This window comes from Rhizobium sp. P1_E1, from assembly GCF_056406015.1.
In genome coordinates this window covers 1-47,095 of sequence record NZ_JBFUAY010000039.1, presented here as the reverse complement: position 1 = coordinate 47,095, position 47,095 = coordinate 1, and the positions used below count along the sequence as shown (strand labels likewise).

Sequence of the window (47,095 nt, the reverse complement as noted above, 5' to 3'; positions counted from 1 at the left end):
GCTGTAATCAGGTTGGAACAGGAACCATCATCATGACCATTCTTCTTCTGGCTGACCACGACAATGCAAGCCTGTCCGACCAGACCGCCAAGACGCTGACGGCTGCAACCAAGATCGGCGGCGATATTCACATTCTCGTTGCCGGCAAGGCTGCCAAACCCGCTGCCGATGCCGCCGCCAAGCTTGCCGGTGTCTCCAAGGTGCTGCTCGCCGAAAGCGACGAACTGGCCAATAATCTGGCCGAACCGCTGGCCGACCTGATCGTCTCGCTGGCGGGAAGCTACGACACGATCATCTCGGCCGCCACCTCGGTCGGCAAGAACGTGCTGCCGCGGGTGGCAGCCCTGCTCGATGTCGCCCAGGTCTCGGAGATCGTCGAGGTGATCTCGTCCGACACCTTCAAACGGCCGATCTATGCCGGCAATGCCATCCAGACGGTGCAGGCGACCGATGCCAAAAAGGTGATCACCGTGCGCACCGCATCCTTTGCCTCCGCGCCGGAAGGTGGTTCGGCCACCGTCGAGGCGATCCCGGCGGTTTCCGATCCGGGGCTGTCGACCTTYGTCAGGGACGCGCTGTCGGCCTCCGACCGTCCGGARCTGACCTCTGCCAAGATCATYATCTCCGGCGGCCGSGCACTCGGCTCTGCCGAGAAGTTCAGGGAGGTCATCCTGCCGCTTGCCGACAAGCTCGGTGCTGCCGTCGGTGCATCGCGTGCSGCCGTCGATGCCGGTTATGCGCCGAACGACTGGCAGGTCGGCCAGACCGGCAAGGTGGTGGCGCCGCAGCTCTATATYGCCTGCGGCATTTCAGGCGCCATCCARCATCTGGCCGGCATGAAGGATTCGAAGGTGATCGTCGCCATCAACAAGGACGAGGAGGCACCGATCTTCCAGGTCGCCGACTACGGATTGGTCGCCGATCTCTTCGACGCCCTGCCGGAATTGCAAAAGGCACTCTAGCGGGGGAGACCGAACGTGGCGCGCGTCGTGGGACGTCCAATCAAACCTGGTGCCGACCTTCTCCTGAACGATGACGAGAAGCCGGCATACATACGGCTACACGACATCGGCAGGGAAAGACGTTCTCGGCCGTTGCAGGAATTCCTCAACGATGTCGGCGGGCTGATGTTGTCGGCGGAGGCTCCTGCCGTCGCCAGCTTCGTCGCGGGCAAGGTTCTCCAGAAACTGCTCAAGACCGGCAAGGTGCGCCCGGAGGGCGGGTCTCTTCCCGGCGCGCCGGAAGGGCTTGATGACGCCATCGGCCATCTTGCGAAATCGGGACGGAAATACGAGGCGATCGCCAGCCAGTTCCATAGTCTCGCCGACAAACTGCTCTGGAGACGCGGCCGCTCCGGTCCGTTTGCAAGCCTGAATTTTGGCGATACGCATTCCCATGCGGTCGTGGTCGGCCCCGGCGGCATGGAGGAACGCGCCGATCTCAGGGTCGGCGTGATCTATATGGATCGCTACACCCGTTTCCCCGATCATGTTCAGACGCAGCCGCGCGCCTTCATTCTGCTGTCGCCGGGCGAAATCCGCCTTGGCGATTCCGAGTGGTTCTCCGCCGGTGTCGGCACGGTCTTTGCGAACGACGCCGGCCAATCTTTCGCGATAAGATGCACAGCCCGGCCTCTGCTTGCGGTCTGGTGCCAGGTTGAGCGGGAGACGTGATGGGTGCTTGGCAACGACGAGCCTGAGATGAACGAAAAGGCCGAAGGMGAGAGCATGAAGTCTCGGCGGTCACGCAGCGAAGCAGATCGCTGAGAAGCCGGTCTATCGGAATATGTAGCATCAGAATTCAATTTAAGAGGAAGGATATCAAGATGGACGTTCGCGCCGCCGTTGCCGTTCAGGCAGGAAAACCGCTGGAAGTGATGACCGTGCAGCTGGARGGACCGCGGGCCGGCGAAGTGCTGGTCGAGGTCAWGGCGACGGGCATCTGCCACACYGACGATTTCACCCTGTCGGGCGCCGATCCTGAAGGCCTGTTTCCGGCCATTCTCGGCCATGAGGGTGCCGGCATCGTCGTCGATGTCGGCYCCGGCGTCACCTCGGTCAAGAAGGGCGACCAYGTYATTCCGCTCTACACCCCGGAATGCCGCGARTGCTATTCCTGCCTTTCCCGCAAGACCAATCTCTGCACCTCGATCCGCGCTACCCAGGGCCAGGGGCTGATGCCGGAYGGAACGAGCCGCTTYTCGATCGGCAAGGACAAGATCCACCACTATATGGGKTGCTCGACTTTTTCGAACTTCACCGTGCTGCCGGAGATCGCCCTTGCCAAGGTCAATCCCGACGCGCCCTTCGACAAGATCTGCTACATCGGCTGCGGCGTSACCACCGGCATMGGCGCGGTCATCAATACCGCCAAGGTGGAGATCGGCGCCACGGCGATCGTCTTCGGKCTCGGCGGCATCGGTCTCAACGTGCTYCAGGGCCTGMRWCTTGCCGGTGCCGACATGATCATCGGCGTCGATATCAACCCTGACCGCAAGGCCTGGGGCGARAARTTCGGCATGACCCACTTCGTCAATCCGAAGGAGGTCGGYGACGACATCGTGCCCTACCTCGTCAACCTGACCAAACGCAACGGCGACCTGATCGGYGGCGCCGACTAYACCTTCGACTGCACCGGCAACACCAAGGTGATGCGCCAGGCSCTGGAAGCMWSSCACCGCGGCTGGGGCAAGTCGGTTATCATCGGCGTTGCCGGTGCCGGCCAGGAAATCTCCACCCGTCCGTTCCAGCTGGTCACCGGCCGCAACTGGMTGGGCACSGCTTTCGGCGGCGCGCGCGGCCGCACCGACGTGCCGAAGATCGTCGAATGGTACATGCAGGGCAAGATCCAGATCGATCCGATGATCACCCACACCATGCCGCTCGAGRASATCAACRAGGGCTTCGAGCTGATGCATTCGGGCAAAAGCATCCGCGGCGTGGTGGTCTACTAATGCATGACACAAAGACTGCGGGCTTGAAGTAAAACCGCTCGATACCCTAAAAATAACGGGCCTGATCTGCAGAGGGCTTCACCAAGTGTGAAGCCCTTTCATGTTACCGCTTCGGTGCTTGGCAATCATGCTTCGCCAAAAGGGGGGCCCTATGATTTTTCGGACTATTATTTCGGCCTGTGCATTTGTGTTACTGCCCGCCATTGCATTTGCGGACCCCACAGGTTCCTACAAGGTCGCTGGCACCAGCGAGGACGGCAGCAAATATCAGGGCACCGTCAAGGTGCTTCGCAACGGCGAGACCTATATCGTCGACTGGATGATCGGCAAGAACGAGTCGATCGGCACTGGCCTCGGCGCAAAATTCAGCGGCGATCGTTTCGAAATGGGTCCGGCAAGCGACGAGGATACGGCGATCTCCGTCGGCTACGTCTCCAAGGAGAATTTCGGCATCGCCATGTATTTCGAGCAGCCGGACGGCAGCTGGCAGGGTGTCTGGACCTATGGCGGCTCGGAAAAGGTTGCGAGCGAAATCTGGACTCGCGAGTAATCCGCGCGTATCAGGCGTCGGCATTGAATGAGGTAAACAGCCTTTGATCTATGTCGACGCCGATGCCTGCCCGGTGAAGCCGGAAATCCTGAAGGTGGCCGAACGTCTCGGCCTCGAAGTCACCTTCGTTGCCAATTCCGGCCTGCGCCCCTCGCGCGATCCGATGATCCACAACGTCATCGTCTCCAACGCCTTTGACGCCGCCGACAACTGGATCGCCGAACGCGCCGGTGCGGGCGATGTTGTCGTCACCGCCGATGTGCCGCTTGCCGTACGCTGTGTCGCCGCTAGCGCCTTCGTCAGCGGACCCACAGGGCGCGTCTTCGACGAGACCAATATCGGCATGGCGAGCGCCATGCGCGATCTCGGCGCGCACTTGCGTGAAACCGGCGAGAGCAAGGGCTACAACGCCGCCTTCAGCCCGAAAGACCGTTCACGCTTCCTCGAAACCTTCGATCGCCTCTGCCGCCGCGCCAAGAGCCTTTCCGCCGAGGCTGGCGGGCAATCCTGATCCGGCTCCCAAGCCCGCAAGAAACGGGTGGCATGGCAGCCGTGCCGATTCCGACCTTGAACACCGCCGCCGCCTCACGCATATAGGCGTTATCGCAGACGACTGCGGCATCCTCCAGGATGCAACTGTCGCGGGGACGGCCTCGCCTTGAACAAGGAGAGTCGCATGGCCTGGTTTCTGCTTTTTCTCGCCGGTCTTTTTGAATGTGGCTGGGCAATCGGCCTTAAATATACCGATGGTTTCACGCGGCCGCTGCCGACGGCGCTGACCGTCATATCCATGGTGGTGAGCATCGTGCTGCTCGGCCTGGCGGTGAAGCACCTGCCGATCGGCACCGCCTATGCGGTCTGGACCGGCATCGGCACGGTCGGCACCGTATTTCTCGGCATCTGGCTGCTAGGCGATGAGGCAAGTGTCTCCCGTCTTGCCTGCATCACGCTGATCGTCGCCGGCATCGCCGGTCTCAAGCTTACTGCCTGATGTGAAGGTTGAGGGGCGTCGCGACGCCCCTCAGTCTATCGTTCAGGCTGTCTTGCGGTTATCGACGGCAAAAGCGCCGGGACCGGAGAAGAACAGGTAGAGGAAGACGAAGCAGAACAGGATCGCGGCGTCGCCCTGGTTGACGGCCGGGAAGAAGCTGTTCGGAGCATGCGCCATGAAATAGGCGACGGCCATTTCACCGGCGAGGAGGAAGGCGACAGGGCGCGTCAGCAGGCCGACGAGAATGAGGATACCGCCGATAAGCTCAAGAAGGGCGGCGAAAAGCATCAGCGGCGGCAGCGGGCCGGCCATCTGCGCAGCCGGGAAAGCGAAAAGCTTCATCGTGCCGTGTTCGATGAACAGCAGCGCGGTGATGATTCTGAGAGCGGCCAGCCCATAGGGGCGATAGGCAGAAAGACGCTCGAAAGTTGACATTAAACCTCTCCATTAAAATAATAAGAGCCGAGCGTTAGCCTGTCCCTCGCAAGGATTGAACACACGGATCGCTGACGGCCGTTCACTTTTTCGACAGCGGGTAAACACCCGATCGCGCAGCTTTGTTCGGCGGAAAACGTTAAAGCGGGATGTTGTCGTGTTTCTTCCAGGGATTGGCGAGATCCTTGTTGCGCAGCATTTTCAGCCCGCGCGCCAGCCGCCGCCGGGTGGAATGCGGCATGATCACCTCGTCGACATAACCACGCTCGGCGGCAACGAAGGGCGAGAGGAACCGGTCCTCATACATTTTCGTATGGGCGGCGATCTTTTCGGGATCGGCGATATCCTTGCGGAAGATGATCTCGACGGCGCCCTTGGCGCCCATCACGGCGATCTGCGCCGTCGGCCAGGCATAGTTGAGATCACCGCGCAGATGCTTCGACGCCATCACGTCATAGGCGCCGCCGAAAGCCTTGCGGGTGATGACGGTGAGCTTCGRCACCGTCGCCTCGGCATAGGCGAAGAGCAGCTTGGCACCGTGTTTGATGAGGCCGCCATATTCCTGCGCCGTACCCGGAAGGAAACCCGGCACGTCGACGAAGGTGACGATCGGAATGTTGAAGCAGTCGCAGAAGCGCACGAAACGGGCCGCCTTGCGCGATGCGTCGCTGTCGAGCACGCCGGCCAGCACCATCGGCTGGTTGGCGACGAAACCGACGGTGGAGCCTTCGACGCGGCCGAAGCCGCAAACGATATTTCCGGCAAAACTTGCCTGGATCTCGAAGAAATCCCCCTCGTCCGCCACCTTCCGGATCAGTTCCTTGATGTCGTAAGGCTTGTTGGAACTCGCCGGCACCAGCGTGTCAAGCGAGGTGTCGATCTCTGTCACCGACTGGTAACATTCGATCTCGGGCAGCGGCGCGGTATTTGAAAGCGGCAGGAAATCGATCAGCCGCCGTACCTGCAAGAGCGTTTCGACATCATTGTCATAGGCGCCATCGGCAATCGACGAGCGCACCGTATGCACCACGGCGCCGCCGAGTTCTTCGGCCGTCACCGTCTCGTTGGTCACGGTTTTCACCACATCGGGACCGGTGACGAACATGTAGGAGGTATCACGCACCATGAAAATGAAATCTGTCATCGCAGGCGAATAAACGTCGCCGCCGGCGCACGGACCCATGATCACCGAGATCTGCGGAATGACGCCGGAGGCGAGCACATTGCGCTGGAATACCTCGGCATAACCGCCGAGAGCCGCCACGCCCTCCTGGATACGGGCGCCGCCCGCATCATAGATACCGACAATCGGCGCGCGGTTCTTCAGCGCCATGTCCTGCACCTTCATGATCTTCTCGGCATGCGCTTCCGATAGCGAGCCGCCGAAGACGGTGAAGTCCTTGGCGAAGACGAACACCGTGCGGCCATTGACCGTGCCCCAGCCGGTGACGACGCCGTCGCCGGCAATCCGGCTCTTATCCATGCCGAAATCGGTGGAGCGATGTTCGACGAACATGTCGAATTCCTCGAAGGAGCCCTCATCGAGGAAGAGGTCGATACGCTCGCGCGCCGTCAGCTTGCCGCGTTTGTGTTGGGCGTCGATGCGTGCTTCGCCGCCGCCAAGGCGGGCAATGCCGCGGCGCCGTTCCAGTTCCTCGAGAATTTCCTTCATGCGATCTCCCTCGCCGCTGCGGGCGGCAATCCGGCGGTTGGATTATGCGCTAGAGCATGATGCCGAAAAGTGAGCGCGGTTTTCGGACAACATCATGTTCTAACTATTTAGCGCCCGCGCCCGCTGAGTGAGAAAACCGAGCGTATCCTTGCCGCGACGTCCTCGGCCAGGATCTCGTCGGCAAGCTTGGGATCGGCAGCAATGCTGGTCACGTCGAAGGCGCTGACGGCGATGACCGAGCCGTCCTCGACCGAGGCCGCGTCGATGCTGATCTTGGCGACGTTGCGGTCCTTCTGGAAGCCGAGGCCTTTTTGGATGGAAACCACGCGGATTGTCAGCACCACCCGCGGCAGCACAGTGTCGCGCACGGTGGCGTTGATCGCTGCGTTGACGCGGTCGTTGACGCCGGAAAGCAGCTCGGCCGGCATGTTCGGACCGGAGAGAACGACGGCGCTGCGCACATCATAGACCGGTGCCTCCGGCTTGGTGGCCGAGAGGCCGACGCAGGCCGTAAGCGCGATACAGACAAGTGCGGCCCGGCAAAAACACGACCTCAGCCAATTCATTGCAAAATCCCGCACCACCCCGTTGGAGTCGCAGACTTCGTCATAATGCATTGGAAGGCAATATGTTTCAGGCGCTTAGGGCGAAAAAAACATCCGCTGCGGCTTTGAACTCGGCAAAGCGCTTGGCCCGCCGCTCCTCGGCTTCCTCGTCTCTGCCCCAATGCTCTATCGTCCAATCCTCGTCGAGATGGGCAAGCGACCAGGCCTCCTCAGTCGTTACCCGGCCCTCGGCGAAGGCGAGCGCCAGGATCGCCGAGCCGGTCAGCGTGGTGACCGTGTGGAGCGCTGCAAGTGCCATCGGGCTATCATATCGCGCGAGCGTGACAGCGAAGGCGGCAGTCGCCTCGCGCGGCTGCTCCTGAGGCATCACCCCTTCGACGAGGATGAACCGGGCGCCGAGATCATTCGCCGCCCAGTCGATCACGGGATCCCAGTGCTCGGCCTGGCGTTCGACCAGAAGTTCCGGCTCCCCGGCGCGGTAGCAGATGAGGTCGCTGGAGGAAAAGCGCAGGATATCCTCGAAGATCGCCTGCGCGTTGGCGGCAACGCCGTCGAGTGCGGTGTTGACGAGCCGCGTTACCGGCATGCTCACGGGATTGATCTCCTCGCCCTGCGCCTGCCATTCGGCAGCGACAAGCTGCGCGAGCGCCTCTGTCGGCACGGCGAGAACCTGCCGTGCCGGCGTGCGCACCATCTTGCCGTCGAGCGTGATCGCAAAACCGCCCTCGTGTTCGGCAACGGAGACGCCGGTATAGAAGCGCTTCGGCAGCGGCTTCTTCATCTGAATCTGCGCGCGGCGGATGGGATCGGGATGGCTCAGGCCTTCGGAAAGGTCGTTCAGCAGATCGCGCATGGGCTCACCTCAAGAAAAATGACGCAATATCTCGTTCGGATGGTAGGCGATCGCATCAGCGCCGTTGGCGATCAGCTCATCCACGCTGGCATAGCCCCAGGCAACGCCGATCGCCTTGGCGCCGGCAGCCTTTGCCATCTGCATATCGTAAACCGCATCGCCGATGACAATGGTGTCGGCAGCATTCATGCCGGTTTCATCGCAGCATTCGCTCACCATGGCTGGATGCGGCTTGGAGGGGCAATCGTCGGCGGTGCGTGCGACGATGAAATGCGCGTCGAAACCATGTGTCTCCATCACGAGCTTGAGCCCGCGGCGGGATTTACCCGTCACCGCGCCGATCAGCAGGTCATCGCGCCCGCTGATCGCGTCGATCATCTCGCGGATGCCGGGAAACAGCGGCTCCTTGTAATCGAGATCCTGACGCACGATCGAGAACAGCGATTTGTAGTGCGCCGTCATGTCGATGTCTTCCTGCTCCACATGCTGCCTGCCCTGCATGCGGGCAATCGCAATATCGAGGGACAGGCCGATAATGGCCTTGGTGTCTTCAAAGCGCGGTTCCGGCCTGTCGAACTTATCGAAGGTCCTGCGCATGGTTTCGTGGATCAGGCCGGCGCTATCGACCAGTGTGCCGTCGCAATCGAAAAGCGCCAGTTTCATTCGGCGTCCCTTTCGGCACTGGCGAGATCGAGGCCGAGAAGATTCCAGGTCTGCACCATATGCGACGGCAGCGGCGCACTGATGCGCAGGCGCCCGCCGGAGGGGTGCGGGATGTCGATGTGACGCGCGTGCAGATGCAGCTTCTTCTGGACGCCGCCTGGAAAATCCCAATTCGGATCGTCGTCGAAATATTTCGGATCGCCGATGATCGGATGGCCGATATGCAGCGCGTGCACACGCAGCTGATGGGTACGGCCGGTATAGGGTTCCATCTCCAGCCAGGCGAGGTTCTGGGCGGCGGTTTCGAGCACACGATAGAAGGAAACGGCGTGATCTGCTCCATCCTCGCCGTGCTTGGCGATACGCATGCGGTCGCCGTCAGCCGTCGGCTCCTTGACGAGCCAGGTCGAGATCTTGTCCTCGTGTTTGCGTGGCACGCCCTTGACCAGCGCCCAGTAGGTCTTCTTGGTATCGCGCTCGCGGAAGGCCGCCGTCAGCTTCTGCGCGGCACCGCGGGTGCGGGCGATGACGAGAACACCAGACGTATCGCGGTCGAGACGGTGGACGAGCCGCGGCTTCTCGCCCTTCGGGCTGGTCCAGGCTTCGAGCATCTGGTCGATATGCCTGGCGACGCCGGAGCCGCCCTGCACGGCAAGACCGGGTGGCTTGTTGAGCACGATCACCTTTTCGTCCTCATGCAGCACCATGCGCGACAGCAGTTCGAAATCCGTCGAATGCTTGAGATCCTTGCCGGCGATCGGTCCTGACTTCAGCTTGGCATCGACATCCAGCGGCGGCACGCGCACCGTCTGGCCGGGCTGCACGCGCGCATCCGATTTGACACGTCCGCCGTCGACGCGCACCTGGCCGGAGCGCAGCAGCTTCTGCAGCGGGCCGAAACCGAGCCCCGGAAAGTGTACCTTGAACCAGCGATCGAGCCGCATGCCGGCTTCGTCGGGTTCAACCTTGATATGTTCAATGCCAGCCATAAAAAATCTTTCGGAAATTGCAGCGCAGGCCAAGCCGGCGTTCTTGCCGCAGCCTTTAGAGCATTTTCACGCAAAACGGAAACCGGAAAAGAGATCAGGCCAAAGCGCGCATGACAGCAAGGCCTGCGATGACGGCCGCCATCGATAGTCCGACGCTCGCAGCGATATAAATGCCGCCGGCAACAGCCTCGCCGCGTTCGAATAGCGAGATGGCATCCAGCGAGAAGGCCGAAAAAGTGGTGAAGCCCCCGAGGAAGCCGGTGATCAGCAAAAGGCGCAGTTCCGTCGAGGCGTTAAACTTCCGCGCGATCAGCTCGGCGAAGACGCCAATGACGAAGCAGCCGACAACATTGACGGCAAGCGTTCCCCAGGGAAAGGCCGGCCCCATGAGACGTAGCGTCCACTGACCGACGTAATATCTGAGAACGGAACCGATAGCGCCGCCGAAGGCGACAAGGAGAGCCTGGATCATGAGCCGGATTTACCGCGTTGCGAAAGTGATTCCAATCGAGCTCATATGAATTCTTACCATTTTGTAAAATGCCAATGATTTTCTTATGATGGTGCCAAGATCATGCCGATACGGTGACTGGCATGACCCAGCTCCTGTCCATATCGGCCAACACCGCCGCTGTTGCTTTCGAGTCGCTCCGAATCCCGCAGCGTGTCGCGACGAGCACTGCGGCGCGCGACGCACGGCGCGTTGCCGACCGGCAGTTGAAGGCCGAAGGCACTGAGGAAATAGACGAGCCCTCCAGCATCATCCAGTCAACCGAAGTTGCGCTCGACTTGATGGCGAAGGGCAACCGCCAGCCGCAGTCCGGCCTGAAACAGGCGCTGCGATCCTACGAAGACTTCTGAGGCGATCGCCTTCCAAACGAAAGCCCGCGACTGCGATTGCTATCGCGGGCTTTTTTTAACTACAGCGCCGCGCGTCTTTCCAGACGCGCAAAGGACGCTGTAGCACTTTGAATCGCTGCTCTCACTTGCCTTGAGCGGAGAGCACCTGCAGGACCAGATCGACCTTGCCGGCCCTTTCGAAGGTCAGCGTCACCGGCACGGTGTCTCCCTGCTTGAACGGCGTCTTCACCTTCTGGAACATCAGATGCAGGTTGCCGGGCTCAAGCTTGACCGTCTCGCCAGCGGCGATGGCGATGCCGTCCTTCAGCTGGCGCATCCGCATGACGTTGTCCTTGGTCTCCATCTCGTGGATCTGAACTTCGCCTGATACAGGCGACGTCACGGACAGCAAGCGATCGTCCGTCTTGCCGTTGTTTTTCACCATGAAAAAGCCGCCGCCGACCGGCTGGCCGGGCAGCATTGCCTTGGCGAAGCCGCCGGAAATCTCGAGATCGCCGGCCTTGACCGTTTCGCCAGCCGGTGTGGCAGCGGCCATGCCAGCCATGCCGGACATGTCCATGCCTGCCATATCGTCATGGTCGTGACCATGGTCTTCGCCGGCGACGACCTTCAACAGCGGCGCCGGGCTTTTCAGTCCATGCGCGTCGCCACCTTCCCCAGCCACCTGATCCCAGGCCGTGACCGTATCGCCGCACATCTGCGTCACCGGAAAGGCGAGCGCGGTGCCGGCCTCGACGCCTGACACTTTACCCTGGATGACGAAGGTATCGTAGAAATCGTCGGAGAGATTGCCGTTCTTCCAGCGCACTTCGATCGCGCCGGTCTTCACCTTGTCGCCGTGATTGTCGTAGGTCTTCTGGTAGTCGCCTTTGATCACCTCGAGCTCCCAGCCTGCCTTCGGCTGCGGCTTGGCGAAGACGAAGCCTTCCGGCAGCTTGACCCGCACTTCCGTGGTCGCCTTGCCGTCGCAGCCATGCGGCACCTGCAGCGTGGCAAGAATGGTGCTGTCTTGCTTCGCCTCTCTGTCGAGGAAGGTCACATGCGCCTCGGCGCTGGCAAAGGCGGTCGCGGAAAGAACGGCGGCAAGCCCGAATGTCTTGCCAAATGTCTTGAGAGTTTTCATCGGATATCTCCTCGCCGGCCACGGACCTCTCTCGGGCGGACCGGCATGCTGCATCATAGGTTGCGGAAGCAGATCAGGCGAGGACGGGAGGTGCGCGGGAATTCGGCCGGCTGACGGCGCTTACGCTGGCAACGGCTGAGGTTTCGATCGGCGCGTTGATCAGCGCGGCGAGCTTGCGCTCGAGCCAGGAGCCCGCATCCGGCGCCGGCAGGATGACGGAGGCCGACAGCCGACAGGCTTCGCAATTCGGCTTGAAGGCGACGGTCTTGCCGTCGGTGTCCTTCACGGTGACGCAGAGCGAGGCGAAGGTACCGTCAGGCAGCACATAGGCCGCTGCATCGTAGCCTTCGGAGGCGACAGCCTGAGGTGCCTGATGGGCGAGGCCAAGCAAAAGCAGGCTCAATGCGCAAAGCGTGCGCAGGAAGAGCGTCGCTTTCAGTCCGGTCTGCCGCATGAGATCCCCTTCAACAGCATGTCGCGATAGCCGGTTTCCCCACGGAATGCAAAAGCAGATTTGCCGCAGATCAGGGCTTGGCATGGATATGGCGACAAAAAATTGTCCGGTCACGACATTTGGCCTTGCCAAGCGCTACACCCGCCGGATAATTGCGCCAACCTTGTTGGGAGAAGCCGGTGCTTTCGCCACCGGTGCCGAAGGAGCAACCGCCCCGGAAACTCTCAGGCAAAAGGACCAGCAAGGGGCAGACGGAACTCTGGAGAGAAGCGTTCTCGAAACGCTCGCCGAAGGGATAACAATCTCAGGCAAAGGGACAGAGGGGGCTCAGGAGAGAAGTGCGCAGCCGCGCCTTCAGATTTGAGCCCGCGCCTTCGCAAGAAGGCGCAAACCCCGGAGGCGTCTTTTGGACGATACTGCTGCCCTGAAGAAAACCCCGCTGCATGCCCTGCATCTTTCGCTCGGCGCCCGCATGGTGCCGTTCGCGGGTTACGACATGCCGGTGCAATACCCCGCAGGCGTCATGAAGGAGCATCTTCATACCCGCGCCGAAGCCGGCCTCTTCGATGTCTCCCACATGGGCCAGGTCATCGTGAAGGCGAAATCTGGCAGCTACGAGGATGCGGCGCTGGCGCTCGAAAGCCTGGTGCCGGTCGATATCCTCGGCCTTGCCGAAGGCCGCCAGCGTTATGGCTTCTTCACCGATGATACCGGCTGCATTCTCGATGATCTGATGATCACTCATCTCGACGATCACCTTTTCATCGTCGTCAACGCTTCCTGCAAGGAGGCCGATCTCGCTCATCTGCAGGCCCATATCGGCGACCGGTGCGACATCACGCTCCTCAATCGCGCTTTGATCGCGCTACAGGGACCGCGCGCGGTCGAAGTTCTTGCCGAGCTCTGGGCCGACGTCGCGGCGATGAAATTCATGGACGTGCGCCATTGCCGCCTGCACGATGTTTCCTGTCTGGTCTCACGCTCCGGCTATAGCGGCGAGGACGGCTTCGAGATTTCGATCCCCGTCGACAAGGCCGAGGATGTCACCATGCGGTTGCTCGAACATCCGGACGTTCAGGCGATCGGCCTTGGCGCCCGCGATTCGCTGCGCCTCGAAGCCGGCCTCTGCCTCTACGGCAACGATATCGACACGACCACCTCACCGGTCGAGGCGGCGCTGGAGTGGGCCATGCAGAAGGCAAGGCGCGGCAACGGCGCGCGCGCCGGCGGCTTCCCGGGCTCTGGCCGCATCCTGTCCGAACTCGAAAACGGCGCCGCGCGCCGCCGCGTCGGCCTGAAGCCGGAAGGCAAGGCGCCGGTGCGCGGCCATGCCAAGCTCTATGCCGATGCCGAAGGCAAGGTCGAAATCGGCGAGGTCACCTCCGGCGGCTTCGGCCCCAGCGTCGAAGGCCCCGTCGCCATGGGCTACGTGCCGGTCTCCCATGCTGCGGCCGGCACACTGGTCTATGCCGAGGTGCGCGGCAAATATCTGCCGACCACCGTCAGCGCCCTGCCCTTCGTCACACCGACCTACAAACGCTAAACCTTTTCCAGAGAGGACGAACAATGCTGAAATTTACCGAAGAACACGAATGGCTGAAGATCGAAGGCGGCGTTGCGACGGTCGGCATCACCACTTATGCCGTCGATCAGCTCGGCGACCTGGTTTTCGTCGAACTCCCGGAAGTCGGCGCAACCTTCTCCAAGAACGGCAATGCCGCGACCGTTGAATCGGTCAAGGCTGCTTCCGACGTCTATTGTCCGCTTGACGGCGAGATTACCGAGGTCAATCCGGCCATCGTTGCAGATCCGTCGCTGGTCAATTCCGATCCTCAGGGCGCTGGCTGGTTCTTCAAGCTGAAGCTTGCAAATGCTGCCGACGCCGATGGTCTGCTCGACGAAGCGGCCTACAAGGAGCTCACTGCGTAATGACGACGCCGACAGAATTCCAGTTCACCGACTATCAGCCCTACGATTTCGCCAATCGCCGTCATATCGGCCCCTCGCCGGCCGAGATGACCGACATGCTGAAGGTGATCGGCTACAACAGCCTCGACGGCCTGATCGACGCGACGCTGCCGCCCTCGATCCGCCAGAAGGCGCCGCTCGTCTGGGGCGCGCCGATGACCGAGCGCGAGGCGCTCGACAAGCTGCGCGAGACCGCCAACAAGAACAAGGTGCTGGTCTCGCTGATCGGCCAGGGTTATTACGGCACGATCACACCGCCGGTCATCCAGCGCAACATCCTGGAAAACCCGGCCTGGTACACCGCCTATACGCCTTACCAGCCGGAGATCAGCCAGGGCCGCCTGGAAGCGCTCCTGAACTACCAGACGATGATCTGCGACCTCACCGGCCTCGACGTCGCCAACGCCTCGCTGCTCGACGAGGCAACCGCCGCCGCCGAAGGCATGGCGATCGCCGAGCGTGTGGCCAAGTCGAAGGCAAAAGCCTTCTTCGTCGATGCCGACTGCCATCCGCAGACCATCGCCCTCATCCGCACCCGCGCCGAGCCGCTCGGCTGGAGCGTCATCGTCGGCAATCCCTTCACCGATCTCGATCCTGTCGATGTCTTCGGCGCGATCTTCCAGTATCCCGGCACGCACGGTCACGTGCATGATTTTACCGGCCTGATCGCGCGCCTGCACCAGGCGGGCGCCATATCAATCGTCGCCGCCGATATCCTGGCGCTGACGCTGCTGAAGTCGCCTGGTGAAATGGGTGCCGATATCGCCGTCGGCTCCTCGCAGCGCTTCGGTGTCCCGATCGGCTACGGCGGCCCGCATGCAGCCTACATGTCGGTCAAGGATGCCATCAAGCGTTCCATGCCCGGCCGCCTCGTCGGCGTTTCCGTCGATGCCCGCGGCAACCGCGCCTATCGCCTGTCGCTGCAGACCCGCGAACAGCATATCCGCCGTGAGAAGGCGACGTCGAACATCTGCACAGCTCAGGTGCTGCTTGCCGTCATGGCTTCCATGTACGCCGTGTTCCACGGCCCGAAGGGCATCAAGGCGATCGCCCAGCAGGTGCACCAGAAGGCCGTGCTGATGGCCAAGGGCCTGGAAAAGCTCGGTTATAAGGTCGAACCCGACACCTTCTTCGACACAATTACCGTCGATGTCGGCCACATGCAGGGTCTCATCCTGCGTGCCGCCGTCGCCGAAGGCGTCAATCTGCGCAAGGTCGGCGAAACCGGGATCGGCATGAGCCTTGACGAACGCACCCGGCCGGCGACGCTCGAAGCCGTTTGGCGGGCCTTCGGCGGCAATTTCACGATCGCCGATTTCGAGCCCTCCTACCGCCTGCCGAAGGGCCTGCTCAGGACCAGCGATTACCTCACCCATCCGATCTTCCACATGAACCGTGCCGAAAGCGAGATGACGCGTTACATCCGCCGGCTCTCCGATCGGGATCTGGCGCTCGACCGCTCGATGATCCCGCTCGGCTCCTGCACGATGAAGCTCAATGCGACGGCGGAAATGCTGCCGATCACCTGGCCGGAGTTTTCCGACATCCATCCCTTCGTGCCGGCCGACCAGGCGCTCGGCTACCGCGAGATGATCGACGACCTGATCGAAAAGCTCTGCGCCGTCACCGGCTACGACGCCTTCTCCATGCAGCCGAATTCCGGCGCGCAGGGCGAATATGCCGGCCTGCTGACGATCCGCAACTATCATATCGCCAATGGCGACGGCCATCGGGACGTCTGCCTGATCCCGACCTCTGCGCATGGCACCAACCCGGCCTCGGCCCAGATGGTCGGCATGAAGGTCGTGGTCGTCAAGGTGCGCGAAAATGGCGATATCGATCTCGACGATTTCCGCGCCAAGGCGGAGGAGCATGCGGCAAACCTTTCGTGCTGCATGATCACCTATCCCTCGACGCACGGCGTCTTCGAGGAGACCGTCAAGGAGATCTGCGATCTGGTGCACGAGCATGGCGGCCAGGTCTATCTCGACGGCGCCAACATGAATGCCATGGTCGGTCTGTCTCGCCCCGGTGACATCGGCTCCGACGTTTCGCATCTCAATCTGCACAAGACCTTCTGCATCCCGCATGGCGGCGGCGGACCCGGCATGGGCCCGATCGGTGTCAAGGCGCATCTGGCTCCCTACCTGCCTGGCCATCCCGAAACCGACGGCCGTTCGGGTGCGGTCTCGGCCGCCGCCTTCGGCTCCGCCTCGATCCTGCCGATCTCCTGGAGCTATTGCCTGATGATGGGCGGCGAAGGCCTGACGCAGGCGACCAAGGTGGCGATCCTCAACGCCAACTATATCGCCACCCGGCTGAAGGGCGCCTATGACGTGCTCTACAAGTCGGCTGCCGGCCGCGTCGCGCATGAATGCATCATCGACACCCGTCCGCTGGTCGACAGCTCGGGCGTTACGGTCGACGACGTCGCCAAGCGCCTGATCGACTGCGGCTTCCACGCGCCGACCATGAGCTGGCCGGTCGCCGGCACGCTGATGATCGAGCCGACGGAAAGCGAGACCAAGGCCGAACTCGACCGCTTCTGCGAGGCGATGCTGGCGATCCGCGAGGAAGCCCGCGCCATCGAGGATGGCCGCATGGACAAGGTGAACAACCCGCTGAAGAACGCCCCGCACACGGTGGAAGACCTCGTCGGCGAATGGGATCGTCCTTACAGCCGAGAACAGGCCTGCTTCCCGCCCGGCGCCTTCCGCGTCGACAAATACTGGTCACCGGTCAACCGCGTCGACAACGTCTATGGCGACCGCAACTTGATCTGCACCTGCCCGCCGGTGGAAAGTTACGCAGAGGCAGCGGAATAGCGGTCGAGGCCGATGCTGTAGCGAAGGGCCGAACAATCCGAGCCCCTTCCATCATGGGAGGGGCTTTTCTAATTCTGATAGAGATGCGCGGTTAACCTTAGCCTCTAACCGTCTCTCGAAGCTCCGTTCGCCTGCGAACGTCATYTCTGGCATAACATGCTACGCCCTGCGTAGCTCAACGTCAGAGCAGCTGTCTGCTTAGCCGCTGATCCAGGTTCAACTCCTCGGCAGGGGCACCAGTTTCCCAGTTCCCCTGCTCTCTATCAGCTCGAAGCGTGCCGGTTTACGGCCTAGAAGCGCTCGCCGACCATATCCTCGCTTTTGGCCCACAATGCCCTGGCCGTCTCGGGATCGAGCGCGTAGGTGCGCACGCCTTCGGAAATCGGGCTGATCTCCGCATCCGTCACTTCGGAGATGTGGCAATTCTCGCAATATTTGCCGCCGACCGCGTCTGCCGGGGCGACGAAACCTGCCCAGACGGAGGTAGCCGCACCCTGAGGAATCGTCTTCCACAGGAAGGACGGCTTGCCCTCGGCGGCGAGTGCTGCGTTGATCTGCGTTATCATGCCTTCAATCATATTAGGGTCGAGATGACGGTCGAGTTCGGTCTGGATGCCGCCGGGATGCAGTGCCGTTGCACGGATGCCGCGCTCCTTGAGGCGCCGGTCGAGTTCCACTGCGAACAGGATATTTGCGGTTTTCGACTGGGCATAGGCCGCCCAGGGCTCATAGGTCTTGCTCTCGAAATTGAGGTCGTCGAGGCTAAAGGGCGCCATGCGATGGGCCGAGGATGCGACGATCACCACTCGGCCGCCCGATTTGATCAGCGGCGCGATGCGGTTGACCAGCACGAAATGACCGAGATGGTTGGTGCCGAACTGCGTTTCGAAGCCATCGGCGGTGCGGCCGAAAGGAGCCGCCATCACGCCGGCATTGGCAATGACGACATCGAAGGGCCGGCCATCCCCAATGAGCGCATCGGCGCAGGCGCGCACGCTTGCCAGAGAGGCAAGATCAAGCTCGACGATATCCAGGCTGCCGCCATTGGCCGCACCGGCGCGCACGACTTCCGTTGCCGCCCTCGCCTTTGCAAGGTCACGTGCCGTACCCACCACCTGCGCTCCATGGGCTGCCAGCACGCGCGCGGTTTCCACGCCGAGGCCGGCCGAAACACCCGTCACCAGAACCCGCTTGCCCTTGAGATCGACGCCGGCGAGCACCTCATCGGTGGTTGATGTCGCGCCAAAAAGTCCACTCATGATTATCTCCTTGATTATGGACGCACCGCTCCGGGCTGGTGGACCATTGCCCGCCGGCCTCAAATGAAATAAAAGGAGGATGCCTCCAGATAAATATGGAGGGTACCTCCGATTATCAAGGGGACTTCTCGGAAATGGCTGAAAAAAGTGACGGACCCACCGTCCGAAAGCCGCGTGCGGATGCCGAACGCAATCGTCTTCTGCTGATGGAAACGGCAAAGACCGTCTTTGCCGACAAGGGTTCCAGCGCCAGCCTGGAGGAAATCGCCCGCATCGCGGGCGTCGGCATCGGCACACTCTATCGCCATTTCCCGACGCGCGATGCACTGGTTTCCGCCATCTACCGCAACGAGACGACGCAGCTTGCCGCTGCCGCCAAAAGTCTTGCCGATACACATCCGCCTGTCGAAGCGCTTCGCCTGTGGCTGGTGCAGTTCGTGGATTATGTCGTGACGAAACACGGCATGTCCGAGGTGCTGGATTCTTTGGTCGGCGGCACCTCCGAGCTCTATGCCGATTCTGCCGATTTGATCATAGGTGCCGTCAATCTGCTGGTGGATCGCGCAGTCGCCACCGGTGAAATCCGTCTGGCGATGGACCCACTCGATATCCTGCGCGCCCTGGCGGGCGGCGCGAGCATCAGCTGTGGCCCCGCCTGGCGGGATGCGGCAAGGCAACTCATCGATATTCTGATAGCGGGCATGAAAGCCAGTCGCTGAGGCTGTCGTACCATCCGGCACGGCCGTCTCAGATGGAGTTGCGCAAGAATGGCAACATCGACATGGAGGATCTCCGCGAAGCTGGAAGAACCTCGTCGGCGATTGGGATCGCCCCCATAGCCGCGAACAGGCCTGCTTCTCGCCCGGCGGCTTCCGCGTCGACAACGTCTACGACGACCGCAACCTGATCTGCAGCTGCCCGCTGGTGGAAATCTACGTCGAGGCGGCCGAATAGCAGCGTTAGCCAAAGCTCCTCCCACGGGTTGGGAGGGGCTTTATGCTTTTGGCGCTCAAGGATCAAATTTAACCTTTCTTAGCAAGTCTCTGTTAGCAATTCATAAAGGCGGCTTCCATCAACATGGATCATCGTCGGTCCCTTGTTTTGCGTGCAGGTTCTTATGCGTCCATCGGCTGTGCCAGCAATCCTCCTCGCCGCCTTGATCCTGTCGGGATGCGCCGCAAGTTCTGGCGCCGAAGATGTGCTCACCCCCGTACCGTCGCGGGAAACGACCAACGCCATCACCCAGCCGAGCGGCCCGATACCGGCTGCCGCCGTGGGCGATCCTGCGCCCCAGGCAAGCCCGCCGCCGCAGGCGTTGAGCTGGACAGGAGAGGTTCCAGAGCCGCAGGCGCTCGTGCCCGCAGACAGGCCGGTCGGCATGCCGATGCCGATGGAAAAGCCGGTCGCCCTGCTGATGCCGACCAATCCCGCCGGCAATACAATGCCCGATGTCGGCACGAGGTCGCCGACCCGCGGGCAAATTTACGGCCACCGGTTCCGCGATGCCAAGCCGATCAACTTCGGCTCCACCTCGCCGAGAAAGCTAGCCGTCCACGGAGTCGACGTGTCGCGCTGGCAGGGCGAGATCGACTGGGAGACCTTGCGGCGGCAAGGCGCGAACTTCGTCTACATCAAGGCCACCGACGGCGGCGATCACCTCGATCCGATGTTCAAGAAAAACTGGCGCCGGGCCAAGGAAGCCGGCCTGAAACACGGCGCCTATCACTTCTTCTACTGGTGCCGGACAGCCGGCGAACAGGCCGACTGGTTCATCCGCAACGTGCCGAGGGAAGCCAACGCTCTTCCACCCGTCATCGACGTTGAATGGAACGGCGAATCGAGCTGCAAGAGGCGCATCTCGCCTGCACGTGTCCGGGAAAAGATGCAGGTCTTCATGGACAAGCTGGAGCGCTATTACGGCCAACGCCCGATCATCTACACGGCGCCGGACTTCTACCGCGACAATTTGAAGGGTCAACTGCTCGACTATCCCTTCTGGCTGCGCTCGGTCGCCGCTCATCCCTCCAAGGTTTATCCGGGCCGCAAGTGGCTCTTCTGGCAGTATTCCGGCTCCGGCCTTTCCGATGGCGTCGACGGCAAGATCGATCTCAACGTGTTCAACGGCAACGAAAGCGACTGGCACGACTGGGTGGCGTCGCGGTAGCCGAGCCCGCCAGGCCAGTCCGCTTGCCTGACCTCACGCGGACTTCTGCACCTTTACCGGCACGCCCTTGTAGGCAGGCGTTCCCGATCTCCGGTCGTAATCACCAAGCGCGATGACCCTGTTCATCTCGGGATAATATCCGGCGATGGAGCCAACAGGGATGTCGTAGGCCACTGCGGTGAAGCCTTTGACCGCCCTGCTGCCGGTTTCAGCGACCGACTCGATATCGACCTTGTCGCCGTCGGCGAGGCCGCGTGCGGAGAGATCGCCGCTGTTCATGAAGATCACGTCACGGCGGCCGAAGACACCTCGATAGCGGTCGTCAAGGCTGTAGATTGTCGTGTTGTACTGGTCGTGACTGCGCAGCGTTGTCAGAACCAGTGTGTCTGCGTCTGCAAGGCGCGGATCTTCCTCCAGTCCAGGCGCGATGAGGAACTGCGCTTTTCCCGAGGGCGTGCGCCGTTGCCGATCGGAGGCGGCCACCGTGAGCCGGAAACCGCCGGGTTTCCTGACCCTTGTGTTGAAATCATGGAAATCGGGAAAGACCACCTCGATCTTTTCCCGAATGCGGTTGTAGTCAGCGACCATCCCGTCCCAATCGATATCGTATTTGGCGCCGAGCGTTGCCTTGGCGATGCCGGCGATAATGGCCGGTTCGGACCTTAGTTCGTCGCCGGGCGGCTTCAGAAAGCCGCGTGAGGCGTGCACCATCGCCATGGAATCCTCGACGGTCACCGATTGTGGCCCCGTCCTCTGAATATCTTGGTCGGTACGGCCGAGGACGGGAAGGATGATGGAGGTTCGGGCGATCAGCAGGTGCGAGCGATTGGGTTTTGTCGCGAGATGGACCGCAAGGTCGAGCTTGCGCATACCTTCGAATGTCGCTTCCGGATCGGCTATGGCGACGGCGAGATTGCCGCCGAGACAGACAAGCGCCTTCGACCGGCCTTCGATGATCGCCTCGATGGCCTCGATGGCATTATGGCCTTTCTCCTCGGGCGGGCGGAAGCTGAAGGCCTTCTCCATACCATCGAGAAGCGCCTTGTTGGGGATCTCGGTGATCCCGACGGTCCGGTCACCTTAAACGTTCGAATGCCCCCGCAGCGGGCAGATACCAGCACCCTGGCGACCSATATTTCCCCGCAACATCAGGAAGTTGGCAAGCTGCTGGACATTGGCGGTGCCGTGGCTGTGCTGGGTGATGCCCATGCCATAGCAGAGGATAACATTACGGGCGTTGAGATAGACATCAACGGCGCTATCGAGCGCTTCGAGCGTCAATCCTGATCTCTTCAGGATCGACGCCCACTCCGTCTTTGCAATATCGGCCTTGAGAGCCTCCAGTCCGATCGTGTGGGCTTCGATGAATTCCCGGTCGAGAAAGCCTTTGCCGCCTGCCGCGATATCGGCATCGTCGCGCTCGAATATCCGCTTCAGCAGGCCCTTGAGGGCAGCGAGATCCCCGCCGGTGCGCAGCTGATGATAAGCCGATGCGATCGGCGTCGAAGACATCGTCGCCATTTCCACCGGGTTCTGCGGTGCCGCAAATTTCTCGAGCGCGCGTTCTTTCAGGGGATTGAAGACCACGATCGGGACGCCGCGCCTCGCGGCATCATGCAGAGTGGTCATCATCCGCGGGTGGTTAGTGCCAGGATTGTGGCCGAAGCTGAAGATCGCATCGGCATGATCGAAATCTTCGAGCGTCACCGTGCCCTTCCCGACCCCGATCGAGTGTGGCAGGCCGACGCTGGTTGCCTCATGGCACATGTTCGAGCAGTCGGGAAAATTGTTGGTGCCGTAGGCCCTGACGAAAAGCTGGAACAGGAATGCAGCCTCGTTCGAGGCGCGTCCCGATGTGTAGAATTCAGCCATGTCAGGATCGGGCAGTTTGCGCAGTTCCGCGCCGATCAGCGTGAAGGCTTCCTCCCAGCCGATCGGCAGGTAACGGTCGCTGGCGTGATCATAGACCAGCGGGTGTGTCAGGCGGCCCTGGTCTTCCAGCTGATGGTCGTTCCATTGCCACAGTTCGGCGACCGTATGCGCCGCGAAAAAGTCGGGCCCGGCACGTTTCGCCGTGGATTCCCAGGTGATCGCCTTGGCGCCATTTTCACAGAACTCGAACGAACTCGTATGTTTGGGATCGGGCCAAGCGCAGCCCGGACAATCGAAGCCCTCGGGCTGATTGGCTTTCAGCAGCGTCGCAGCCCCCTGCGCAATGACCTGCTGGCGCGCAAGGGTTTCGGCAACGGCTTTGAGTGCACCCCAGCCGCCGGCGGGGGCCGTGTATTTCTCGATGCCTTTCGGCCGCTTCTTGGTCATCACCTGCTCCACAAATCCGCCGAGGGTCAGCGCCTATTATCAATGCAAAGGGATGCCATGCGATAGATGGCGCGGACATCCTCTTAAAAAAGATCGGACCGCTCCGAGGGGGCGGAGCGGTCCTGGCGGATCATCGGATCCACGAGACTTCGGCGCGGGAGGGGACATGCCGATGTCTATCGGCACATTCGCGGTGCCGGTCTCCACATGGAAGTCACTTCCGAGAGACACCTAGACCTTACCGTCCCGATAGCAGGCGACGAAACTATACATAGGTATTGGGGATGATCTTGTTGATCCTGTCCCAACCTCGTCATGCCCGTTGAAACCTAGACAGAAGTATAGGCCCAGCTACACCAGCATTGAATGTCCTGCATTTCAAACCTGCTCGACGATTCTTTCAAGGCCAGCGAACAGGAACGCAAAACTGACAGCCGCGCAACCAGATCGCCCCATTCCGAAATCCGTTCATTCCAGCCAAGGAGAATAGCCATGGACCATATCGAACTTGAAAATCGTCGCAAAGGCGCTCCACTGCCGCCTATCCTGGATATAGTCCCGTGCCGATCCTGAACAGAGGCGACAGCACAAGGCCCTGACCTAAGGCTTTTGCTAACGCAAAGCCTTCAGCATTTCCTAAACCCTCGCAGCTAGAAGGTTACCATCCAGTTCTGGGGAAACGGCTGATGAGCATATCGGGTATTACGAGCATTGCTCTTTCGGGAATGCGGGCGCAGACCACACGTGTCGGCGCAATTGCCAACAACATCGCAAACAGCAGCACCCCGGGCTATACAAGGCTGAACACCAGCCTCACCTCCGTTGTATCAGGCGGCGTCCAGGCCCTCGTCGACCCGACGGCATCCGATGTCGATCCGGCCACTGAACTGACCGATCTGACCGAAGCCGAGCAGAGCTACAAGGCGAACGCCGTGGTCTTCGAGACCGGCGCTGACATGTGGGAAATGCTGATGAGCATCAAGCGCGACTGAGCACGCCCGAATTTCATCGAGAATTGGCTGCCTGAGAATTTCCCGCCAGCCTGAAAGTCGCGGCTATCAGGAATGCGCCGGCTCACCCTGGCGCTGGGCAGCAAGGGCCGCGAGATCGGCAGGCTTCAGCTCGACGGATTCGCCGCAGCCGCAGGCCGACGTCTGGTTCGGATTGGTGAAGGTGAAGCCGGAGCGCAACGTCGTCGTCTCAAAGCCCATTTCGGTACCGAGCAGATAGAGGGCTGCCGACGGCTCGACCCAGACTTTGGCACCATCGCGCTCGATCAGATCGTCCTTGGCATTGGGCTCGGTCACCAGGTCGATGGTATATTCCATCCCGGCGCAGCCGCCCTTCTTGATGCCGACGCGCACGCCCTTGGCATCAGGCCCAGAATTCTCGACGATCGCTTTGACGCGGGCCGCAGCCCCGTCCGTCATGCTCATGATTGCAAAGCCCATCGGCTCATTCTCCTTCCGCAACCGGGGTCAAGATCCGGCGCATCGTGACTCAAATGTAGTACCCTGAGGTAAACGGATCAATACCGCGGGATCTCAGTACCAGCCGACGGCGACTTGCGCCTCTTCGGACATGCGATCCGGTGTCCACGGCGGATCGAAGGTCATGGCCACCTCGACGCCTGATACGCCTTCGACGGCGCCGACGGCGTTTTCGACCCAGCCTGGCATCTCGCCGGCAACCGGGCAGCCCGGGGCGGTCAGCGTCATCATGATCTTCACCATCCGGTCGTCCTCGATGTCGATCTTGTAGATCAGACCAAGTTCGAAGATGTCGGCTGGAATTTCCGGATCGTAGACGGTCTTCAGCGCGCTGATGACGTCGTCGCTCAGCCGCGCCAGCTCATCGGCCGGAATGCTGGAATGCACGATGCCTTCGCGCACGTCGATCTTCTGTTCGCTTTCGTCCAGGCTCATCACGGACACTCCTCAAGCAAAGAACTTGCGCGCATATTCAAGCGCATCGGCCAGGGCATCGACCTCGGCGCGGGTATTGTACATGCCGAAGGATGCACGGCATGTGGATGTGACGCCGAAGCGTTTCAAGAGCGGCATGGCGCAATGCGTGCCGGCCCTGACCGCAACACCCTGCCGGTCGATCACCATCGAGACGTCGTGGGCATGGATGCCGGCAAGCTCGAAGGAGAAGATACTCCCCTTGTCGCGCGCCGTCCCGAAGACCCGCAGCGAATTGACCGATTTCAGCCGCTCGACCGCATAGGCAGAAAGATCGGCCTCGTGGCGCGAAATCGCCTCGCGTCCGACCTTCTCCATATAGTCGAGTGCATAACCGAGCCCGATCGCCTGCACGATCGGCGGGGTGCCGGCCTCAAAACGATGCGGCGGGTCGTTATAGGTCACCATATCCTCGGCAACTTCGAAGATCATCTCGCCGCCGCCCTGGAACGGCCGCATCTCGAAAAGCCGCTCCTTCTTGCCGTAGAGCACGCCGATGCCGGACGGGCCGTAGAGCTTGTGACCGGTCATGACGTACCAGTCGCAATCGATATCCTGCACATCGACCGGCAGATGCACGGCGCCCTGGCTGCCGTCGATCAGCACCGGGATGCCGCGCTCATGCGCGATCCGGCAGACCTCCTTGACGGGAACGATAGTGCCGAGCGCATTCGACATATGGGTGATGGCGACGAGCTTGGTGCGCTCCGTCAGGCTTTTCTCGAAATCTTCGATATGGAAAGCGCCCTCGTCGTCGACTGGCACCCAGACAAGCTTGGCGCCCTGCCGCTCGCGGATGAAGTGCCAGGGCACGATATTGGAATGGTGCTCCATGATCGTCAGGACGATCTCGTCGCCTTCGCCAATCCTAGGCATGCCCCAGCCATAGGCGACGGTGTTGATCGCTTCCGTCGAATTCTTGGTGAAAACGATGTCGTTGACCGAAGGTGCATTAAGGAAGCGGCGCACCTTCTCGCGCGCTGCCTCATAGGCGTCCGTGGCCGCATTCGAGAGATAGTGCAGGCCGCGATGCACATTGGCATATTCATGGCTATAGGCATGCGAGATGGCGTCGATCACCAGCTGCGGCTTCTGCGCCGAGGCACCGTTGTCGAGATAGACCAGCGGCTTGCCGTGCACCTTCTCCGCCAGGATCGGAAAATCCCGACGGATGGCTTCGACGTCGTATTGGGTGGCCGGCACTATCTTGTCCATTGATATATCCGATCAGGCGTGCTTTTCGAGCCAGGCCGAAATCACGCCTTCCAGCGCCTCGACCAGGGCCTCGTCTTCCAGTTCCTCGACGATCTCGGCGACGAAGGCGTTGACGAGCATCGCCCGCGCCTTGTTCTCCGGAATGCCGCGCGCCATCATGTAATAGAGATGATTGGCGTCGATATCGGTCACCGTCGCGCCGTGGCCGCACTGCACGTCGTCGGCGAAGATTTCGAGCTCCGGCTTGACAGAGAATTCGGCGTCGTCGGACATCAGCAACGTGTTGCAGGCCATCTTGGCATCGGTCTTCTGCGCATCGGGCGCGACCCGGATCATGCCCTGGAAGACGCCTTTGGCGCGGTCGAAGACGACGTTGCGGATCACTTCGGTCGAGCCGGTGTTCGGCACGTCATGGCCGAGCACCATCGTCACGTCGATATGGCTGTCGCCGCCGAGCAGGTTGATGCCGCGCAACGTCAGATCGGCGCCCTCGCCCGTCACCTTGATGTTAAGCTCCTGGCGCACCAGCCTGCCGCCGGCATTGATGACGAAAAGCCGGAGCTTGGCGTCAGCGCCGAGATCGATGCGGATCTGCCCGAGATGCGTATCGTCGGCCCCCTGCTGCTGCAGGATGATCCAGGTCAGTTCCGTGCCTTCGCCCACCGTGATGTCGCTGACGTGGGACACGAGAGCCGCATCACCGGTCACCGTGAGGTGACGCTCGATGACGGTCGCCTTGACACCGGCGCCGAAGGCCACGGGAAGGCGCGTATGTGCCTGCCCACCCGCATGGATGAACTGGATTTCAAGAGGGTTTTCAAGCTCGGCATCGGCAGGCACGTCGATGACATAGCCGTCGCGCACGAAGCTGCCATTGATGCGGCCGACGGCGTCGTCGCTGCCGAGCGCATCGAGCCCGCCTGCGGCAGAGCCGTCAAGCAGACGTTCAAAATAGGCCGAAACGCCAAGACCGTCGGCCGTAGCCTTCTGGTTGGAATGGCCCTGGATCACCGCCAGCACCGTGGCATCAGCAACGAGCGGCTCCAAAGCCTCCGAGCCGGCATCGCCCGCCTGCGGCGGAACGGTGCGCAGCAGATTCTTGAGGTCGGTATAATGCCAGGCCTCGACGCGGCGCGTCGGCAGGCCGGCCTTCTTCAGGTCGTCGAGAAGCCGGTCGCGCAGGGCCGTCACCGCACCATTGCCCGGCAGTTCGCCGATCTGCTGGTTGAAGGCCTCGATCAACGCCGTCTCGGCCGCAGTCAGGCGGCTCGTCGTCTGCATGTTCATGGACGTCGTCCTTTCCACCCGAACTCAGGCTGCCGTGCCGATGATGTCGGCATAGCCGTTGGCTTCCAACTCATGCGCCAGCGTCTTGTCACCCGACTTGATCACCTGGCCCTTGTAGAGCACGTGGACGGTATCCGGCACGATATAGTCGAGCAGGCGCTGGTAATGGGTGATGACCACAACCGCGCGGTCCGGCGAACGCAGCGCATTGACGCCGTCGGCGACGATCTTCAGCGCATCGATGTCGAGGCCGGAATCGGTTTCGTCAAGCACGCAGAGCTTCGGTTCGAGCAGCGCCATCTGCAGGATTTCGGCGCGCTTCTTCTCGCCGCCGGAAAAGCCGACATTCAGCGGCCGCTTCAGCATCTCGGTATTGATCTGCAACTTGCCGGCAGCATCCTTGACCCGGCGCATGAAATCCGGCGTCGTCAACTCGTCTTCGCCGCGCGCCTTGCGCTGCTCGTTCATCGCCACTTTCAGGAACTGCATGGTGGCAACACCGGGGATTTCGACCGGATATTGGAAGGCGAGGAAGATGCCCTTGGCCGCACGCTCGGCCGGATCGAGCTCGAGGATGCTCTCGCCATTATAGAGAATGTCGCCCTCGGTGACTTCGTAATCGCTGCGGCCGGAGAGCACATAGGAGAGCGTCGACTTGCCGGAGCCGTTCGGCCCCATGATGGCGGCAACTTCGCCGGCCTTCACCGTCAGGTTCAGGCCACGGATGATCTCGGTGCCGTCTTCGGCAATGCGGGCATGGAGGTTCTTGATTTCAAGCATTTCGTTTTTCCTGTGTACTCGGGCACAAGCGACCCAGCGTCTGTACAAAAGTGGATGTGGAGATCAGTTTATAAGAAGCGCTTAAGTGCCACAAAGGCAATAAGCACCATGGCGGCTCCCGCAATGCTCATTATCCAGCTCATTCTCTCCGCGTTCGGCCGTTTGCGGCGAAAAACGAAAAGACTGGCAATCGCCACGCCAATCGGTGTGGCCACCTGATCAATAAACTGCGCAGTTTCCATATCAGCCGACCGAGCCTTCTAGCGAAATGCTAATCAGCTTCTGTGCTTCGACCGCAAACTCCATCGGCAGTTCCTGCAGGACTTCCTTGACGAAGCCGTTGACGATCAGTGCGATCGCGGCTTCGGTCGGGATGCCGCGCTGCAGGCAGTAGAACAGCTGGTCCTCGGAGATCTTCGAAGTCGTCGCTTCATGCTCGAACTGCGCCGTCGAATTCTTCGCCTCGATGTAGGGCACGGTGTGGGCGCCGCACTTGTCACCGATCAAAAGCGAATCGCACTGGGTGAAGTTGCGCGCATTCGACGCCTTGCGGTGAGCCGAGACCTGGCCGCGATAGGTGTTGTTGGAAACGCCGGCGGCGATACCCTTGGAGACGATGCGGCTCGACGTGTTCTTGCCGAGATGGATCATCTTGGTGCCGCTGTCGATCTGCTGATGGCCATTGGACACGGCGATCGAGTAGAATTCGCCGCGGCTGTCGTCGCCGCGCAGGATGCAGGTCGGATACTTCCAGGTGATAGCCGAGCCGGTTTCGACCTGCGTCCAGGAGATCTTCGAACGGTCGCCACGGCAATCGCCGCGCTTGGTGACGAAATTGTAGATGCCGCCCTTGCCGTTCTTGTCGCCCGGATACCAGTTCTGCACCGTCGAATATTTGATCTCGGCGTCATCGAGCGCAACCAGCTCGACCACGGCGGCATGCAATTGGTTTTCATCGCGCTGCGGCGCCGTGCAGCCTTCGAGATAGGAGACGTAGGCGCCCTCTTCCGCAATGATCAGCGTGCGCTCGAACTGGCCGGTGCCCTTCTCATTGATGCGGAAATAGGTGGACAGCTCCATCGGGCAACGAACGCCCTTCGGCACGAAGACGAAGGAGCCGTCGGTAAAGACCGCCGAATTCAGCGTCGCGTAATAATTGTCCGAGGTCGGCACGACCGAGCCGAGATATTTCCGGACGAGATCGGGATATTCGCGGATGGCTTCCGAGATCGACATGAAGATCACGCCGGCCTTCTTCAGCTCTGCCTTGAAGGTGGTGACGACCGAGACGCTGTCGAAAACGGCGTCGACGGCGATCTTCGGCTTCTCGACGCCGGCAAGAATCTCCTGTTCACGCAGCGGAATGCCGAGCTTCTCATAGACCTTCAACAGCTCCGGATCGACCTCGTCGAGCGACTTCGGACCCGGCGTGCTTTTCGGCGCGGCGTAATAATAGATGTCGTTGAAATCGATCTTCGGATAGTTGACGCGCGCCCAGGTCGGCTCTTCCAGCGTCAGCCAGCGACGATAGGCCTCGAGACGCCATTCCAGCATCCACTCCGGCTCCTGCTTCTTGGCCGAAATGAAACGAATGATGTCCTCGGACAGGCCTTTTGGCGCCTTGTCCATCTCGATGACGGTCTCGAAACCGTATTTGTACTGGTCCACATCGATCAGGCGGACCTGGTCGATTGTTTCCTGCACGGCAGCCATCTCATTCTCCAATCTCGCCGGATACAAGGTCCGGCAGCTTGTAGCGTTTGGGCAATTGTCCTGCCCTTTATGTAAGAGGCCAAAAGGGACTTTTCAGCCCGATTGGCAAGCAGAAATTTGCGTTTCCGCAAGTTTTGACGGGTCAAGCCGCCTCGCCCGCCGACCTCCGCCGACAGGCAATCTTCGCGAAAGCCGCAATCGCCCTGTCGACATCGTCTTCCGTCGTCGAAAAGCCGAGCGAGATGCGTAGCGCTCCGAGCTTGGCGTCACGTCCCATTGCCGTCAGCACGTGGCTTTCCCCGAGCCGACCGGATGAGCAGGCCGAACCTGCAGAAAGGGCAACGCCTTCGAGATCGAAGGCGATCTGCCCGGTCTCAGCCTTCAGCCCCGGCAGGGTGAAGAAGATCGTATTGGCGACGCGCTCGCCGCCCTCGCCGTGGATCATCACATCGGATGCCGCCTCACGCATGCCGGCTTCCAGCCGCTCGCGCAGCGCGCCGATCGTCGCATTGCGCGCCTCGAGTTCGTCGGACGCAGCTTCTGCCGCCGCGCCGAAGCCGATCAGCGCCAGAGAATTCTGTGTCCCTGAGCGGTGACCCCGCTCCTGCCCGCCGCCCTGGATCAGCGGCCTGGGCATCAGCGCCTCGCCGCGTGCGATGAGCGCGCCGGCTCCCTTCGGCCCGCCGATCTTGTGCGAGGAGACGATCATGAAATCGGCGCCGATCTTCTCGATATCGAGCGCGATGCGGCCTGCCGCCTGCACGGCGTCGACGACGAAGAGCCCGCCATGGGCGTGGACGATCTTTGCCGCCGCCTCAACCGGCTGCACGATACCCGTCTCGTTGTTGACGAGCATGATAGCGACCATCGGCAGGCCGACGGCCTTGTCATGCGCATCAAGCCGGAGGCCGAGCGCATCGAGATCGACGATACCGGCTTCCGTCACCGGGATCTCCGTCATACTCTCCCTGGCGAAGCGGCCGCCTTCGCGCACAGCCGGATGCTCGATCGCCGAAAAATAGAGATGGCCCAGCCGAAGCGGCGTGCGGCCCATTCGGAAATCCGGTGTCAGCACCAGGTTAGCGGCTTCGGTCGCACCACTGGTAAAGACCACATTGCCAGGACCGGTGCCGGCAAGTGCCGCCACCTTGCGCCGTGCGCCTTCGATGGCGGCGCGCGCGGCGCGGCCCTCTCCGTGCACGCTGTTCGGATTGCCAAACACATCGATGGCGCGCATGATCGCCGCGCGTGCTGCGGGGTGCAGCGGCGCTGTGGCATTCCAGTCGAGATAAAGGCGTGGCGGCGCCATGATCTTCAGTCCTGCGCTTGACGAGCTTGCTTCAGCGGCCGCGGTTCATTTTTCTTGAAATTTCCGCCGGGCTTGCCTTATGACACGTTCCACGATGCGTGGATCGCCATGCAAGTTTCGAATTGTTCTAAACTGCGTTTTAGAAAAGCTGACAACACTAGTCAAGTCATGTTGTCATCCAGCGCAGCGCGAACGCGAAATAAAACCCGGAGTACCAATGCCCGAAGTTATTTTCAACGGCCCAGCCGGCCGTCTTGAAGGCCGCTACCAGCCCTCCAAGGAAAAAAGCGCGCCCATCGCCCTGATTCTGCATCCGCATCCGCAGTTCGGCGGCACGATGAACAATCAGATCGTCTATCAGCTCTTCTACATGTTCCAGAAGCGCGGGTTCACGACGCTGCGCTTCAACTTCCGGGGCATTGGCCGCAGCCAGGGTGAATTCGACCATGGCGCCGGCGAACTCTCGGATGCCGCCTCGGCGCTCGACTGGGTGCAGAGCCTGCATCCCGATTCCAAGACCTGTTGGGTCGCCGGTTATTCCTTCGGCTCCTGGATCGGCATGCAGCTCCTGATGCGCCGGCCGGAGATCGAAGGCTTCATGTCGATCGCGCCGCAGCCGAACACCTACGACTTTTCCTTCCTGGCGCCCTGCCCCTCTTCCGGACTGATCATCAACGGCGAAGCCGACAAGGTGGCGCCGGAAAAGGATGTCAACGGCTTGGTCGAGAAGCTGAAGACCCAGAAGGGCATCCTCATCACCCACCGCACCGTTGCCAACGCCAACCACTTCTTCAATGGCCAGGTGGAAACGCTGATGGGCGAATGCGAGGATTACCTCGACCGTCGCCTCAACGGCGAACTGGTGCCGGAACCGGCCGCCAAGCGGATTCGCTGACACCACAAAATCTCGGCCTCATCGATGCCGTGACGGTCCGGAACACCACCGGGCCGGATGTGTCAGAACAGATCACCTACCGTGTTGCAATGTATGTTGCAGTGCGGTAGGGTCCTCGCGATCCTAACAAAAGCGAGGTCCGCAATGACCAAGTCGTTCGGGGAAGTCCTGGATAAGTATAGGGGAATTGGTCCGGGGTTCGATTTTCTTCGAATAGGGCTCGCCTTTTCCATCGTATTGACCCATTCCTTTTTGTTAACCGAGAACAATGACTTCATCAGGGGGTCGGTATTCTGGTTTACTGAATACGCTCTTGTTCCGATGTTCTTCGCTTTGAGCGGATTTCTCATCGCCGGCAGCGCCCAGCGACTGAGCCTCCGGAATTTCCTGATCAACCGAGGCTTGCGCATCGTCCCGGCCCTTGCGGTCGATATCGTCGTCTGTTCGTTGATTATCGGGCCGATCATTACGGTCGTTTATCATTCCGAATATTTTACCGATCAGCGGTTTTTCAAATACTTCCTGAATATCGTCGGCTGGATCCATTACGAGCTTCCGGGCGTGTTCGAGAATAATCCAAGCCAGCGCGTCAACGGCGCTCTCTGGACGGTTCCCTGGGAGATCTTCTGCTACATCATCATGTCGTTCCTGATGATCACCGCCATCGTCAAGACTCGCTACAAGCTGCTCGCGGTGACGATCGCCTACATCGTCATCGGCCTTATCGTGCAGAAGATGCCCTATCTGTTACCTGATACAATCAAGCCGATCGCTCGCTTCCTGTTCATGAGCCGAGGCTCCCAGCTGATAACCGCCTTCATGATGGGCATCGTCGCCTTTCAGTTCAAAGCGGTCATTCCGCATTCCCGCTGGCTGTTCGCCGCCGCCTGCCTGGTTTGCATCGTCGCCATTCTGACCCTGGACAGCCGGGCGACGGAGTCGGTGATGAACCGGCCACTGGTGATCACTTCTCTCGTTTACATCACCGTCTTCGTCGGCCTGTCCGAGGTGCCCATTCCGGCCTTTTTCAGGAAGGGCGACTATTCCTACGGCGTCTATCTCTATCACGACCCGTTTTTGCAGATCTGGATCAGCTCGTTCCCGTCGGTGTTTCTCTACCCGAAATATGGTGCGCTGGCGCTCTATCTCGTCGGCCTGCCATCGGCTCTCGCCGTCGCGGTGCTGTCCTGGCATTTCATCGAGAAGCCGATCCTTGGCCTTCGCAAGAAGTTCTCGTTCATTGCTCAGGTCAGGGGCGTCGAGGATGGCAACCAGGCTGGTCGCGAATCAAATGTCCGGCCGGTCGCGGTAAAAAGTTAGGGCATTGGCGGCCGCATGTCGGCGGTGAGTTCGAAAGCCGTGCCAAGCACTCCGTCGATCGGGATCGGCGCGCGTTCGCGCATGCCGATCTTTCTGAGGACGCGTTGCGAGGCGATGTTTTCGGGATGCGTGAAGGCGATGAAGCCTTGCGCAAACCGCCTTTCGAAGAACCAGTCGGCCAAGGCGCCTGCCGCCTCCGTTGCCAGGCCCTTGCCCCACGCCTCCTCGCGCAGGGAATAACCGAGTTCGAATTGCTCGCTCCTGAACTTCGAAATGCCCGCGCGGCCGACGAAGTTGCCGTCCTCGGCGAGGAGCTTGTATTTGGTCGTGCCGTCGCGCGCCTGCTCTTCGAACCAGCCCTTCAGCCGCTGCTCAGCCTTCTCGAGGCTCCACGGCGCATTGCCGGACAGATAGCGGGTCGTCGCCATTGTCGAATGCAGCTGCCGCACCAGGCCCGCATCGCCTTCGTCCCACATGACGAAGCTCAGCCGCGGCGTCTTCAATATGATCCTCTGCTCTCTCATGGCGTTGCCAGTACCCCGCCGCTGACTGGGACGCCCACTCCCGTCGTGCCGGGAAATGTCAACGGCAGCCCGTCCAGCGACCGGACGGCGAGATAGGCCCAGGCCTCGGCTTCCATCGCGTCGCCATCGAAGCCTGCCTCCTCGGCGCTCAGTACCTTCGAGCCGAACCTTTCGGCCATGACCGAAAATTCCGCCATCAGAGTGGCGTTCAGGCGCCCGCCGCCGCAGACGATATAGACCGCTGGGGTCTCGGGCAGGAAGCTGGCGGATTTGATGATCGAGGCGGCGGCGACATGCGCCAGCGTCCGGGCACCGTCTTCAAGGCTTGCTTCCTCGGGCCGAAGCGGCGCAAAATCGCCCCGATCGAGGGAACGACGAACATTGCCGCGAAAGAACGGGCTTTGCAGATAACGCTCCGCCAGGCTGGCAACGACCTCGCCGCGCCCGCCAATCTCGCCGCCCGGATCATAGGTTCTGCCGGTCTGCATCTCCACCCACTGGTCGATCAGCGTATTGCCCGGCCCGCTGTCGAAGGCCGATATCCGGCCGTCCGTGCCGATAGAAGTGGGATTGGAGATGCCGCCGATATTGACGAAGCATACCGCCTGTCCCTGCTGTTGGAATTTTCCCGCGAGTGCTGCGTGATAGGCCGGCACCAGCGGCGCACCCTGCCCGCCATGGACCATGTCGTTGGCGCGCATGTCGTAGACCACCGGTATGCCGGTTCGGTGCGCCAGTTCCGGGCCGTCGCCGATCTGGATCGTCAATCCCTCATCAGGGCGATGAAGCACCGTCTGGCCATGGAAGCCGAGAACATCGACGCCATCGGCTAAAAGCTCGAAACGCTCCATGAATGCCGTGACGGCAATTACATGCCGTAAGGTCAGTTCAAGCTCGATAGCACGAAGCTCAGCGGGCCGTTCGTTCCTGTCGCTCAGTGGACGTGCGATTTCCAGCGCCCGTTTGAGCTGCCCACGAAAATCGGCATCATAGGGCACGCCCATGAACGGCCCGCGCTCGATGAAGCTGCGACCGTCTGTCCTGATCAGCGCGACGTCGATTCCATCCATCGACGTGCCGCTCATCAGACCGATCGCGGTCCTGATGACATTCATGAGGCTTGCCTCCCATGCGATTCCCGGATGCACTTTTGTAAAAACAGTGCTAAACGCGCCGCGACAGATCAACAACAACGAACTTGCGTGAGGCCCACACGGGGTAGCGCAGACACCAAGAGACGAAACCCATGTCCGAGTTCAAGTCCGATTTCCTCCGCACGCTGAAAGAGCGCGGCTTCATTCATCAGGTCTCCGATGAAAGCGGCCTCGATGACCTGTTCGCCAAGGAAACCGTGACGGCCTATATCGGCTTCGATCCGACGGCGCCCAGCCTGCACGCCGGCTCGCTGATCCAGATCATGATGCTGCACTGGATGCAGAAGACCGGTCATCGCGCCATCTCGCTGATGGGCGGCGGCACCGGCATGGTCGGCGATCCCTCCTTCAAGGAAGAAGCGCGCCAGCTCATGACCGTAGATACGATCGAAGGCAACATCGCTTCGATCAAGCGCGTCTTCTCCAATTACCTGAACTACGGCGACAGTCCGAAGGACGCGCTGATGATCAACAATGCCGAATGGCTGCGCTCGCTGAACTACCTCGAATTCCTGCGCGATGTCGGCAAGCACTTCTCGGTCAACCGCATGCTGTCCTTCGACAGCGTCAAGACGCGTCTCGACCGCGAACAGTCCCTGTCCTTCCTGGAATTCAACTACATGATCCTCCAGGCCTATGACTTCGTCGAGCTTGCCAAGCGCTACGATTGCCGCCTGCAGATGGGTGGTTCGGACCAGTGGGGCAATATCGTCAACGGTATCGATCTCGGTCACCGCATGGGGACACAGCAGCTCTATGCGCTGACATCGCCGCTGCTGACGACGTCATCCGGCGCCAAGATGGGCAAGTCGGCAACAGGCGCTGTCTGGCTGAACGCCRACATGCTCTCGGCCTATGATTTCTGGCAGTACTGGCGCAACACCGAGGATGCCGACGTCTCGCGCTTCCTGAAGCTCTACACCACGCTGCCGATGGATGAAATCGCCCGTCTCTCCGCACTCGGCGGCTCGGAGATCAACGAGGTCAAGAAGATCCTTGCGACCGAGGTGACGGCAATCCTGCACGGCCGCCAGGCCGCTGAACAGGCTGCCGAAACGGCACGCAAGACCTTCGAGGAAGGTGGTCTCTCGGAAAATCTCCCGTCGGTCGACGTGCCCGCCTCCGAGCTCGACGCTGGCATCGGCCTTCTGTCGCTGATCGTACGTGCCGGCCTTGCCGGTTCGAACGGCGAAGCACGCCGTCACGTCCAGGGCGGCGCAGTCCGCATCAACGACGAGGCGGTCAGCGACGAACGCAAGATGATCGGCAGCGGCGAAATCACCGCCGACGGCATCATCAAGCTCTCGCTCGGTAAGAAGAAACACATCCTGATCCGCCGCGCGGCGTAAGCGGCTTTACATCCGAACAGATACCAAAGCCGGCGCCCCGCCGGCTTTTTCTTTGCCTCACTATTCGGGTCGGCGAGCAAGATCATTCAGCTCCCCGCCGGTATTCCGCGTCATCTCGTTTGGTCTCTCGGAGAAGATAGCCGGCGGATCGACGCTTGCATCGGGCTTCACCCGCGACCACCAGCTGATCGAGAAGATCGGCGGCGTCATCATCGCGTCGAGGGGAACCATGAGGACGTGGTCCGAACGGATGACCGCCTCTTGCGACTTCAGCCGCACAACCTTTTCCGCGGCAAGCGAAGTGTCGGCAATTGTCACAGCCATCATGGCGGCCGATGCGAAAGAAACTGTCCGGGCGCACTGCATCGCATCCTCCGACATTGCACCGGCCGTTGCTTCCTGGCCGGGACAATATAGTACATCAGATTTCCCTAAAATAGGCAAAGCATCAATGTCGGACTTGTCAGGATAGGTCGGATTTGGCCTTGCCGAGGACGAACTTGCGCATTTCTCTCCTGCGATCCGGCAACAAGTCACACACCGGACGCTTTGTCGGAACTTTTTGCACCTGCCGGGATTTGCGACCTCCCGGCTTCACTCGCCTCACTGGAACTCAAAGATCTGGCGGAAAACACCAGGCGCGATGATCGACAGCGGGTTGATCTGCAGGTTCGGCTGGTCGAACTTGCCTGTCAGCTTGAAGGTGATGCCGATCAGGCCGCGGTCGCTGCCATTGCCGAGAATGACGCCGATCAGCGGCAGTTCGGCAAAAAGCCGGTTGAGGCCGTAGGCCGGCATGAAGGTGCCGGTCATGTCCATGTTGCCCTTGCGATCGCGCACGATGCCTTGGAAGGTTGCGCCGATCTGGTCGCCGCGCAGCACGCCGTTCTCGATGCCGACCATGCCATTACGCGAGACGACACGGGCAAAGCCGCGCTGGAAGCGCTGCGACGAGGTATCGATATCGCGTTTGACGGCTTCGTTGAGGCTGCGCTGCTCATTTCCGACAGGTGTCGAAACGATCGACCGCAGGCGTTGTTCGTTGACGATCGCGAAGCGGCGCACGTCGAGCGAGCCATCCCAGCCGCCCTCTGCCCCCAGCCGGATCGCCAGATTAAGCAGGCCGCCCTGCATGTGCTGATAGAGATCGGCGAAACGCGATACCGCGCCGGCATCGCCGCTGGTGATGTTGATGACGCCRCCGTCCTTCATCTGGCTGACCACGGCCTCGCCGCTGTCGGTAACGGCGGAAAAATTGAGCGTCTGCAGCTTGTCGCCGCGCAGTGATATTTGCGCCTGGAAATTGCCGACCTTCTCGTCGTTGAAGCCGATGACGTTTTTCAACCTGGCACGCACCGATACGCCGGTGTCGCCGGCATCGCCATCACCATCGCCGTCAGAACCCGATTTCAACCGCGCGATGACCGGCCGCGCATCGGCGCTGTCGCCGGAGACCGAGACGTCGAAATTGCCCTTGCTGCGTTTCACCGACAGGGCGAAATCGTCGAGCGAGGACAGCTTGACGCTGTCGAAATCAGCCGAGATCAGCCCGCCTTTGCCAATGTTCAGCGATCCGTTGGCGCCGAAACCATCGCCCTTCAGTCGAAAATTCTTGATCTGGGTATTGTCGGCCGGGCCGGACGTTTCGAATTCGGCCGTGGCGGCAATGCCGCTGCCCTTCGACCAGCCGATCCAAGGCAGTTCGAGCAGCGACTTGGTGAGGTCGAGCTGGACGTCCTGCCGGTCGTCGTCGATCCGCGTCAGCACCATCTTCACGCTGCCGCCGACGATGCCGGAAAGGCCGGGTATCAGCTTGTTGCGCTGGTCCTCTGAAAGAGTCGCGGTGATCACCCGCTGCCGCACCGCCGTGTCGGATGCCTCGACCGGTTCGGTAAGATCGATATCGGCCGGGACACCGTCGATCTGGGCCTTGGCGTCGAGCGTGATCCGTTTCGGATTGCCGTTCAGCGTGCCGTCGAGATTGMTGATCGTGCGGCCGGAAAACGGCTTGGCAAGATCGATATCAGTGAGCTTCATTGCCGCCGTCCATTCGGCCGGCGGCGGGTTTTGCGAGGAGAGCAGGCCGAAATGCGCCTTCACATTCGCCTCGATCCGGCCCTTGAGATCGTCGGGCGTAAAGCCGGCGCGCTGCAGCACCCGGATCGGCCTGTAGGTCAGAAGCTCGCCAACGGCGTCCGCCGCTCCGGAGACCGCAAGATCGATATCGGCCATCAGAGGTTTATCGTAGGTGGCAGGCAAGATGAACGTGCCCTGCCCGAGACCGACGGACCGGCCGGAGGGGAAATAAGATGTGCCGCTCTTGATCGCGATCGTCGCAACCGGGCCGGTCAGGTCGAAATGTGCTGACGTGTCGCGGATCGGCGGAATGTCTCCGGCGACGTTCATCCGCGCACCCGTGATGTCGAAGCCGATGCGGATCTGGTTGGCGTCGAGCTTCAATCCCTTGCCGCCGGCTGCCTCGTCCAGCCTGCCGAAGGGAATGAAGACGGAAATGGCGGCATTGGTGACGGTGCCGCCGAAGAGATTGCCGTGCACCCAGTTGCGCACCTTGGGCGCCATCCAGAACGGCCAGAGCTGCTTGATCGCTATCGTCTGCAACTGCGACGACTGGCCGGCGAAGCTGATCTCCGGTGATTTGTCGCCGAGCTTGACATCAAGTGATCCGTAGAGCGCCCCAAGCGGGCTGGAAACCGTCATGTTGGGAAACTGGAATTCGCGGCCGGCGACCATGTAGCGTCCCGTCGCCTGGATGTCGAAGGAGAGCGGCTGCTCGCCGGAGCCGCCGGGGGCTGCCGTGCCGCCGCTGACGAGCAGGTCGATGCCGAAGCCTTTGCCGGCCTGCGGGTCGAGCTTGTCGAGATCGATCAGCGCGCCGTTGATGGGAAGCGTGGTCGCGCCGAATCGGGCGTTCGACCTGGCGATCTCGAGCGTCTGCTTGGAGAAATCATAGACGAGATTGATTTGGCCGCCCGACAGCTCCTGCGGATCGCCATCCGCATAGATCTGGCCAGGATCGATGTCGATCGTCGCCGCAAGCGCCGGCGGCACCCCATCGCGCGCTCTGGTGGCCGACACCGTCAGGTCGACAAAGGCGCTGAGCCCCTGCCGTATCACGCCCTGATCGTTGCGTTTCAGCGCAAAGGGCGTGAGGTCGGCATGCTTCAGCGTCGCCACGACCTTCGACACGTGGCCGTCTTCCTTCTCGGCCAGCATGTCGAGCTCTGCCACCTCGCCGTTGAGCGCGACTTCGCCGGTCAATTGCAACGAGGACGGGCCGGCATGGGCAAAGACGAGATTGTCGATGACAAGCGAAAGCGGACCGTTGGCGGTATCGGCAAGCTTGATGTCGATGCCGGAGATGCGCACCGAATTCGTCGAGCCGCGCGTCACAATGCTGTCGAACATGTCGAACTGCGAGAAGATCCTCTCCATCGCCCCCGGTACGGCGTCGATGCGCAGATCATCGAGCTTGACGGGATTGCCGGAGGGCAGAAGCGCGGTATCGAGCGCGATATCCTCCGCTTCGATATCCGCGACGGCGATGCGGCCGCGGAAAAGCTGCAGCGGATCGAGCCCCAGCCGCACCGAACCCGTCGTCGACAGGTGCTGGCCGCTCTCCTCGTCGATCATGTTGACGTTGCGCGCTTCAAGCGCCAGCCGAAAATCCGAAGTGAAGCGGATGACGGTGGAGCCGACCTCGGCGCGGTAGCGCGGTCCGGCCACACCATTCAGCGCCGCCTGAGCCTGCTGCGACAGCGGCTTGTCGAACATGCCGCTCTCGACGGTGAAAACGATGCCAGCGAGAATAAGGAGAATCAGTCCCAGAAATCCTGAGGTCAGCTTCGCCGTGCGGCGCATCGGCGAACGCGGCGGTGGGCAATGAACGATGATCGGATCCTCGGCCTGGGCGGACGGCAAGCGGTCCAGCGCAACGATATCCTTCTTGCGAAACGTGACCTTTTCGCCGCGGATGGCTGACATGCGCCCTCGGGCTCTCCCTTTAAGTGAAGAATTGAACCCGGCCATGCTGGACGGGTATCCGTCCACTATATAATTCGGGGAGAGAAAGTGTCATCCACAAACCCGGCAAAAGAAAGGTTTTCCCAATGGCGGTTCCCGGCATCGGCGTCTCGGCCCCTGATTTCAACCTTCCCCGCGACGGCGGCGGCCGCGTCACGCTGGCCGAATTCCACGGCAAGCCGCTCGTATTGTTCTTTTATCCCAAGGACGACACGACGGGCTGCACCGCAGAATCATTGGCTTTCACCGCGTTAGCAAGCGAGTTCGAAGCGGCCGGTGCTGCCGTCATCGGCATGTCGCCCGATTCGGCCGCCTGCCATGACAGGTTCATCAAGAAGCACCGTCTTTCGGTGGCGCTTGCCTCGGACGAGGAAAAGACGACGCTGCAGGCCTATGGCGTCTGGAAGGAAAAGAGCATGTACGGCCGCAATTTCATGGGCGTCGAGCGTACCACCTTCCTGATCCGCCAGGACGGCACGATCGCCACCATCTGGCAGAAGGTGAAGGTGCAGGGCCATGCCGAAACCGTACTCGAGGCCGTGAGGAATCTGGCGGCGTGACCGGGCATCTGGCGATAAGCTCGCTGCGCGGCGGCGCCATCGATGCGATCAGCTCGGCCGATCTCGACCGCAAGACGGCACTTGCGCAGGAAAGCGCCACCCGCTGGTTCGCCCGCCGGGTGTCGCTGCGCTCGCCACTCGATGCAGCCCTGCCCGACAGGCCCGGCCGGCCCGACAAACCGGTGCTTACGCCGCCGACCCAGGTGGAGAAGCGCTCGCTGCATACGCTCAAAGGACGGATCGCTCTGCTCCACGCCATCGCCCATATCGAGCTTAACGCCGTCGATCTGGCGCTCGATATCGTTGCGCGATTCGCGACTGAGCAGGTGCCGAATTCCTTTTTCGACGGCTGGATGCAGGTCGCCTTCGAGGAGGCGAAGCATTTCCGCATGGTGCGCGCCAGGCTCAAGGATCTCGGTGCTGATTACGGTGACCTACCCGCGCATGACGGGCTCTGGCAGGCCGCCCATTCGACGCGCAACGACCTGACGGCAAGGCTGGCCGTCGTGCCGCTGATTCTGGAAGCCCGTGGCCTCGACGTTACGCCGTCGTTGCAGACAAAGATGCGCCAGACCGGCGATCTCGAAAGTGCCGATGTCCTCGACGTCATCTATAACGACGAGAAAGGCCATGTCGCCGTCGGCGCCAAATGGTTCCGCTTCCTCTGCGCCCGCGAGAAACGCGACCCGGCAAAAGCCTTCCAGGAGCTGGTACGGGCCAATTTCCGCGGACCGCTGAAGCCGCCCTTCAACGACCTTGCCCGCGCCGAAGCCGGGCTGACGCCGTCCTTCTACAGATCGTTGGCATCGATCAGCCACGCTTGAAGTCACTGAAATTTATGATGCGACGGCGGCAATGAAAGCATTCATTAACCATAACAGTGTCTAATTTTCCGAAAGAGGCGTAGAGCATCAATCGGGAGAGCCTGCGTGAACAGCGGACATCAGCACCGGGTATTCGGCAGGCGGGCACAGGAACATATCCTCATCCTGGCAAGCGGTGACAAGGTTCGCCATATGACGGTCCGGCCCTGGATGGCTGCGGTGGCCTTCTGCTTCGTCGGCGTGTTCTCGATCGGCTACCTCTTGGCCACGTCCTATCTCGTGCTGCGCGACGACCTGATCGGCGCCACCATGGCCCGCCAGGCCCGCATGCAGCACGACTATGAAGACCGCATCGCTGCCCTCCGCGCGCAGGTCGACCGCATCACCTCCCGCCAGCTTCTCGACCAGCAGGTGGTCGAAGACAAGGTCGACAAGCTGATGGAGCAGCAGATGGCGCTCACCTCCCGCCATGGCAAACTCGACAATCTGCTCGACCGGGCCGAAAGCTCCGGCCTGACGGAAAAAGATGGCGCCCTGCCTGCGCCGTCTTCGCCCGTTCAGTCCTATGCCCCCGACATCAAGGACAAGCGTGCTTCACTCACCGGCGGCGGCATCGAGGCGATCGAGAAACAGCTGGCAAGCGGCGCGCCCGCCGATGCGACGCCCGACAATTCGACGCTTGCCTATGTGCCGGCGACCGACACGGTCGGCGACCGTGCCGACCGCATCTTCTCCAAGGTGACGCTGTCGCTGAAAGATGTCGAACAGGACCAGCGCAGCCGTGTCGAACAGCTGACGAGCGATGCCGGCAATGCCGCCAACGCTATCGAGACCGTGCTGACCCGCTTCAAGATTCCGATGCCCGAGACCGCCGCCAAGAAAGACGATGACGATGCCATCGGCGGCCCCTATGTCGAGCCCGAAAGCAACGACGACTTCAACAATTCTCTGGTCGCACTCGACGGCGCGTTGACCCGTCTCGAAGAGGTGCGCAGCACCGCCGAATCCCTGCCTTTCCGCAATCCCGCTATCGGCAAGGACGTGACGAGCCCGTTCGGCAATCGACGCGACCCTTTCCTCGGCCGCCTCGCGCTCCATTCCGGCATCGACTTCCGCTTTTCGCCGGGCGAAAGGATCCGCCCGACGGCCCCCGGCAAGGTGATTTCGGCCGGCTGGACCGGCGGCTACGGCAACATGGTCGAGATCGATCACGGCAACGGCATCTCGACGCGCTACGGGCATATGTCCCAGGTTCTGGTCAAGGTCGGCGACACTGTCGATCGCGATGACGTCATTGGCCTTGCCGGCAGCACCGGCCGCTCGACGGGCACGCACCTGCATTATGAAGTGCGCCAGGACGGCCACGCGGTCGATCCAGTATATTTCATGAATGCCGGCCTTAAACTCGCCACCTATATCAAGTAACTCCTGCCCGGTAACCAACGCTTCACTCTGCAATGGGTGCGGCGTCTCTATTTCTTGACTTGCCGGCCATTCGGGGCTATGTCGCGCTGCATTGCGGCATGCAATCCCGCCGACTCGTTCAGAGCTCGGCCGAACGGAATGGAAACAGTTTTCCCTTTGACGACATTTGCTGACCTTGGCTTAAGCCAAAAAGTGCTATCCGCTGTTACGGACGCGGGCTACACGATCCCAACGCCTATTCAGGCGGGCGCCATCCCGTTTGCGCTCGAGCGCCGCGATATTTGCGGCATCGCGCAGACCGGCACTGGCAAGACGGCATCCTTTGTTCTGCCGATGCTGTCGCTTCTGGAGAAGGGCCGTGCGCGTGCGCGCATGCCCCGCACGCTGATTCTCGAACCGACGCGCGAACTCGCCGCTCAGGTCGCCGAGAATTTCGAGAAATACGGCAAGAACCACCGCCTTAACGTCGCCCTTCTGATCGGCGGCGTTTCCTTCGAGGACCAGGACCGCAAGCTCGAGCGCGGCGCCGATGTGCTGATCTGCACGCCCGGCCGCCTGCTCGACCATTTCGAGCGCGGCAAGCTGCTGATGAGCGGCGTCGAGATCCTCGTCATCGACGAGGCCGACCGCATGCTCGACATGGGTTTCATCCCCGATATCGAACGCATCGCCAAGATGATCCCGTTCACCCGCCAGACGCTGTTCTTCTCGGCAACTATGCCGTCGGAGATTCAGAAGCTCGCGGACCGCTTCCTGCAGAATCCAGAGCGCATCGAGGTCGCAAAGCCGGCTTCCGCTGCTGCAACCGTGACGCAACGCTTCGTCGCTTCGCACGGCAAGGATTACGAGAAGCGAGCGGTTCTGCGCGAACTCGTCCGCGCCCAGACCGAGCTCAAGAACGCTATCGTCTTCTGCAACCGCAAGAAGGATGTCGCCGATCTCTTCCGGTCGCTTGAACGCCACGGCTTCTCCGTCGGCGCCCTGCATGGCGATATGGACCAGCGTTCCCGCACGATGACGCTGCAAAGCTTCCGCGACGGCAACCTGCAGCTTCTGGTTGCCTCCGACGTCGCCGCCCGCGGCCTCGACATTCCCGATGTCAGCCACGTCTTCAATTTCGACGTGCCGATCCATTCCGAGGATTACGTCCACCGCATCGGCCGCACCGGCCGTGCCGGCCGCTCGGGTGCCGCCTTCACCTTGGTCACCAAGCGCGATACCAAATTTGTCGACGCCATCGAGAAGCTGATCGGCGAAAAGGTCGAATGGCTGAGCGGCGACCTGAATTCCCTGCCACCGGCAGAAGAAAGCCGGGAAACTGAACGCCCGCGGCGCAACAGCCGCGAGCGTGGTGCCAGAGATGGCGCAGCCCGAGATCGCGCGCCGAGAGAGAATGGCGACAGGGATCGTGGCCGCGGACGCGGCAGTCGCAGCGCTGCGAGTCATAAATCTGACAACCACATCCAGGATAATGGCGTAGACGTGATCGAAGCAGCACCAGTAAAGGCCGACATCGTGAAGAACGAGCGCAAAGCAGAGCAGAAGCCGCAGAACAATGCGCGTAACAATCGGCCTTACCCGGCAAATGATGACAGCCGCGACCGCCGCCGTCATCGCGATCACGACGACGGCCCGACCCCGATCGGCTTCGGAGACGATATCCCCGCCTTCATGCTGATCGCCGGCAGCGCCAAGGTCTGAACTTCCGATGGGCAGGCCCGGTATTGATTTTCCGGGTCTCGGCGTCGGCTTGGTGATTCTGCGCGACGCCAGGATCCTTCTCTACAAACGCATGCGTCCACCTGAAGCCGGCTATTGGAATATCGTCGGCGGCAAGGTGGATCACATGGAGCCGGCTGAGGAAGCTGCGCGCCGCGAGGCCGAAGAGGAAACCGGCCTGACGATCGGCCGCATCGAGCGCCTGTGCATGAGCGAGCAGATCATCGAGGCCGATCGCCAGCACTGGATTTCGATCCTCTATCTCGCCCGTGACGTCGACGGCGAGCCGCAACTGACCGAACCGGACAAGCTTTCGGATTTCGGTTGGTTTCCCCTGACGGATCTGCCCGAGCCGCTGTCGGCCTTCACCAAGGCTGCCATAGCAGCCTTGCCGACCGCCGAACGCGGCTAGTCATTCGGCGCGAAGCGACGCCTCATAGGCAAGCCGCACCCATTTCGCCATCAGATCGGGATCATCGTAGGCCTCGTCGGGGATCGACCAATAGGGCATCTTCACAGGCTTGCCGTTCTTTCCTTCATAAGTCCATTGGGTGGCGCCGGCCGCGGCAAATTCCGGGGCGCTCGTCTCATCGGCCTTCAGCAGCATCTCGTCACGCACTTCGAGCGCGATGATGCGCCCGAGATGATAGATGCCCTTGCCGCCGAACATGCGCTTGACCGTAACGGGGCCAAGCCCCTGAAACATTTCCTCGATCCCGGCATTGTCCATTCTTTATTCCTTCGAAATCCCGGCCACTCCAATCACAGCGCGTGATAATCCCGGTTCAGATAGATGAGCGCCGGGTGTTTTTCGCTGAAACGGACGGCCGCGACCTCGCCGAAGATGACGTTGTGCGTCGGCAGTTCCTTGATATCGATCACCCGGCAATCGAAGGCGGCAAGCGCGTCGGCGAGCACGGGCGCGCCGGTGGCAAGCATCTCGAAACGGGCGCTGGCGAAACGGTCGTCATTGGCAAGCGACGTGCGCCCGGAAAAGGCATCAGCAACGCCCTGATGATGGGCGCCGAGCGTGTTCAGCGCGAAAATGCCGCTGCGAAAGAAGATCTCGTTCTTCGGATTGGTGTTGTTGAGGCAGACCAGCACCGAGGCCGGATTGTCCGAAACCGAGCAGGCGGCCGTGATGGTGACGCCGCGGCGCAGCTCGCCCATCGCCGTCGTCACGAGCTGTACATGGCCGGCATAACGGCTCATGGCATCGCGATAAAGGCCAGGGTCGATATGCTGCCTGTTCAACACCTGCTTCTCCCGTACGCGCTTATTCTGCCTACTGCATAAATCCTTAAATCGGAATCGATTTAAGGACAAAATTATGCAGCCATTCAAAGTGCTACAGCGTCGTTTGCGCGCCTGAAAGGACGCGCGGCGCTGTAGTTCGACTTGCTATCGCGCCAATATGGCGAGCATCGGTTACCTTTTCTACAATAGGACCGGTGAAAAGCGCTGTGTTGCGCTTGTTTTTTCTTTGACGATCGCGGCCTTGCGGATAAAAGGGCATGGACGATGGCTAGGGATCTCCGCCTTTCATGATCAACCTGCGTGGCATAGCAGCCTGTCTGGCGCTGCTGGGAGCGGCGGCGCAAGGCCATGGGGCCGGCGTGACAATCGGCGTCGTCGCCCCCCAGAACGGCCCGCTCGCCCTGCTCGGCGCCCAGATTACCGCCGGTGCCGGCTTCGAGATTCAGCAGTCAGAAAATACCCTCGTCGCCATCAACGAGACCTGCGAGGACAATAGCGGTGCTGCGGTCGCCGATGCGCTTGTCAATGCCAAGGTGCAGGTCGCGATCGGCTTTCTCTGTAGCGAAACGCTCGAAGGCGCGCTGCCGAAGCTGAAGGACGCCAGCATTCCCGCGATCACCGTCTCGGTGCGCTCTCGCATCCTTATGGAGGATGCGTTGAAGAACGGCTGGCCGCTCTTCCGGGCAGCACCCGCCGACGGTGCCGAGGCGGCAAAGATCATCGAGGCGATCCTGAAGGACTGGGCCGCCGATCCGATCGCCCTGATCGAGGACGGCACCATTCATGGCCGCGAACTGACGGAAGCGGTGCGCAATGCGCTGGAGCAGAACGGCCTGAAGCCGGTCTTTACCGATACCTACCGGCCAGGACAGGAGCAGCAGATTGCCCTTGTCCGCCGCCTGAAACGGGCCGGTGCCACCAGGGTCTTCATCGGCGGCGACCGCAACGACGTCGCCGTCATCGCCCGCGATGCCAAGGCTGAGAATATCCCGCTGTCCATCCTCGGCGGCGATGCCATGCGCGCTGCCGACCAGCCGCTGCCGCTGAATGAAGGCGTGCGCGCTGTCGCCCTGCCCGAATACGCCGTTCTACCGGGAATACGCCGTTCTACCGG

Annotated in this window: 46 protein-coding genes, 1 pseudogene and 1 riboswitch; of the genes and pseudogenes, 22 read left to right on the top strand and 25 right to left on the bottom strand. The window is 61.3% G+C overall.

Annotation, left to right across the window (positions count from 1 at the left end):
- Positions 1 to 32 precede the first annotated feature (32 nt).
- The 6 genes from AC1D1Z_RS15695 to sugE all read left to right on the top strand — a co-directional run bounded on the left by AC1D1Z_RS15695 (position 33) and on the right by sugE (position 4,494).
- Positions 33 to 962 (top strand): electron transfer flavoprotein subunit alpha/FixB family protein, encoded by a 930-nt coding sequence (locus AC1D1Z_RS15695; protein WP_130813562.1) that lies wholly within the window; start codon positions 33 to 35, stop codon positions 960 to 962.
- 15 nt (positions 963 to 977) lie between these two features.
- On the top strand, positions 978 to 1,673 hold the full coding sequence (locus AC1D1Z_RS15690; RefSeq protein ID WP_018246035.1) for a dimethylsulfonioproprionate lyase family protein: 696 nt from the start codon (positions 978 to 980) through the stop codon (positions 1,671 to 1,673).
- 152 nt (positions 1,674 to 1,825) lie between these two features.
- Positions 1,826 to 2,953 carry an S-(hydroxymethyl)glutathione dehydrogenase/class III alcohol dehydrogenase gene (locus tag AC1D1Z_RS15685; protein WP_477851108.1) on the top strand — a complete coding sequence of 376 codons (1,128 nt, stop codon included), beginning with the start codon at positions 1,826 to 1,828 and terminating at the stop codon, positions 2,951 to 2,953.
- A 151-nt stretch (positions 2,954 to 3,104) separates the two neighbouring features.
- A complete protein-coding gene (locus AC1D1Z_RS15680) occupies positions 3,105 to 3,503 on the top strand; it encodes a hypothetical protein (protein WP_018242144.1) in 399 nt (132 codons plus the stop codon).
- Between the two features lie 43 nt (positions 3,504 to 3,546).
- Entirely contained in the window at positions 3,547 to 4,014 is a 468-nt protein-coding gene (locus AC1D1Z_RS15675) for a YaiI/YqxD family protein (RefSeq protein ID WP_018242145.1), read from the top strand.
- Between the two features lie 165 nt (positions 4,015 to 4,179).
- On the top strand, positions 4,180 to 4,494 hold the full coding sequence (gene sugE / locus AC1D1Z_RS15670) for a quaternary ammonium compound efflux SMR transporter SugE (RefSeq protein ID WP_018072208.1): 315 nt from the start codon (positions 4,180 to 4,182) through the stop codon (positions 4,492 to 4,494).
- 42 nt (positions 4,495 to 4,536) lie between these two features.
- Here sugE and AC1D1Z_RS15665 read toward each other — a convergent pair whose 3' ends face one another.
- The 7 genes from AC1D1Z_RS15665 to crcB form a co-directional block, all read right to left on the bottom strand.
- Entirely contained in the window at positions 4,537 to 4,929 is a 393-nt protein-coding gene (locus AC1D1Z_RS15665) for a DoxX family protein (protein WP_018242146.1), read from the bottom strand.
- A 139-nt stretch (positions 4,930 to 5,068) separates the two neighbouring features.
- A complete protein-coding gene (locus AC1D1Z_RS15660; RefSeq protein WP_477851105.1) occupies positions 5,069 to 6,601 on the bottom strand; it encodes an acyl-CoA carboxylase subunit beta in 1,533 nt (510 codons plus the stop codon).
- A 107-nt stretch (positions 6,602 to 6,708) separates the two neighbouring features.
- The gene (locus tag AC1D1Z_RS15655; protein WP_028733762.1) at positions 6,709 to 7,167 is read right to left on the bottom strand and encodes a calponin homology domain-containing protein; all 459 of its coding nucleotides are present in this window, start codon (positions 7,165 to 7,167) and stop codon (positions 6,709 to 6,711) included.
- Positions 7,168 to 7,234: 67 nt separating this feature from the next.
- Positions 7,235 to 8,020, bottom strand: a complete 786-nt coding sequence (locus AC1D1Z_RS15650) for an ATP12 family chaperone protein (protein ID WP_028733763.1) — start codon at positions 8,018 to 8,020, stop codon at positions 7,235 to 7,237.
- Positions 8,021 to 8,029: 9 nt separating this feature from the next.
- The gene (locus AC1D1Z_RS15645; protein ID WP_130758787.1) at positions 8,030 to 8,683 is read right to left on the bottom strand and encodes an HAD-IA family hydrolase; all 654 of its coding nucleotides are present in this window, start codon (positions 8,681 to 8,683) and stop codon (positions 8,030 to 8,032) included.
- The gene (locus AC1D1Z_RS15640) at positions 8,680 to 9,672 is read right to left on the bottom strand and encodes an RluA family pseudouridine synthase (RefSeq protein WP_018242151.1); all 993 of its coding nucleotides are present in this window, start codon (positions 9,670 to 9,672) and stop codon (positions 8,680 to 8,682) included. The genes AC1D1Z_RS15645 and AC1D1Z_RS15640 overlap by 4 nt, the downstream gene beginning before the upstream one ends.
- Before the next feature lie 94 nt (positions 9,673 to 9,766).
- The gene (gene crcB, locus AC1D1Z_RS15635; RefSeq protein ID WP_018242152.1) at positions 9,767 to 10,144 is read right to left on the bottom strand and encodes a fluoride efflux transporter CrcB; all 378 of its coding nucleotides are present in this window, start codon (positions 10,142 to 10,144) and stop codon (positions 9,767 to 9,769) included.
- A 122-nt stretch (positions 10,145 to 10,266) separates the two neighbouring features.
- On the opposite strand from crcB, the gene AC1D1Z_RS15630 reads away from it, so the two are divergent.
- Positions 10,267 to 10,533 carry a hypothetical protein gene (locus tag AC1D1Z_RS15630; RefSeq protein ID WP_018242153.1) on the top strand — a complete coding sequence of 89 codons (267 nt, stop codon included), beginning with the start codon at positions 10,267 to 10,269 and terminating at the stop codon, positions 10,531 to 10,533.
- A gap of 121 nt (positions 10,534 to 10,654) precedes the next feature.
- Here AC1D1Z_RS15630 and AC1D1Z_RS15625 read toward each other — a convergent pair whose 3' ends face one another.
- Positions 10,655 to 11,656, bottom strand: coding sequence for a DUF1775 domain-containing protein (locus AC1D1Z_RS15625; RefSeq protein WP_130758788.1), 1,002 nt, complete (start codon positions 11,654 to 11,656; stop codon positions 10,655 to 10,657).
- Positions 11,657 to 11,729: 73 nt separating this feature from the next.
- A complete protein-coding gene (locus AC1D1Z_RS15620; RefSeq protein WP_131604851.1) occupies positions 11,730 to 12,110 on the bottom strand; it encodes a hypothetical protein in 381 nt (126 codons plus the stop codon).
- Positions 12,111 to 12,267: 157 nt separating this feature from the next.
- Positions 12,268 to 12,360: riboswitch (glycine riboswitch) on the top strand.
- A 156-nt stretch (positions 12,361 to 12,516) separates the two neighbouring features.
- On the opposite strand from AC1D1Z_RS15620, the gene gcvT reads away from it, so the two are divergent.
- The 3 genes from gcvT to gcvP are packed head-to-tail and all read left to right on the top strand — an operon-like array spanning position 12,517 to position 16,903.
- Complete coding sequence (gene gcvT, locus AC1D1Z_RS15615) at positions 12,517 to 13,653, top strand: glycine cleavage system aminomethyltransferase GcvT (RefSeq protein WP_028733768.1); 1,137 nt, start codon at positions 12,517 to 12,519, stop codon at positions 13,651 to 13,653.
- A gap of 23 nt (positions 13,654 to 13,676) precedes the next feature.
- Positions 13,677 to 14,039: a glycine cleavage system protein GcvH gene (gene gcvH, locus AC1D1Z_RS15610; protein ID WP_017994172.1), complete on the top strand. Its 363-nt coding sequence runs from the start codon at positions 13,677 to 13,679 to the stop codon at positions 14,037 to 14,039.
- On the top strand, positions 14,039 to 16,903 hold the full coding sequence (gcvP, locus tag AC1D1Z_RS15605; RefSeq protein WP_130759573.1) for an aminomethyl-transferring glycine dehydrogenase: 2,865 nt from the start codon (positions 14,039 to 14,041) through the stop codon (positions 16,901 to 16,903). The genes gcvH and gcvP overlap by 1 nt, the downstream gene beginning before the upstream one ends.
- Positions 16,904 to 17,193: 290 nt before the next feature.
- Here the strand turns inward: gcvP and AC1D1Z_RS15600 are convergent, their stop codons facing one another.
- The gene (locus AC1D1Z_RS15600) at positions 17,194 to 18,162 is read right to left on the bottom strand and encodes an SDR family NAD(P)-dependent oxidoreductase (RefSeq protein WP_130759574.1); all 969 of its coding nucleotides are present in this window, start codon (positions 18,160 to 18,162) and stop codon (positions 17,194 to 17,196) included.
- A gap of 95 nt (positions 18,163 to 18,257) precedes the next feature.
- Here AC1D1Z_RS15600 and AC1D1Z_RS15595 point away from each other — a divergent pair, with 95 nt between their 5' ends.
- Both AC1D1Z_RS15595 and AC1D1Z_RS15590 read left to right on the top strand, forming a co-directional pair.
- On the top strand, positions 18,258 to 18,881 hold the full coding sequence (locus AC1D1Z_RS15595) for a TetR/AcrR family transcriptional regulator (RefSeq protein ID WP_477851098.1): 624 nt from the start codon (positions 18,258 to 18,260) through the stop codon (positions 18,879 to 18,881).
- Positions 18,882 to 19,279: 398 nt separating this feature from the next.
- Positions 19,280 to 20,326 (top strand): glycoside hydrolase family 25 protein, encoded by a 1,047-nt coding sequence (locus AC1D1Z_RS15590; protein WP_018445230.1) that lies wholly within the window; start codon positions 19,280 to 19,282, stop codon positions 20,324 to 20,326.
- A gap of 33 nt (positions 20,327 to 20,359) precedes the next feature.
- Here the strand turns inward: AC1D1Z_RS15590 and AC1D1Z_RS15585 are convergent.
- Positions 20,360 to 22,645: pseudogene (locus tag AC1D1Z_RS15585) on the bottom strand (FdhF/YdeP family oxidoreductase).
- 686 nt (positions 22,646 to 23,331) lie between these two features.
- Between AC1D1Z_RS15585 and AC1D1Z_RS15580 the strand changes: the two are divergent.
- Positions 23,332 to 23,637 carry a flagellar basal body rod protein FlgC gene (locus tag AC1D1Z_RS15580; RefSeq protein WP_028733774.1) on the top strand — a complete coding sequence of 102 codons (306 nt, stop codon included), beginning with the start codon at positions 23,332 to 23,334 and terminating at the stop codon, positions 23,635 to 23,637.
- 66 nt (positions 23,638 to 23,703) lie between these two features.
- On the opposite strand, the gene sufA is transcribed toward AC1D1Z_RS15580, so the two are convergent.
- The 8 genes from sufA to AC1D1Z_RS15540 form a co-directional block, all read right to left on the bottom strand.
- Positions 23,704 to 24,096 carry a Fe-S cluster assembly scaffold SufA gene (gene sufA, locus AC1D1Z_RS15575; RefSeq protein ID WP_018072227.1) on the bottom strand — a complete coding sequence of 131 codons (393 nt, stop codon included), beginning with the start codon at positions 24,094 to 24,096 and terminating at the stop codon, positions 23,704 to 23,706.
- A 93-nt stretch (positions 24,097 to 24,189) separates the two neighbouring features.
- A complete protein-coding gene (locus AC1D1Z_RS15570; RefSeq protein ID WP_003559708.1) occupies positions 24,190 to 24,570 on the bottom strand; it encodes an SUF system Fe-S cluster assembly protein in 381 nt (126 codons plus the stop codon).
- A 12-nt stretch (positions 24,571 to 24,582) separates the two neighbouring features.
- Complete coding sequence (locus AC1D1Z_RS15565; RefSeq protein WP_130759577.1) at positions 24,583 to 25,824, bottom strand: cysteine desulfurase; 1,242 nt, start codon at positions 25,822 to 25,824, stop codon at positions 24,583 to 24,585.
- 12 nt (positions 25,825 to 25,836) lie between these two features.
- On the bottom strand, positions 25,837 to 27,111 hold the full coding sequence (sufD, locus tag AC1D1Z_RS15560; RefSeq protein ID WP_130759578.1) for a Fe-S cluster assembly protein SufD: 1,275 nt from the start codon (positions 27,109 to 27,111) through the stop codon (positions 25,837 to 25,839).
- Positions 27,112 to 27,135: 24 nt separating this feature from the next.
- On the bottom strand, positions 27,136 to 27,891 hold the full coding sequence (gene sufC, locus AC1D1Z_RS15555) for a Fe-S cluster assembly ATPase SufC (protein ID WP_003539985.1): 756 nt from the start codon (positions 27,889 to 27,891) through the stop codon (positions 27,136 to 27,138).
- A 68-nt stretch (positions 27,892 to 27,959) separates the two neighbouring features.
- Entirely contained in the window at positions 27,960 to 28,133 is a 174-nt protein-coding gene (locus tag AC1D1Z_RS15550) for a hypothetical protein (protein ID WP_165403380.1), read from the bottom strand.
- Position 28,134: 1 nt separating this feature from the next.
- A complete protein-coding gene (gene sufB, locus AC1D1Z_RS15545) occupies positions 28,135 to 29,604 on the bottom strand; it encodes a Fe-S cluster assembly protein SufB (RefSeq protein WP_477851094.1) in 1,470 nt (489 codons plus the stop codon).
- Between the two features lie 142 nt (positions 29,605 to 29,746).
- Complete coding sequence (locus AC1D1Z_RS15540; RefSeq protein WP_130759579.1) at positions 29,747 to 30,913, bottom strand: cysteine desulfurase family protein; 1,167 nt, start codon at positions 30,911 to 30,913, stop codon at positions 29,747 to 29,749.
- 217 nt (positions 30,914 to 31,130) lie between these two features.
- On the opposite strand from AC1D1Z_RS15540, the gene AC1D1Z_RS15535 reads away from it, so the two are divergent.
- Both AC1D1Z_RS15535 and AC1D1Z_RS15530 read left to right on the top strand, forming a co-directional pair.
- Positions 31,131 to 31,808: an alpha/beta hydrolase gene (locus AC1D1Z_RS15535; protein ID WP_003559715.1), complete on the top strand. Its 678-nt coding sequence runs from the start codon at positions 31,131 to 31,133 to the stop codon at positions 31,806 to 31,808.
- A gap of 144 nt (positions 31,809 to 31,952) precedes the next feature.
- A complete protein-coding gene (locus tag AC1D1Z_RS15530) occupies positions 31,953 to 33,128 on the top strand; it encodes an acyltransferase family protein (RefSeq protein WP_115157500.1) in 1,176 nt (391 codons plus the stop codon).
- On the opposite strand, the gene AC1D1Z_RS15525 is transcribed toward AC1D1Z_RS15530, so the two are convergent.
- Positions 33,125 to 33,652, bottom strand: coding sequence for a GNAT family N-acetyltransferase (locus AC1D1Z_RS15525; RefSeq protein WP_113542039.1), 528 nt, complete (start codon positions 33,650 to 33,652; stop codon positions 33,125 to 33,127). The genes AC1D1Z_RS15530 and AC1D1Z_RS15525 overlap by 4 nt on opposite strands.
- A complete protein-coding gene (locus tag AC1D1Z_RS15520) occupies positions 33,649 to 34,767 on the bottom strand; it encodes an anhydro-N-acetylmuramic acid kinase (protein WP_477851090.1) in 1,119 nt (372 codons plus the stop codon). The genes AC1D1Z_RS15525 and AC1D1Z_RS15520 overlap by 4 nt, the downstream gene beginning before the upstream one ends.
- 131 nt (positions 34,768 to 34,898) lie before the next feature.
- Here AC1D1Z_RS15520 and tyrS point away from each other — a divergent pair, with 131 nt between their 5' ends.
- Complete coding sequence (gene tyrS, locus AC1D1Z_RS15515; RefSeq protein ID WP_477851088.1) at positions 34,899 to 36,155, top strand: tyrosine--tRNA ligase; 1,257 nt, start codon at positions 34,899 to 34,901, stop codon at positions 36,153 to 36,155.
- Between the two features lie 60 nt (positions 36,156 to 36,215).
- On the opposite strand, the gene AC1D1Z_RS15510 is transcribed toward tyrS, so the two are convergent.
- Positions 36,216 to 36,536 (bottom strand): hypothetical protein, encoded by a 321-nt coding sequence (locus AC1D1Z_RS15510; protein WP_130758798.1) that lies wholly within the window; start codon positions 36,534 to 36,536, stop codon positions 36,216 to 36,218.
- Between the two features lie 222 nt (positions 36,537 to 36,758).
- Positions 36,759 to 40,157 (bottom strand): hypothetical protein, encoded by a 3,399-nt coding sequence (locus AC1D1Z_RS15505; protein ID WP_477851086.1) that lies wholly within the window; start codon positions 40,155 to 40,157, stop codon positions 36,759 to 36,761.
- 125 nt (positions 40,158 to 40,282) lie between these two features.
- Between AC1D1Z_RS15505 and AC1D1Z_RS15500 the strand changes: the two genes are divergently transcribed.
- The 5 genes from AC1D1Z_RS15500 (at position 40,283) to AC1D1Z_RS15480 (ending at position 45,136) form a co-directional block, all read left to right on the top strand.
- Positions 40,283 to 40,756: a peroxiredoxin gene (locus AC1D1Z_RS15500; protein WP_018242176.1), complete on the top strand. Its 474-nt coding sequence runs from the start codon at positions 40,283 to 40,285 to the stop codon at positions 40,754 to 40,756.
- A complete protein-coding gene (locus tag AC1D1Z_RS15495) occupies positions 40,753 to 41,580 on the top strand; it encodes a ferritin-like domain-containing protein (RefSeq protein ID WP_047621263.1) in 828 nt (275 codons plus the stop codon). The genes AC1D1Z_RS15500 and AC1D1Z_RS15495 overlap by 4 nt, the downstream gene beginning before the upstream one ends.
- 105 nt (positions 41,581 to 41,685) lie before the next feature.
- Positions 41,686 to 43,005 (top strand): peptidoglycan DD-metalloendopeptidase family protein, encoded by a 1,320-nt coding sequence (locus AC1D1Z_RS15490; protein WP_130759582.1) that lies wholly within the window; start codon positions 41,686 to 41,688, stop codon positions 43,003 to 43,005.
- A 138-nt stretch (positions 43,006 to 43,143) separates the two neighbouring features.
- On the top strand, positions 43,144 to 44,706 hold the full coding sequence (locus AC1D1Z_RS15485) for a DEAD/DEAH box helicase (protein WP_130759583.1): 1,563 nt from the start codon (positions 43,144 to 43,146) through the stop codon (positions 44,704 to 44,706).
- Positions 44,707 to 44,713: 7 nt separating this feature from the next.
- Positions 44,714 to 45,136, top strand: a complete 423-nt coding sequence (locus AC1D1Z_RS15480; RefSeq protein WP_018242180.1) for an NUDIX domain-containing protein — start codon at positions 44,714 to 44,716, stop codon at positions 45,134 to 45,136.
- Here the strand turns inward: AC1D1Z_RS15480 and AC1D1Z_RS15475 are convergent, their stop codons facing one another.
- Both AC1D1Z_RS15475 and AC1D1Z_RS15470 read right to left on the bottom strand, forming a co-directional pair.
- Entirely contained in the window at positions 45,137 to 45,454 is a 318-nt protein-coding gene (locus AC1D1Z_RS15475) for a TfoX/Sxy family protein (protein ID WP_018072246.1), read from the bottom strand.
- A gap of 32 nt (positions 45,455 to 45,486) precedes the next feature.
- Positions 45,487 to 45,981, bottom strand: coding sequence for a flavin reductase (locus AC1D1Z_RS15470; protein ID WP_018242181.1), 495 nt, complete (start codon positions 45,979 to 45,981; stop codon positions 45,487 to 45,489).
- A gap of 287 nt (positions 45,982 to 46,268) precedes the next feature.
- On the opposite strand from AC1D1Z_RS15470, the gene AC1D1Z_RS15465 reads away from it, so the two are divergent.
- Positions 46,269 to 47,095, top strand: an 827-nt coding sequence (locus tag AC1D1Z_RS15465) for an ABC transporter substrate-binding protein (protein ID WP_477851081.1), incomplete at its 3' end; no start/stop codon positions are given.

Excerpts from the sequence above, each read along its gene's own strand:
- AC1D1Z_RS15570 (WP_003559708.1), bottom strand. The coding sequence starts at position 24,570 with ATGAGCCTGGACGAAAGCGAACAGAAGATCGACGTGCGCGAAGGCATC.
- AC1D1Z_RS15475 (WP_018072246.1), bottom strand. The coding sequence starts at position 45,454 with ATGGACAATGCCGGGATCGAGGAAATGTTTCAGGGGCTTGGCCCCGTT.
- sufD (WP_130759578.1), bottom strand. The coding sequence starts at position 27,111 with ATGAACATGCAGACGACGAGCCGCCTGACTGCGGCCGAGACGGCGTTG.
- AC1D1Z_RS15565 (WP_130759577.1), bottom strand. The coding sequence starts at position 25,824 with ATGGACAAGATAGTGCCGGCCACCCAATACGACGTCGAAGCCATCCGT.
- AC1D1Z_RS15480 (WP_018242180.1), top strand. The coding sequence starts at position 44,714 with ATGGGCAGGCCCGGTATTGATTTTCCGGGTCTCGGCGTCGGCTTGGTG.
- AC1D1Z_RS15655 (WP_028733762.1), bottom strand. The coding sequence starts at position 7,167 with ATGAATTGGCTGAGGTCGTGTTTTTGCCGGGCCGCACTTGTCTGTATC.
- AC1D1Z_RS15650 (WP_028733763.1), bottom strand. The coding sequence starts at position 8,020 with ATGCGCGATCTGCTGAACGACCTTTCCGAAGGCCTGAGCCATCCCGAT.
- AC1D1Z_RS15620 (WP_131604851.1), bottom strand. The coding sequence starts at position 12,110 with ATGCGGCAGACCGGACTGAAAGCGACGCTCTTCCTGCGCACGCTTTGC.
- AC1D1Z_RS15510 (WP_130758798.1), bottom strand. The coding sequence starts at position 36,536 with ATGTCGGAGGATGCGATGCAGTGCGCCCGGACAGTTTCTTTCGCATCG.
- sufC (WP_003539985.1), bottom strand. The coding sequence starts at position 27,891 with ATGCTTGAAATCAAGAACCTCCATGCCCGCATTGCCGAAGACGGCACC.
- AC1D1Z_RS15640 (WP_018242151.1), bottom strand. The coding sequence starts at position 9,672 with ATGGCTGGCATTGAACATATCAAGGTTGAACCCGACGAAGCCGGCATG.
- AC1D1Z_RS15590 (WP_018445230.1), top strand. The coding sequence starts at position 19,280 with ATGCGTCCATCGGCTGTGCCAGCAATCCTCCTCGCCGCCTTGATCCTG.
- AC1D1Z_RS15550 (WP_165403380.1), bottom strand. The coding sequence starts at position 28,133 with ATGGAAACTGCGCAGTTTATTGATCAGGTGGCCACACCGATTGGCGTG.
- AC1D1Z_RS15600 (WP_130759574.1), bottom strand. The coding sequence starts at position 18,162 with ATGAGTGGACTTTTTGGCGCGACATCAACCACCGATGAGGTGCTCGCC.
- AC1D1Z_RS15680 (WP_018242144.1), top strand. The coding sequence starts at position 3,105 with ATGATTTTTCGGACTATTATTTCGGCCTGTGCATTTGTGTTACTGCCC.
- AC1D1Z_RS15485 (WP_130759583.1), top strand. The coding sequence starts at position 43,144 with ATGGAAACAGTTTTCCCTTTGACGACATTTGCTGACCTTGGCTTAAGC.
- AC1D1Z_RS15580 (WP_028733774.1), top strand. The coding sequence starts at position 23,332 with ATGAGCATATCGGGTATTACGAGCATTGCTCTTTCGGGAATGCGGGCG.
- AC1D1Z_RS15595 (WP_477851098.1), top strand. The coding sequence starts at position 18,258 with ATGGAGGGTACCTCCGATTATCAAGGGGACTTCTCGGAAATGGCTGAA.
- sufB (WP_477851094.1), bottom strand. The coding sequence starts at position 29,604 with ATGGCTGCCGTGCAGGAAACAATCGACCAGGTCCGCCTGATCGATGTG.
- AC1D1Z_RS15535 (WP_003559715.1), top strand. The coding sequence starts at position 31,131 with ATGCCCGAAGTTATTTTCAACGGCCCAGCCGGCCGTCTTGAAGGCCGC.
- AC1D1Z_RS15540 (WP_130759579.1), bottom strand. The coding sequence starts at position 30,913 with ATGGCGCCGCCACGCCTTTATCTCGACTGGAATGCCACAGCGCCGCTG.
- AC1D1Z_RS15520 (WP_477851090.1), bottom strand. The coding sequence starts at position 34,767 with ATGAATGTCATCAGGACCGCGATCGGTCTGATGAGCGGCACGTCGATG.
- AC1D1Z_RS15525 (WP_113542039.1), bottom strand. The coding sequence starts at position 33,652 with ATGAGAGAGCAGAGGATCATATTGAAGACGCCGCGGCTGAGCTTCGTC.
- sugE (WP_018072208.1), top strand. The coding sequence starts at position 4,180 with ATGGCCTGGTTTCTGCTTTTTCTCGCCGGTCTTTTTGAATGTGGCTGG.
- gcvP (WP_130759573.1), top strand. The coding sequence starts at position 14,039 with ATGACGACGCCGACAGAATTCCAGTTCACCGACTATCAGCCCTACGAT.
- AC1D1Z_RS15645 (WP_130758787.1), bottom strand. The coding sequence starts at position 8,683 with ATGAAACTGGCGCTTTTCGATTGCGACGGCACACTGGTCGATAGCGCC.
- AC1D1Z_RS15530 (WP_115157500.1), top strand. The coding sequence starts at position 31,953 with ATGACCAAGTCGTTCGGGGAAGTCCTGGATAAGTATAGGGGAATTGGT.
- AC1D1Z_RS15500 (WP_018242176.1), top strand. The coding sequence starts at position 40,283 with ATGGCGGTTCCCGGCATCGGCGTCTCGGCCCCTGATTTCAACCTTCCC.
- AC1D1Z_RS15665 (WP_018242146.1), bottom strand. The coding sequence starts at position 4,929 with ATGTCAACTTTCGAGCGTCTTTCTGCCTATCGCCCCTATGGGCTGGCC.
- AC1D1Z_RS15625 (WP_130758788.1), bottom strand. The coding sequence starts at position 11,656 with ATGAAAACTCTCAAGACATTTGGCAAGACATTCGGGCTTGCCGCCGTT.
- gcvH (WP_017994172.1), top strand. The coding sequence starts at position 13,677 with ATGCTGAAATTTACCGAAGAACACGAATGGCTGAAGATCGAAGGCGGC.
- crcB (WP_018242152.1), bottom strand. The coding sequence starts at position 10,144 with ATGATCCAGGCTCTCCTTGTCGCCTTCGGCGGCGCTATCGGTTCCGTT.
- sufA (WP_018072227.1), bottom strand. The coding sequence starts at position 24,096 with ATGGGCTTTGCAATCATGAGCATGACGGACGGGGCTGCGGCCCGCGTC.
- AC1D1Z_RS15630 (WP_018242153.1), top strand. The coding sequence starts at position 10,267 with ATGACCCAGCTCCTGTCCATATCGGCCAACACCGCCGCTGTTGCTTTC.